The organism is Mycobacterium sp. NPDC003449, assembly GCF_053588415.1.
Genome location: NZ_JBSFPX010000021.1, coordinates 1 through 55659, shown reverse-complemented (window position 1 = coordinate 55659; position 55659 = coordinate 1). Strand labels below are relative to the sequence as shown.

The window sequence follows — 55659 nt, the reverse complement described above, 5'->3', positions numbered from 1 at the left end:
TCTATACACGCCCACCACGCGACCGCAGCACGCCATCGCCAACCCCGGCGAAAAATCGAGGCTAGGCACCTCGGACCAGCTACGTCGGCGGGGTGGTGCCGTGCGGTCAGCGTGGTTGCTGCGGCATGAGGTGCCAGTGTGACTGCGCGAGGTTAGGGTGTTCTGGTTGGGATTCCAACGGTGCAAACAATGGCGCGGTATCGCCACCCGCTACGACAAACACAACCTCAACTACCGAGGCGGCATCGTCCTCGACGCCATCGTGGCCCGGCTCAAACGGTTATGAGACACGCCCTAGCCTAGAAATTTCATGAGTGGGTTGTGGGTCTGATCGGCGGTGTTGTTTGTGCGTCGTCGTTGCCGTGGCAGGGGTGGCCGCCGGCGCTGTGATCGCCGGTTCTCCGTCCTCGAATAGTGTTGTGCGAGTCAGTTTCAGGCGATGCGCAGACGAATCCAGCCGGTGTCGATGAGGTGGTTCCAAGGCCAGCCTCGGGGCAGCCGGAGTCTTCTCCTGCGGCCGGTGTGGATGATGCGGCCGGCCACGGCCAGCAGGCGAAAGCGGACGCGTTTGGGTTCCCACTTGCGGGCCGGGTGGTGTTCATCGAAGGCCAGGGTCTGTGTCCAGGTGATGAGATCAGCGGCCATGGCGACGACTTCGAGCCATATGCGGTTGGCCTGATAGCTGTGGAAGGGCAGGTTGCGCAGGCCGGTGTCTTTGAGGCAGCGGATGCGGTCTTCGGCGCGGGCGCGTTGGCGGTAGCGGACTTCCAGAGTGGGCAGCGTCCATCCGGTGCCGCGGGTGTTCGTTACGAAACACGTGATGCGCCAGCCGTTGTGATCAGTCAGTCGTAGTTGGGCGCCGGGGTGTGGACGTTCGCGACGAGCGATCACGCGCATGTCGTTCGGCCACTCCTGGGGGCCGTACCTGGCCGGTGAGCGGGTGGGTTTGACCGGGGTGGGCATCCACCGGGTGAGCTCGGCGACCTGGGCGCCCTCACGTGGTGCGCCGTCGCTGTCGAGGGCGGCGACCCAGGCGTGCTCGGGAACCGTGCGGACGGCGGCCTGTACCGGACCCTGGGCGGGAAAGCCGATGGAGTACTGCAGTCCCGCATCGGTGATGTGGTGCAGCAACGCCTTGGACGCACCACCGGCATCGGCCCGCACCAGCACCTGGGTCCGTTCACCGTCGGGCAGCTGCGCCAACGCCGCCGAGAGCGTGGCGATGTGGTCGGCGCTGTTGAACGGTGAGGCCTTGCCGGGACGCAGATCCAGCGCGAGGGTTTCCCCGGTGCCGTACTGGCCGTGGTCGACGAAGGCACACATCGGCGCGAACCCGTAGGACTTCTTGTACGTGGGCTGGGCTCCCTGTTTGTCGGAATGCGCGGTCACCAATGTCGCGTCGATATCCACGATGACCTGCCCGCCATCGCGGGTTCCCGGTGTTCCCGCCAGCGGCCGAGCCCGTGACCAGGCCCGTTGACGCGCCGAAGCCCTGCTGGCACGCAACGCCGCGACCACGCGATCGGTGGTGTGCTCGTCGACGCTCAACGTCGCGAACAGCCGCGACACCGTCGGATCGGATGCCACCGCGCCGAACAGGTCGTACTGAGCACGCACCGCGGCCAGGTCGGACAGGCAGTCGCCGCCCAACGCCAGTGTGATCGCGAGATCGAGGAGCGCCTTGCCCGGATCATGACGCGCCCGCCTCCCGCACCACGGCGCCAAGGCAGTCGATAGGGCCTGCCGCAGGCCTGTGATCCGGATAGCCTCGAGCATCATCAACGAGCCCGACGATGTCACCAACGACTCGCGGGCATGATCCACGATCAAACCGCCAACCGCGTTACGCTTCACCTACGGAGTGCCTTCCTGACAGCGGAACTTGAGACTTCAGCAATCCCAAGAATCCTCTGCAGGACAGGCACTTCCGTGTATCACACGCCGTCACCAACCCCGAAACCATGAAATTTCTAGGCTAGGGCTGCTACTCATCGAACAACGTCGGACCGTCATCCATCGGCGGTCGATCCGCCAGCACACCCTCAAGAGATTGCTTCTGCGGGGCCTCCCAGATCGGTGGAATGAACGCCCGAATCACGCTGCGATTGACCCGGTACCGACGACCATCCCTCTCAGCGAGGTTCAGCCTCGTCAGGTCGTTGAGGTCCCGGGTGGGGGTCCGATCCCCCACTTTGGCGTAAAACCGGGCCAGCGTGGTGTTGATGTCGGTCGCCTCTTTGGCGGTGATCCACACACCCTCGGGCATTGCGAGCGCAAGTTCACGTTGCCGAGTCCGCGTCTCCGTGTCCGGCATCTCTTTGCGGAATACGTCGTAAACATAGCTTTCCCAATGAATTTGAACGTTCTCAGCCTTCACAACCTCGATCTGGTCGCGCAACTCATCCAAGAATCCACCGAGCGCGTAACCGATAAACGCCATCGCATCGCGCTGGGCAGCGTCGAGATTGCGGTAATACCCGTGGTCGCGGGTCTTGTTGTAGAAGTCCGACAGCAGGTTGGTGGCCACGATGGGCACCACACCGGACTCCGAAAGGATCTGCACCTCGACCAGGCGGGCAAGGCGTCCGTTGCCGTTGCCGAACGGGTGAATCCACGCGATGTACAGATGCGCGAGCATCGCGGCAAGAACGGCGTTGATAAACCGTTCCCGCACAGGAGATTCCGGGGTGACCGCGGCGCGCAGTTCAGCAAGCCAACGCACGAACTGATCCACCAACTCAGGCACGTCCTGCCACTGCGGCGCGCGGTACTTGCCGACACTCACGTTGTGCTCACGCAGCCGGCCCGGCACCACCTCGGGCTCATCAGGGATGCCGTCGAGAATCTGCAAATTAAGCTGCTCCAACCGTTTCCGGGTGATCGGCAGCCGTTTGCCCGCCCGCAACGCCCCGTCGATGTCCCGGATCGCGCCGAGCACATTCTGAACCTCACGCTCCTGGTAGAGCCGTGATTCGCCGACGTTGGCGCTGCCCTTCTCAACGATCAGCTCCACCTCGGTCTCAGTGAGGGTGTTGCCCTCTATGGCGGTGGTGGCCTGCACACCCCGCGCCAAATAGACCGAACCCATGATCTCCGCCTTGGCTGGCTTCAAAGGCACTCCCGCCAAATGCTGACACTTGCTCATCGCCTCACCGAGGTCGAGCCACATCGCCGGAGTCAACCGCCGCCCAGCGTCGAACTCAAAGCTGATGAACGAGTACTGCTCAGGCCGGGGCATACGCCAAATATTAACGCGAAAACGATGCCATTGAACTGCATATTCGCACTACTTGGGGTGATTTTCGTCCATTTTTCAGTCCATTAACCGATCCGAAATCGGAACCAGGGTCGCCGGCGTCGTATCAGTGGCTCAAGGCGATGCCCACCACCGTGATCAACAGACCCCCAATCGCCCAGCGGAGGTCGAGGACCTGCTGGCTATCGAGCTGCGCGGACAGGGCCGCGATCTCGTCTTGGATGTGCCTGATCGCACCCTCGGCGGCCTGCTCGGAGCTGGTGGCCACCTCGTCGACGGGCCCGTTCGGGTTGAGAACAAAGTTGTCGGTAGCCGTCACCCTCGGAGTCCCCCCACCATAGGTCACCTGTGCGGGTCCCGGCTGCAGGACGTTGATCTTCGGTTTGCGCCGAAGTTGGCGCCACAGCTCCGCGCCGAACTGTTTGCCCCACACAATGATCTGTCCTCCGAGCGACCTGTCGTAGCGGGCGCGCACATAGGCGTAGGCGAAGCCAGCGACGGCGATCAGGGCGCTGACGAGCTGCAGGGTGGTCGCCCACATGTGACGGTCGGGGAACTCGATGACCAGGGCTGAGAGGGCGAGCGCGACGGCGATCACGACGAGGGTCAGCGTGAGCCGCCATTGGCATGTGGACACCTGCTCGTCGTCCATGGTGGGGCAACGATAAGCGCCGCGATGAACAGCGCGCTACGAAATTCGGGCGGCTAGCGGCGGTGTCCACGACGGTCGAGGCGCACCGTAACGAGGTGCGTCGCCCCGGGTCGACGGCGGTGCTCGGTGCGGCGCTGCGCGGCCTGGCCGATCCGAGCAGATATCCGAGCGCCGACGGCCGGCTGCTGCGTGCGGAACTGGCCGAACACTGGTCGATCGGCCCCGATCGGTTGGTGACGGGCGCGGGCAGCATCGACGTCATTGCCCGCGCGTTCACCGTGGCGGCCGGCAGCGAACTCGTGCTGCCCTGGCCGAGTTTCGACGCCTTCCTCCCACTCGCGCCCTCGCGCGGCCTGTCCGTCACACCCACCGCGCTGCGGTTCGGCGACGGCGCCGTCGACCTGGCCGCGGTACGCCGGGCTATCACCCCGGCCACATCGTTGGTCGTGGTCTGCACGCCGAACTCGCCGACCGGAGGCTCACTCACCCACACCGACTGGCCGGATTCCCGGCCGACGTGCCGGCGTCGGTGTCGGTCGTCCCCAGGCCGTAGTGCTGGTCAAGCCCTACCCAGGGCACGGCATCCGGATCAGTGTGGGGACCGGCGCGGACACCGACCGGCTGGCGCGGGTCTGGCCCGACCGCTAGCGCAGCTCGGCGATCACCTTGGCGAAGGTGTCGATATGCGGCTGCTGCACGATGAAGTAGCTGACCCCGTAGTGCTCGCGCAGCCCGCGCAACCGGTCGGCCATGGCCGATACCGACCCGGACAGCACACCCGGGTGGCGCAGCAGCTGCTCGTCGGTGTGATCGGGCAGAAACCGCCGGGGCAGCGACAGGTTCGGCATCTCCGACCCGGGCGCGGGGATCGCGGTGATGGCGATGTTGAGTTCCAGCCCGGCGAACCGGTCCCCGGCGGCGTTGCATACGAAGGTGATCCGTTCGGCCATCGGGTCGCGGTCGCCGTCGGGCACACCGTCACCGCCGGTGAGCCCGATGATGTCGGCGGTCTCGGCGGCCACGGTCAGCAGCCGGTCGCCGTTGCCGGCGATCAGGATCGGCACGCCGGGCACGTGCTCGCGCAGGTAGTCGGTGACGTGGCGCAGATAGTCGATGCGTTCGCGGGCGCCGGGGAAGGGCAGTTCGGCGGCCTCGAACTCCTCGCGCACATAGCCCGCGCCGAGTCCGAGGTCGAGTCGGCCTCCGGACAGGTCGCGCACCGCCGCGACGTCGCGGCCCAGCAGCGCCGGCTTGTAGAAGCACGCGTTGAGCACGAACGTCCCGATCCGCAGGGTGCTGGTCGCATTCGCGGCGGTCATCAGGGTCGGGAACGGCGCGGGGGCACCGAGATGATCCGGCACGTCGAGGACGTCGTAGCCGAGATCCTCGGCGCGCCGGGCCACCTCGGCGACCTGGGCTTGGGATTCGGCTGAATGCAGGCTGATACCGAAGCGGAAGGTGTTCGTCACCGGCCCAACGGTAGTGCCCAACTGCGTGCCGCCGAGGCCAGTCCGGCGACCAGCGCCGACGTGACCGGGGAGAGGCCGTCCTCGCCTGGCAGCGGGCTGCGCGGGCTGAGCCCGCGCACCCGGGAGGGCAGCTCGAGCTGGACCCCGCCGGCCCGGTTGACCGGGTTGTCGGGATGTTGGCCGCGCAGCTCGCGGGGTATCGCGGCCAGATCGGTGACGACGTGATAGCCGGGTATGGCGATATGGCCCGCGACGTGCTCGGCCAGTACCCGGTTGCACCCGCCGGCCAACAACTGTGTGCCCCGGCCGATCCGGCCGTAGCCGTGCAGCGACACCGCCGCGTCCACGTGGTCCAAGAATACCGCGAGGCGGTCCGATTCCTGCGGCCGATAACGCGCCGACGGCAGATGGTGCGGGTAGTCCTCGGGATGGCGCAGCACGTACAGGGACGCATCCGATGCCTGGGCCGCGCGTTCGGCGATCACATCGGTCATCTGTTCCAGCCCGCCGCCGTGGATCGCCATGAACCCGAACCGGGAGCGCTGCACGCTGGTTTCGGTGACGCCCGGGTGCTGGAGTAGCTCCGACAGTGATTGTGGTGCAGCCGAATCGGGAGTGGTCGCGCGCTGCGGCCAGCTCATCGGATCCCAGCGCCGCAGGAACTCGATCCAGCGGTGCGGCAGGTCGTGATGCATCGCGCCGTCGAGGATCCGTTCCAGGTAGCCGGGCCGGGGCGGTCCGGGATCGACCCGGTGGTCGATGTAGACCCATGCGGGGGCGGGCCCGTCGGCGGTGTGCACGGTCAGCCGGTCGCGCCGGTAGCGCACCGGCACCCCTTCGGCACGGTCGAGGGCCGCCAGGTCCTGGTCGGTCACCCGCCAGAGCACCCCGTGCACCTGGGATCCGTCGAACGGTTCGATGGTGGCCACCCCGCGCTGGTTGATCAGCCAGTCATGGCCGTCCAAGCGGGCCGGTCGCGGATCGACCGCGCCCGGGCAGCGGCCGGCCATCTGTGTCACGCACAGATTCGAGCCGTAGGCGAAGTAGGTGTGCAGCATTCAGCCCGTGACGGTCAGATAGATCAGCACCACGTTCAGCACACTAATCACCGCGGCCACCAGCCAGCCAAGCGCCGTGGTCAGGCGGTGGTTGACGTCGCCACCCATCAACGTGCGGTCACTGGTCAGCCGGATCAGCGGGATCAGCGCGAACGGGATGCCGAACGACAGCACCACCTGCGATAACACCAGGGCCCGGCTCGGATCGACACCGATCCCGAGAATGACCAACGCCGGGATCAGGGTGACCAGCCGGCGCAGCAGGAGTGGATAGCTGCGCTTCAACAGGCCCTGCATGATCATCGCCCCGGCATACGCGCCGACCGACGTCGAGGCGAGCCCGGACGCCAGCAGGCCGATCGCGAACAGCAACGCGACGACGGGGCCGAGGGTGTCGCGGACCGCGGCGTGCGCACCCTCGATCGAGTCGGTGTTGTCCCGGCCCTGCAGGTTGGTCGCGGCCACCAGCACCATCGACAGGTTCACCGCGCCCGCCACCAGCATGGCCAGGCCGACGTCGAACCGGGTCACCCGCAGCAGCAGGCGCCGCCGGGGTCCGGCATCGGGGTGGCCGTGCCGGTCCCGGGCCAGCCCGGAGTGCAGGTAGACCGCGTGCGGCATGACCGTCGCGCCCAGCATGGCGGTGGCCAGCAGGATGCTCTCGGCGCCGTCGAAGCGGGGGATCAGGCCCTCGGCGACCGCGGCGGCGGGCGGCGTCTCGACGAACAGGCTGGTGAGAAATCCGATGGCGATGACCAGCAGCAGGCCGGTGATCACCCGCTCGAACACCTGCTGCCCGCGCCGGTTCTGCACCGCCAGCAGCACCAGCGAGACCGCGCCGGTGACGATGCCGCCGATCAGCAGCGGCAGATCGAACAGGAGGTACAGGGCGATCGCCCCGCCGACCACCTCGGCGAGATCGGTTGCCATGGCGACCAATTCGGCCTGCAGCCAGTAGGCGATGCGGCCCGGTGTGCGGGTGTGGTCGGCGACGGACTCGGGCAGGGAACGGCCGGTGACCAGGCCGAGTTTGGCGGACAGATACTGCACCAGGCCGGCCATGACGTTGGCGACGACGATGACCCAGACCAGCAGGAAGCCGAACTGGGCGCCCGCACTGATGTTCGCGGCGACGTTTCCGGGGTCGACGTAGGCGATCGCCGCGACGAAGGCGGGTCCGAGCAGCAGCCAACTCGGCCTGGTCCGGGTGTCCAACAAACTCATCCACTTTCCTATCCGGTGAGTCGAATAGGAAAGTTAGGTTAGCCGAAACCTTGCGGTGGTGCTAGCCGCGAGTCCTCACCAGCCGAGCACAACTCCGCCGATGCCCCAGCCGTACCACGGGCCGTAGTTGATCGCGGGCGGCGATGTCACGATCGCGGTGCTGCCCTTGGTCTGGCATTGCGTGGTGGTGGGTGTGGTGTTGGTGCACTGGGGCGCCGCGGCCGCCGGGGGCGCGCCGAAGAGAACGCTGAGCGAAACGATGCCTGACACCGCCAGTGACGCTGCCAGGCACCGAAGAATATTGGACATGACCGACTCCGATCGCTGGAGTCAGTCTACGTCGAATCGGTTGTCTCAGAGGAAGTCAGAGGATGAAGAACTCGTCGTCCCACGGGAACATGCCGTACCCAGGCTCGGGCGGCGTCGAGTCGATCTGCACATTGCCCTCACTGGCGCAATCGGTGGTCTGCCCGCCCTCGACGGAGCTGCCGCCGGTCACTTCGCACTTCGGGAGCAGGGGGTTGGGCGGCGGCTCGGCCGCGGCCAGGGGCGCCAGCGCGATCGCGGTGGAAGCGCCTCCGATGGCGAGGAATCCGGCGAGCGTGGTGAGACGTGACGGCATCAGAAGATCCTTCCGGCGTTTAACCGGCAGCGTACAACCCTTTACCGGTGACCAGGGGCAAATCCAGTGTGGTCCGGATACCAGGAGCCGCGGCGACGACGGCGGGAATCGCATTGACCACCCGGGCCGCGGTGGACACCAGACCGGCGTGGTTGTGGTCCCCGTTCGGGCTGCTCAGGCACAGGTCCAGGGCGTAGGACGGTTCGCCGGTCAGCTCGATGCGGTAGGAGCCGCCCTCCTGCGCGGGCTGTGGCCAGTCCGGGCACAGGTCATCGCGCAGCCGGGTGACGTGTTCGAGCACCACCGCCGGTTTGCCGTCGAGCATCCCGCGCACCTCGAACCGCAGCGCCGCGGCGGTGCCCTTCCGGATGTGCCCGGCCGCGATGTCGAAGTCCTCGGGTGCCGGAATCCGGGTGTGCTCCTCGGTCACCTCGTCGAGTTCGATGCCCAGACCAGCGGCGAGCTGGCGGACCACCGAACCCCACGCCAGGCTGAGGACCCCCGGCTGCAGCAGCATCGGGGTCTCGTCGACCGGCCCGCCGAACCCCATCACGTCGAACATCACCGTCGGGCTGTCATAGGTGGCGTAGTCGACGATTTCCATGCATCGGATCTGCTCGACCTGCTGGCACGTCCCGGCCAGGGCAAGGGGCAGAAGGTCATTGGCGAAGCCGGGATCGATACCGTTGACGAACAGGCTCGAGCCTCCTTCTTTGGCCGCCGCCTCGATCGGCTCGACCAGCTCGGCGGGCAGCACCTGCCACGGGTACTGCAGGAACACCGCCGAGCTACCGACCACGTTGACGCCCGCGGCCAGGATGCGCCGGTAATCCTCCAGCGCATCGGGCAGCCGGTTGTCGGCCATCGCGGTGTAGACCGCGCAGTCGGGGTGGGTGGCCAGCACCTCACCGAGGTCGTCGGTGGCCTTGATTCCGGTCGAAACCTCCAGTCCGGCAAGGTCTCCGGCGTCCTTTCCGGCTTTCTCCGGTGAGGACACCCACACCGCGGTGAGCTCGTAGGCCGGGTCGTTGATGAGTTGGGTCAGCGCATGCCTGCCGACGTTGCCGGTTCCGATGGCGGCGACTTTGATCGTCATGGGTTCCTTACAGGTCGGGGATGGGTAGGTCGAGGTTGGGCATGGTCAGGCCGCCGTCGACCTCGAGGGTCTTGCCGGTCAGATAGCTGCCCGCGGGGGAGGCCAGATAGACGGCGGCGGCCGCGATGTCCTCCGGATCGCCGAGGCGCCGCATCGGGGTGGCCTTTTCCATCGGTTCGCGCAGGGCGTCGTTGGAGGCCACGACGTCCAGCGCCGAGGTGAGGATGGACCCGGGCGCGATGGCGTTGACCCGGATGCGCGGGCACAGATCGAGGGCGGCCAGCCGGGTGTAGTGCGCGAGGGCGGCCTTCGCGGTGCCGTAGGCGACGAATCCGCGGCCGGCGAGCCGGCCCATGGTCGAGGTGATGTTGATGATGCTGCCGCCGCCGGAGTGCTCGAGCATGAGCGGGACGGCCGCCGCGGTCAGGGCATGCGCGGTCGACACGTTGAACGTGAAGGCGTCGCGCAGATCCTTGGTCGAGGTGTTGACGAGCGGGGCCGGCATGGTGCCGCCGACGTTGTTGACGACGACATCTAGTTTCCCGAACGCCTCGGTCGCGGCGGCGGCAAGTTCGGCCGTGGCCTCCGGGTGGGCGAGGTCGGCGACCACCACGTGGGCGCGCCGCCCGGCCGCCTGGACCTGGCCGGCGACCTCATCCAGCTGAGCCTGGGTGCGAGACGCGATGACCACGTCCGCACCGGCTTCGGCGAATGCCACGGCGATCGCGGCACCGAGGCCGCGGCCCGCGCCGGTCACCACCGCGACCTTGTCGTCCAAGCGGAATCTGTCCAGAATCACGTGTGCTCCGTTCGCCTACCGGCCGCCACCGTAGCAGCGTCGGACCCACCGGCGGGCGGGTTTCTGAAACACGTTCTAATTCGGTGCTACCCGAGCACCGCCGTCGCCTCGATCTCGACCAGCAGATCCGGTTCGGCCAGCGCTGCACCGACGTTGAGGTAACACTGCTCGACCTGGGCGGCGAAGTCGCCTTCGCCGACCTTGCCGCCGTCGGCATCGCGGGCGACCTGCCCGGCCATGACGATCAGCTTCGAGCCGGTGGCGATCGAAACCTGATGGTAGAGATCGACTTCCGGCAGCTTCTCGGAATTGATCAGGGTTATCGGCATACCCAGACCATAGCCAGGCGGCACCGCCGGCGTCGCGGCGCGATCTCAAACCCGGCACCGGCCAGGTGCGCAAGCAGTAGCGTCACTGACTGCTGGGCGCTGTCGACGGGAGAACCCCCATGAAAATCTGCGTCGTTTCAGGATTGGCCGTCGCGCTGATGGCCGCAGGGCTGATCGTCTCGGCGCCGCCCGCCAGCGCCGGCTGCCAGTACGGGGGACCGGTCATCAGCAAGTGCGACGACCCGGTCCAGCCCGACGGCACCTGGCAACGGTGCGTGGGAACGTGGGGTTATGTGCCCAGTGGGTTCAGCTCGCACCTGGTGCCCGTCAAGCGTTGCGATCTGATGGGGCCCGGCCATGACTATCCGCCGTGGGATTTCACCTTCGCCGACCCGCCGACCCACATCGACGGCTGACGCCGCAGCGATGTCGTATCGATACCCAGCGCGTTGAGCCGGGTGATGTAGGTCTGAACATTCCGCAGCTTGACGTCCTCGTAGCCTCGCACCACGTCGGGTGCCGATGCGGCCTGCACGGCGGTGTCGAGGGAGTCCACCGTCAGCGTCGAGCACAGATCGCCGACCATGGCTTCGTAGTGGCCGGCCAGGGCGCGCTCGAGCCGACGTAGGGGTGCATAGCCGAACACGTCGAACGGTGTGCCGCGCAGGAACCTGCCCTTGGCCAAAAGCTTGAGCACGCCGTGGGTTCGCGGGCCGAAGCCGATCTTCTTGTCGCGCCCGAGCGCCCGCAAAGTCGGCGGATGCAGCATGTAGGTGAGCTTCGCCCCGCCGGGAACGTCGGCCTCGACGGCCCGGGCGAACGCCGGATCGGTCAGCATGCGGGCGACCTCGTACTCGTCCTTACAGGCCATGAGCTTGTGCAGACCGGTGGCGACCGCCGACGAGAAGTCGGTGCGGTCGGTGACGGCCCGCTCCCGCTGCCACGCCGCGCCCACCACCGCGATGTAGCGGGCGGCGATCCGATCGCCTTGGTACGCGACCAGCTGCGCGGCGCGCCGCTCCAGGATCTCCCGGGTCGGCCCGGCGACCGGTGAGGACGACAAGAGATGGTGCGGGACGGCCGTATCGCTACGGTGTGGTGCCTTGGCCGAGGCCGAGGCCTCGTCAAACGCCCCGCGGTCGGCGACGGCGACCCGGCCCCACCGGAACGCCGCCTGGTTGGCCGCCACCGCCACACCGTTGACGGCGATGGCCGCCTCGATCTCCTCGGCCGGTATGGGCAGCGCACCCGCCTGGTAGGCGGCGCCGACGAGCAGGAAGTTGGCCGGCGCGGTGCTGGCGAACAGGGCCTGCGCCGCCGCGAGCGCATCGAACGCGACAACCCGGCGGGCCCTGGTGCCGGCGCGGTCGAGCAGGTCGTGCTCCTGCGGGTAGGCCACCGCACCGTCGTAGACCATCTCGCCGGTCGCGGTCCGGCTGGTCGAGGCGATGGTGACAGTCCGTAACGCGTTGCCGTACACCAGATTCCTGGAGTCGGCGAACGTCAGCAGGTCGAACGCCAGCACACAGTCGGCGTCTTCGGGGCTGATCCGGTTCGCGGGCTCCACCTGACTGCCGCTCAGCCGCAGATGCGAGGTGACCGGTCCGGCCTTCTGGCTGAGCCCGGTCTGGTCGAGCCCGTCGACGTGCAGGCCGGTCCGCAGTGCGGCCACACCGAGCACCTGGTTGACCGTGACGATGCCGGTGCCGCCGACACCGGCGAGGAACACGTTGTAGGTCTGGGCGATCGGGCGGATATCGGGTTCGGCGACCAGCGGGGGAGTGGGCAGTGGCCGCGCCGAATCCGAAGGGATCTCCGGTATTTCGACGGTCACGAACGACGGGCACTGGCCGTCGAGGCACGAGTAGTCGGTGTTGCAGGTCGTCTGGTCGATGCGGGTCTTGCGGCCGAATTCGGTGTCGACGGGCTGCACGGACAGGCAGTTGCTCTTGACGCCGCAGTCCCCGCATCCTTCGCAGACCGCCTCGTTGATCACCACGCGGGTGCGGCGCGTCGGCAGGCTGCCGCGCTTGCGTTTGCGGCGCGCCTCGGCGGCGCACTGCTGGTCATAGATCAGCACCGTGACGCCCTTGACCTCGCGCAGCAGCCGCTGCGCCTCGTCGAGCCGGTCCCGGTGCCACACCTCGACACCGTCCGCGAACGACGCGCGGCGGTGCCTTTCGGGTTCCTCGGCGCACACGATGATCCGCGCGACGCCTTCGGCGGCGAGTTTGTGGGTCAGGGCCGGGACGGACAGCGCCGCCTCGGGGTCCTGGGCCCCGGTCATCGCGACCGCCGAGTTGTACAGGAGCTTGTAGGTGATGTTGGTCCCCGCAGCGATATTGGCCTGCACGGCGAGCTGACCGGAATGAAAGTAGGTGCCGTCCCCGACATTCTGGAAGATGTGCTCGACGTCGGTGTAGGGCGCCTGCCCGATCCACTGGGCACCCTCACCGCCCATCTGGGTGAGGCCGGTGACCTGCGAATCGGTGCGCGAGGACATGGTGACCAGGGTGTGGCAGCCGATGCCGCCGCCGGCCAGCGATCCGGCGGGCACCGCGGTCGAGCGGTTGTGCGGGCAGCCGGAGCAGAAGTACGCGGTGCGTTTGGTGGGCAGCACGCTCAACGACAGCGCGGGGGGCAGCGGTGCGCTGACCCGCACGCGCCCGGCGAGGATCCTGCGCAGCGGCGCGGCGAGGCGGGCCGCGGTCAACTCGCCGTCGGCGGGGATGAGCGGGCGCCCAGCATGATCCGTCTTACCGAGCACCGTCGGCGCGCGATCCTGCCCGTAGAGAACGTCTTTCACCTGGGTTTCGACGAATGCGGTCTTATCCTCCACCACGAGCAGCTGCTCGACCCCGGCGGCCAGCGCGCGGACCTTCCCGGCGCCCAGCGGGTAGGGCATGCCGACCCGCAGGATGCGGATGCCCGCGGCCAACAGATCCGCCTCGGCCAGGCCGAGGTCGGTGAGGGCCTGGCGCACCGAGTCGTAGGCGGTGCCGACCGCGACGATACCCAGCCAGGCCTCGGTTGGATCGACCTCGATGGCGTCGACCGGGTTGGCCGCGTTGAAGGCCTGGACCATGGCCCACCGCGGGCCGTACAGATCGGCTTCGGCCAGCAGGCTGTCGGGCGGTGACGCCAGGATCCGCTGGCGGTAGGTCCAGGGCCGGGACTCCCATTCGATCGAGGGCACCGTGATGTCGAAGCCGGCGAAGTCGCGGTCCAAGGTCCACAGACCGTCGGCGACGTCGGCGACCAGTTTCATCGCGGGCCAGCATCCCGATGCCCGCGACAGCGCCACGCCGTACAGCCCGAACGCGATGACCTCTTCCGCGTTGCGGGGAAACAGGATCGGCATCGACAACGCCGCGAGGGACCGCTCGCTGGCGGCGGGCAGGGTCGAGGATTTGGCCGCGGGGTCGTCGCCGACGTAGACCAGTGCGCCACCGGTCGGATGGGCGCCGTACATGGCGGCGTGCCGCAGCGCGTCGGAGGCCCGGTCCAGGCCCGGCCCCTTGCCGTACCAGACACCCACCACGCCGTCGTGTGTGCGCCTGCCTTTCGGCAGCTCCAGCTGACTGCCCCACACCGCGGTCGCGGCGAGTTCCTCGTTCATGCCGTGCGCCAGACGGATGTCGTGTTGCGCGGCGATGTCACCGATGCCGCCCAGCAGTTTGTCGAGGCCGGCCAGCGGGCTGCCCGGATATCCCGAGACGAACGTGGCCACCCGCCGCCCGGCCCGCCGGTCCCGCTCGTGCTGTTCGACCAGCTGCCGCGCGATCGCCTGCACACCGGTCATCAGCACCGGTCCGGACGAGGTCCGGTAGCGGGCGTCGAGGTCGGACGGGGCTGATGCGGTCCGGGCGTCGGCCAGGTCGGTCATGGTGGATGCACCTCCAGGAGTGATCGCGTCGTATCTCAAAGCCTCCGGCTGGGATACAGTCGGGTCAACTGATTACGCATCAACATGGCGAACCGGTCAGCTGGTGGCCTGCGTCACACAGTGAGGTGAGAAGAATGCTCAGTATCGACCGGCTCGACGTGGAGATCCTGCGCAGGCTGACGGCCGACGCCCGCACCGGCGTGGTCGAGTTGTCGTCGGCGCTGGGCGTGTCTCGTAATACCGTGCAGTCGCGGGTACGCCGGCTGGAGGAGGCGGGTCTGGTGACCGGCTACCGGCCGCAGTTCGATCTGGCCGAAGCCGGATTCCCGGTGCAGGCCCTTATCGCCCTGGAAACCAACCAGGTTCGGCTTTCGGCCGTCGTCGAGCACCTCGCCGACATCGCCCAGGTACTCGAGGTGCACGCCACCACCGGGCGCGAGGATCTGCTGGTCCGGGTCGCCACCGTGACGCAGGCCGAGCTGCAGGAGCTGATCGAACGCATCGTCGCGATCCCCGGTGTGGTGCATTCGGCCACCACGCTGTGTCTCACCACGCCGCTGCCGTACCGGGTGATCCCGCTGTTGGAGGAGAGCACCCGCGACACCGGGTGGGGACGGTCCACCCCGAAGCCGTGACCTGCTGAGCTAGCTGAGGCGGTAGCGCCGCAGCCGCTCGTAGAGCGTGCCGCGGGACAGCCCCAGCCGGGTCGCGACCTCGGTCTTGTTGCCGCCGCACTCGGCGAGGGTGTCGGCGATGACCTTGCGTTCGGCCTCCTCGAGAGGCGTGAGGTTCGGCAGCGGCGCCGGCGCGGCGACCGGCAGGCCGCGCGGCAATCCGCGACGGACCACGAGCACCGCACCGTCGTCGATGCGCCCCGCCGAGACCGGATAGATGCGGGCATGCAGTTCGTCGTTCAACGCGACTTCGGTTGTGCCGATGCCGGATTCCCGAACGATCGCCCACAGCTCGGCCCGGTCCAGGTTCAGGCCGGCCGCCGAGTCCGCGACTATCATGGTGTGGCCGTCGACCGTGACGACCGCGCCGGACGTGGTCGAGGACAACGACATATGGGCGTCGAGCAGCCGCCGCTGCCGGGCGGTGGCGGCCTCGCCGAGCGCCGTCTCGACGCCGCTCACCAGTGCCCGGACCGCCACGAGCAGGAGATGATTGGCATCCTCGGCGCGGCACGCCACGTTGACCGATCCCACGATGCGGCGGGTGATCGGATCCACGACGGGCGCCGCCGCACACGCCCACGAGTGCCACGGCTGCTTGTAGTGTTCGGCGCCGACGACCAGCGCGACGCGGTTGGTCGTCGTCGCGATCCCGATGCCGTTGGTGCCCGCCAACGGCTCATCCACCCGGGAGCCGGGCCCGAAATCCACATGGTCGAGGCAGCGGGCCACCGAGCGTTCGGAATCCCATCGCCACGCCACCGTACCGCCGTCGTCGGCCAGTGCCAGTGACGTCGAGTTCCCGACCAGCAGGTCGGCCATCTTTTCCATCACGCGTCCGCCGATGCGCAAAAACGGGGATTCGTCGTCGATCTCGGTGTGGGTGAGCTCCAGCCGGTCCGGATCGACACCGTTGCGGCGGGACCGCCGCCACGAATCCAGAATCTCGGCGCGGGCCTCTACCGATGCTCCCGACTGGAACCGCTCCCAAGCCGTAAGCGTCGACGCCGATCCCATCGTCCCTCCTCGACGGCCCCGATCCAGACCGTTCAAAGTTTGCACAACATGGTCCACCCCTGGGGCATTCCCCGCAATATCGGGCTCATGGACGACCCGCGGCTGCACGCCCTGTTCACACCGGTGACGATCGGTGACCTGACCCTGCCGAACCGGTTCGCGATGGCCCCGATGACCAGGTTCGCATCGCCTGCCGGTGTGCCGGGCCCGGACGTGGCGCCCTATTACGCCCGCCGCGCGGCCGGCGGAACCGGGCTCATCATCACCGAGGGCATCCGGATCCCGCATCCGGCGGCCGGGCCGGACAGTGTCCCGATGATCGACGGTGTCGAGGTGCTGCGGAGTTGGCGTGCGGTGACCGATGCGGTGCACGCCGCGGGAGGCGCCATCGCCGCCCAACTGTGGCATGAGGGTTCCCAACACGACGTCATCGACGGCGCCAGGGGCGGTCGGGAACCGGTCAGCCCCTCGGGTATCGACGTCGCGGGCAGACCGGTCGGGCGGGCGTTGCGCACCGATGAACTCGACGCGCTGGCCGAGGTTTACGCCCTCGCCGCGGGCAACGCGCGCGACACCGGGTTCGACGCCGTCGAGATACATGCCGGGCACGGCTATCTGATCGATCAGTTCCTCTGGGAGGAGACCAATCTCAGAACCGACGGTTACGGCGGCACTCCCGCGGGACGCACCCGGTTCCCGGCCGAGGTGGTGGCCGCGGTGCGGGCGGCGGTCGGGCCGGGCTTCCCGATCGTGCTCCGATTCTCGCAGTGGAAGATCAACCGCTACGACGCTCACCTGGCCGCTGCCCCAGGCGAACTCGAAGAGTTGCTCGCCCCGTTGATCGAGGCCGGTGTCGACGCGCTGCACCCGTCCACCCGGCGCCACTACCTGCCCGCGTTCCCCGATCACGATCCGCGGCTGAGCATGGCGGGCTGGGTCAAGAAGCTGACCGGGCTGCCGGTGATCGCCGTCGGGTCGGTCGGTTTGGACACCGAGTTCAGGTTCCGGCTCGGCGATGGGGAGCGCATCCCGCCTGCTCCGGTCTGTCGGTTGCTCGACGAGTTCGGGGCCGGCGAGTTCGACATCGTCGCGATCGGGCGGGCCCTGCTCGCCGATCCGGGGTGGGTCGGCCGGCTGCGCGACGGCGCGCTGGACGGCTTCGCCGGATTCGACGCGGACTCCGCCCTGGCCCGTTTGTACTGAGCCGCCCTCCGGTTGCAATGCGGACTACTGGTCCGTATCGTGGGCAATCGGACCGATGGTCCGTTTAACTTCGAGGGAGCCCGAGATGACCACATCCACGACCGAATCCGCACCGACCACTGCGGCAGACCTGTTCCGCCACAGCCTGCAACTCCTGCTGGACAACAATATTGGCGCCTGGGTCGACTTGTGGGCCGAGGGCGGACTGATGACATTCCCGTTCGCCCCGGACGGTTGGCCCCGGCGCCTGGAGGGCAGGCAGGCCATCGCCGACTACATGCGCAGCTATCCCGACCACATCGACCTGCGCGAGATTCCCGAGCTGGTCATCCACGAAACCGCCGACCCGGAGACGGCGATCGTCGAGATGCGCGCGCTCGGCACGCTGGTCGAAACCGGCGACCCCTACGATATGAGCTACATCGCCGTAATCACCGTCCGGGATGGGCATTTCGCCATCTATCGGGACTACTGGAATCCCCTCGCGCTGCAGCAGCCGGGTGCCGATTTCACGAACGGTGACTAGCGCCAAGCACTCGTGAGACGAATCGTCTCAGGTCCGCTCGGAGTCGTCGCCTCGACACCTTTTCGGTGGTGACGAGGTAGTCCACGAGATCGATGCGGGTGGCGCCCAGGAGTGCGTATGCGGTCCACGATGCGTCCTCGGGGCCGATGACCTCGGTGAGCAGTTCGGTCAGCAGTTGGTGGGTGGCCACGTAGTGCGGCGCCCCGTACAGCGTGGCAGCGCCCCCGGACTGGTCTTGTTCGAGCGCCAGGGCCAGGCGCCGGTTGTCGAGCTTGAAGTCGACGATGGCGTCGAGCAGCGCGGGTATGCGGTCGGCGGCGCCCGCGCCGGGGCCCAGCGGGGGAGAGCCGGAGTCGATCTGGGCGGTCAGGCCGGCCAGGCGTGCATCGTAGACGGCACGTAACAGCCCGGCGCGGTCGCCGAACCGCCGGAACAACGTCCCTTTGCCGACGCCCGCGGCGCGGGCCACGTCGTCCATGGACACGCCGCCCGGGTCGGCGGCATCGTCGAACAGCCGGCCCGCGGCGTCGAGCACGGCCTGCCGGTTACGTGCGGCGTCGGCGCGTTCGGCCACGAAACCCCCTTATTCAATCGGACTGTTGGTCCGCATAGTAGTCGAGGAGGCGGACATGTCAGTGCTGGTGATCGGTGCGACGGGGACCACCGGGCGCTACGTGTGCCAGGCCCTGGCGGCGGCCGGGGCCGGCGTCACCGCCGCGACCAGATCCGGCGCAGCACCGGCAGGCAGTCGCGGCGTCCGGTTCGACTGGTATGACCCCGCGACCTACCGCGACGCACTCGACGGTGCCGATCGGATGTACGTCATCGCGCCGTCGCAGGAGTCGGAACCTGACGCGGCGATGCGGCCGTTCCTGGATGAGGCACGCGCAGCGGGTGTCAAACGTGTTGTGCTGTTGAGCAGTTCACTGATCGCGGCGGGAGGGCCAGGTGTAGGCCGGGTGCACGCCACCGTGGCGCAGACTTTCGGAGAATGGGCGGTGTTGCGCCCCAGCTGGTTCATGCAGAACTTCTCCGGTCGCCATCCGCACGCGGACGCCATCCGCGACCGCCGGGTCGTCACGACCGCGACCGGTTCGGGTCGCGTCGGCTTTATCGACGCCCGCGATATCGGTCGCGTCGCGGCTCGCGTCCTGCTCGACGATGTCCCGCTGAACTCCGACCCGATCCTGACGGGACCGCAAGCCCTGAGCTATGACGACGTCGCGGCGGTCATCGGCCGGGTCTGCGGGCGCGCCGTCACGCACGCGCGGGTGAGCCGGGACGAGATGCGCGCCATCTTCGCCGCGGACGGGCTACCCGGCGGCTACGCCGAGATGCTGGCAGGCTTGGACGCATTGATCGCCTCGGGCGCCGAGGACCGCGTGACCGACGCGGTCACCCGTTTGACCGGCCATGAACCGCGGTCCTTCGCCGAGTTCTGGTCATCACAGGAACGGCGAGCTACGCATTAGAGCTCCGTCTGTGAGTTGGGGAGGCTAGACCTGTTCTGAGACTGCGTCTCTGGGCATGGGGCTGGTGTGGTTCGTCGTGGCGGGCCCGGCGGCTTCTGTCGCCGTCGGGCCCGCCATGTGCGCGGTTTTCACTGTGGAGTTGTCAAAGATCGTCAAAGCGCTCGCACGAGCGTCAAAAGTGGTTATGCGGCGGTGGGCATGGCGGTCAGGGTGCGTCGCGCGTGGGAGCGTAGGTGTTCCGGTTCGGGGCCGGTTGGGTCGTGGGGTGGGATGAACCAGGGGTGGCGGTCGGGGCCGAGGTAGACCTGCCAGTCGCTGTGGTGCATCACGGTGTGGTGGTGACGACACAGCAGGACACCGTTGTCGATGCTGGTGGCCCCTCCTGTGCTCCAGGGGGTGAGGTGGTGCGCGTCGCACCAGGACACGGGTCTGCCGCAGCCGGGGAACGCGCATCCGCGGTCGCGTATCCCTAATGCTTTACGGATGTGGGGTGGGAACAACCGTTCGGTACGGCCCACATCCAGCGGTGCATCGTTCCCGTCGACGAGCACGGTGCCGAGCGTGGCGTCACACGAGATGAGTTCTGCCGTGGCGGTACTGATCGGCCCGGTGAACCCGAGCATGTCCACCTCCGCTCCTGCGCCCAGCCCAGCTGGCACCATCGCCGCGGTGGCGGGTCGGATCAGGGTGACGTGTGGGAGCACTCCACCGGAGGTGGGGCGTCGCGAACCCGACAGGTAGCTGCGAACCAAGTGTCCGAACGCGTCGGCGCGACGTCGAACCGTCGATCTCGGGTCGGGGGACCCATCGGGCAGGGGGACGGGTCGGCACAGCGGGTCTAGGGCGGCGAACAGTTCTTCGCCGGTGAGGGCATCGAGATCCAGGGTCGCGGTGACCCGCCCTTCGTCGTTGTGGTGCAGCGTCATCTCGTTGAGGTCAGTGTTCTCGGCGACCGGCAGCATTTCGCCGTCCGGGGATGGTCGGGCTGCGGTTTTCGCGATCGCGATCTCGCGGGCCTTCGTCTTCACCCCCGTCGGGGTGGTCTGGATCATCAGGGTCCGCACCACCTGCGCCCGCTCATCGTCAGACAACTCGACACGGTCACCGATGTGTTTGACGCCCGTGCCGACCGCATCCACAAAGTCGATGTCCAGTGCCCCGAGGCGTTGTTGTCGGGTCAAGGCGGGCAGGGTGTGTGCGGCGCGCCCGACCCGCGCCGCTCGATACGCCGGCCCAGGGGCGACGCCCAGACTGGTCAGCAACTGTGCCCCGGTGCGCAGCCGCTGCCGTGTCGGGATGCCGGCACGCTCAGCGGCTGCGACCGCCTGGGCGATCACATGATCGGACAGATTACGCACGGTGACCGCGGCGACCAGGACCGACAACAGGGGCTTCTCATCGATCACTCGCCGCGGAGCATCCAGTAGATGAAACAACGAACGTTCAGCGTCATCGACGGGTGCCGGCGACGGCGTGAGCTCATCGATGAGCGTATTGATGAAGGAATCGAGATCGGAGGCTTCCATAACTGGTTACCCACAGCTTTCGCAACAAGCGCACGCACGCAGGGCATGCGTGACGGGGCGGCAAACAAAACGGCTCCCACATGGTCCTGGCGTCCCAGAAACATCGAGCCAGCAATGAACATGGCGCGGGCGAAGCTCTCAGTTTCCCCTTCCCGGGGAGAAAACTTCTATTCGAACATGTGTGCTACTCTACGCTTCATGGTGACCCCGCGCAAGGGTTGATTCTGACGGACGTCTCCTGAAAGTCGTTGTACCCGTTGCGGAACCACGCCAGGACCCGACGGCTGAAAGCGAGCCCGGTCGATGTTGAGCGGCATGCAGTGTGGCCCTCGAAACCCTTAGCCGCATCCATTCACGGGCGGAACAACTAGGGAGTAGCGGCCGCGCAAATTCTCTGACTATAGTCAGAGATATGAACGTCACCGCCACTCTGCGGCAGTTCAACCGCACCTATACGCAACGCATCGGTGTGCTCGAAGAGTCCTACCTGGGCACCGGGCGGCCGCTCAATGCATCGCGGCTGCTGTTCGAGATCGGCGGCGCGGGGACAATCACGATCCGTGAGCTGCGCGATCGCTTGGGCCTCGACTCCGGTTATGTCACCCGCATGCTGGCCCGGTTGGAGAGCGAGGACCTCGTCGGTGTCAGGCCGGATCCCGCCGATGGGCGCCGCCGCATAGTCGAACTCACCGCAAGCGGCCGTAGTGCCGTCGCCGAACTGGAGGAGCGTTCGGAGAACCTGGCCGCCGAGCTGGTCGCGCCGTTGGCATCGCGGCAACAGCAGCGTCTGGCTGACGCTCTGGCGACCGCCGAACTACTCGTACGTGCAGCCACGGTGCACATCGTCGAGGTGGCACAGGATTCGCCCGACGCACACACTGCGCTCACCCGTTATGTCGACGAGCTGAATGTTCGCTTCCCGCAAGGCTTCGAACTCGGTGCCCCGATCGAGGCGGAGCCGGGTGCACGCTACGTCGCCGCGCTCTGCGACGGGCCGCCGGTCGCGTACGGTGGCGTCCGCCCGCTCGATGTGGATGGGGCCGAGCGGTTTGCCGAGATCAAGCGTATGTGGGTCGACAGTGGCTGGCGCGGTGTCGGTTTGGGTAGCCGGATACTGCGCCACCTGGAGTCGCTTGCCGCTGAGGACGGTTTCGCCGGTGTCCGGCTCGACACCAATGGCAACCTCACCGAGGCGGTCGCGCTGTACGAGCGCGCCGGTTACGTGCGGATCGACCGCTACAACGACAATCCGTATGCGCAGCTCTTTTTCGAGAAGCGCCTGTAAGTCCCCGATGTGTGGCGTACGTTCTGGCTCGCCGCGGACAGCCGCCAGGGCGTGCCCGTTCATTCCCGTCACCGGAACGGAGCTGAACGACCGGGATCTCCTTGGGAACCGGGGTGGACGGATCGACCGGCACGTGCACGACCCCGTCAACCTGTCGGCTGAGCATGCTCTCCCAGGCCTCGCGTTCTTCATCGATGAGGCCGCGGGTCTGCGCGACGATCAGCTGAAACCCCTCGGCGTCCAGCTCGGTCTGCAGTACCTCGGCCGCCGAGGTGTAGAACTCGTTGGTCAGGTCGGGGATGAGCAGGCCGACCGCTCTGCTTCGTCGTTCTCGCAATGCCCTGGCTGCCGCATTGCCCCGATATTCCAGTTGCGCGGCAGCCACTCGCACCCGACGTCGCGTCTGTTCGTCGACATAGCCTTTTCCGCTGAGCGCACGCGACGCCGTGCCCACCCCGACCCCGGCCAGCTTGGCGACATCCGCGAGTGTGCTCACGCATCCAACCTATCGGATGGTTTGCTGCCCGATCGCCATGTCAGGCCGATGATTTACCACAGGATGTCTTCCCCTGGAAACTGTCGTGCGGCCGACGGTCGTGACGAAGTGTTCAGGCCCGTCCGATCCGTATAGTCGTCATCGAACTCGCCGGCCAGATCCGCGATCCGTTCCGAATGGGGTGACATCGATTACGGCAATTCCTGACAAGCCAATTCGCCACTGGTTCATCACCGGGGCCTCCGGTGGCTTGGGCCGCCACCTCACCGAGCACGCGCTGCGGCACGGCGATCGTGTCACCGCCACAGTTCGGCGTAGCGGTGCCCTACTCGACCTGAGCGAGACTCACGGTGACCGGCTGACCGTCGTAAGCCTCGACCTCACCCGGCCGGCCGATGTCGACGAGGTGCTCGAGCGGACCCTGGGGGCCGGTCCAGTCGACATTGTCGTCAACAACGCCGGATACGTGGTGGTGGGCGCGGCCGAGGAGATGACGGTCGGGCAGATCCGCGACCAGGTCGAGGTTCTGCTGTTGGCCCCGATGGTGATCACCCGGGCGTTCCTGGGCCCGATGCGCGCCCAGGGCGGTGGGCGGATCATCCAGATCTCCAGTATGGGTGGCCAGGTGGCGGTGCCCACCCACAGCGCCTACCACGCCGGTAAATGGGGGCTGGAGGGTTTCACCGAGAGCGTCAGCCGTGAAGTCGCCGACTTCGACATCCGCCTCACGCTGGTCCAGCCCGGCGGCACCCGCACCGGTTTCGGGTCGGCCATGCGTTACACCACCGAATCGGATCCCTACCGGGACAACGCCGTCGGTCAGACCCGGCGGTTACTGCAGTCTGCCGACGACACAGCTTTCACCGGTGACCCGGCCAAGATTGCGGCCGTCATCTACGACACCACCCGCCACCCGGATCCGCCGATGCGTCTTGCATTCGGATCCGACACCTACAACGCCGTCCACACGGCACTCTCCGAACGTCTCATGGCCCTCGAAGCCCAGCAGGATCTCGCCGCGTCGGTCGCCTTCACCGACTGACGCGGCCCTCAGAACCGCGGGGACGGACGCGGTCTTGTTCTGGCGCGGCAACGGAAGCTTGGCCTCCGATACTCGCTCGAACTGTTCAAAGTTTGAACACCATCCTCGAACGCTCTGTGATCCGGCGCAATATCGCACGGTGCCCGCAGTTCCGTGCGGCGCCCGATGCACAGAGAGGACGATCGAGATGGATCTCAAGGTCACCTGGGACGGCGACGTCACCCGCGTCCGTCCGGAGAACGAGGTTCGCGCCAAGCAGGATGTCCACGCACTGTTCGGGGTCAACGGTGTGAGCACACCGTCAAAACACCTGTCGCTGTTGGTGACGTCGCTGCGGCCCGGTGAGAAATCGAACGCCCATTACCATCTGGAGCACGAGTCGGCCCTCTACGGCATCAAGGGTAGCGTGCACTTCTTCTGGGGCGCCGAACTGGAGCATGACCTCGTCCTGGGCGAGGGCGACTTCCTCTACATCCCGCCGTTCTGCCCGCACGTGTCCTACAACCGCAGCCACACCATCGACGCGGCGTTCGTCACCGCACGCACCGACGCATTCGAGCAGGAACGGGTTGTGGTGTTGCCCGAGCTCGACGACGACCGTTGCAAGAGCCGCGTCGCCTACGTCGACTGAGAGGACCCGACATGATCGATGTACTGATCGTGGGCGGCGGGCCGGCGGGCATGAGCCTGGCCCTGCTGCTGGACCGGTTCGGGGTGGACAGCCTGCTGGCCGAGCGCCGCGCGACCACCACGACGCACCCCAAATCCCGTGGCTGCCATGCCCGCACCATGGAGCAGTTCCGGGTCTGGGGTATCGAGGAGCGGGTGCGCCGGGCGGGTCTGCCCCAGGAATCCGACGTCGCATGCTGGTGCGAGAGCCTCAACGGACCGTTGGTGGCCTACACGCAACCCGCGCCGACCACTAATACGCCCGCGCCGCGGTCGATCGTGCCGCAGGACGCGGTCGAGGAGGCGCTCGACGACGCGCTGTCCCGGTGCGCGAAGGCGGAAGTCCGCAGATCCACCGAACTGGTTGATTTCCAGCAGGATCCGGACGGCGTGACGGCCCGACTGCGCCGGGTCGCCGGCGGTCACGAATACGAGGTTCGGGCCAGGTATCTGGTCGGCTGCGACGGTGCGTCGAGCCGGGTGCGGTCCCGGCTCGGTGTGGTGATGGACGGCCCGGAGCAGATGGCGTTGATGGCCAACCACTATTACCGCGCCGACGTCAGCCACTTTCCGCATGTGCGCAGTGCGATCGGCTTCTTCGTACGCCCGCGGGACCGGTCCAAGGAGGACACCATCGTGCTGGCCACCGGGCCGGTGGGCGACCGGTGGCTGACGGTACAGAAACTGCGGGACGGCGAGCAGCCCATGTCGGAGGCCCGGTTGATCGAGGCCGTCCGGGAGCAGTGGGGCCTGCCGGACCTGCCGGTCGAGCGCATCAACGTGATGAACTGGAAGATGAGTGCACAAGTCGCCCAGCAGTTCCGGGTCGGCCGGGTGTTTCTCGCCGGGGACGCCGCGCACCGCTTCCCGACCGCGGGCGGCAACGGGTTGAACTCCGGGGTGCAGGACGTGCACAACCTGGCCTGGAAGCTCGCCGCGGCGCTGACCGGGGCCGGGGCCGATGCGCCGCTGGACACCTACGAAGCCGAACGACGGCCGGTGGCCCAGTCCAACACCGCGTTCTCGGTCGGCAACCAGCACCGCATCGACCGGATGGACGAGGCCTTCGTCCACCGCGACGAGGACCCCGAGACGTGGCGGGAGCTCATGCGCGATCAGGACAAACAGCTGCACAGCGACGGGCAGTCGATGGGGTTCGTCTACACCGACGGTGCCATCGTCGACGACGGCTCACCCGTCCCGCCCTACGACGCCCAGCGGTACTGGCCGACCGATCGGCCCGGCGCACGCTTTCCGCACTTCTGGATCGACGCGGGGCAGGCCGAGTCGAGCATCGACTGGTTCGACACCGCGTTCGTCCTGGTGTGCGGTCCGGACGCCGACGACTGGCAACGGGCGGGCGAACTGCTCGCGTCACGGTCACCGGTGAGCTTGCAGGTCAAGCGATTGCCACACCTGCTGGGCCCGTTGACGATCGAGCGCGACGGCGCCGTGCTGGTGCGTCCCGACGGTCATGTCGCCTGGCGGTCCAGGGGCTCGGGCACCGCCGAGGAGCTGTCCCATGCGGTTGACCGGGTGCTCGCGGGCGGCACCCGTGCCGAGTTGGTGTCCGCAACCGATATGAGGAACTGATATGACGACCCTGCCGACCTATCACAACCCGCACGACCTGGGGGCACCCCTCAGCGCCTACACCCATGTCGCCATGGCCGGTGATCTGGTCTTCGTGGCGGGCCAATGCGGCCTCGACAAGGACAATTCGGTAGCCGGCCCCGACGTCACCAGCCAGACCTACCGGGCCTATGAGAACATCACCAAAGCGCTGATTTCCCAGGGGAGTTCGCTGCTACAGGTGATGCGGTTCGTCACCTACCTGGTATCGCCCGACGACATCGCCGAGTTCTATGCGGCGCGCCAGGCCTTCTTCGCCGCGCACTATCCGAGTGGTCAATACCCGCCGAACACCCTGCTGATCGTGCAGGGGCTGGTGCGGCCCGATCTGCGGGTGGAGATCGACGCCACCGCCTATCGTGGCTGAGCACACGCTGACGCGACGCAACGCCGCCGTCGTCGGACTCTGCCTGCTGATCAACGTGGTCGAGGGTTTCGACGTCCTGGTGATGGCCTTCGCGGCGACGGGCGTGGCCGACGAGTGGTCACTCGGCGAATCCGCGGTAGGGCTGTTGCTGAGCAGCGGCCTGGTGGGGATGGCGCTGGGGTCGGCGTTCATCGCCCCACTGGCCGACCGTTTCGGCAGGCGCCCGGTGACCCCCCTCGCGCTCGTATGCTGCGGGCTGGGGATGACCGTCGCGGCGTTGTCCACCGGTCCGGTCATGCTCGGCTCCGGTCGGGCGTTGACCGGGCTCGGAGTGGGTGCGACGGTGGCCAGCCTCCCGGTCGTCATCACCGAGCTGACGCCGAAGCGCTGGCGCGGCAGCATGATTGCGCTGTACGCGGCGGGCCTTCCGGCGGGCGGCATCCTGGGCGGTGTCATCGCGGCCATGCTGGTGTCCGGGCACGGGTGGCGGGCGCCCTTCGTGGTCGGTGCCGTGCTGACCGTGATCCTGGCGTCGGCCGTGACCGTCGCGCTACCGGAATCCCGGCAACACCGACAGCCCACCGCCCCACGGATCGCCGTCCGGGCCATGTTCGATCGGCACAACGCCGCGCCCACCGCTGCGCTGTGGTTGTCCTATTTCGTGCTGATGGGTGGCTTCTACTTCGCGGCGAGTTGGACACCACGGCTCCTGGAGCAGAGCGGGTTCTCCGGGCAGCAGGGGTTGAGCGCCGGGGTCCTGCTCAACCTCGGCGGCCTCGTGGGCACGCTGCTGTTCGGGGTGCTCGCCCTGCGCACACCGAGAAGAACACTGACCGCCGCCGCGTTCGCGTTGTGCGGTCTGGCGTTTCTGGTCATGACGTTCGCGCTCGGATCGCTTCCCTCGGCATTGGCGGTCGCGATCGCGGTCGGGCTGTTCATCAATGCCTGTGCCGCCGGGCTGCATTCGATAGGCCCGGAGTTGTACGCGGCACCGGTGCGGGCCACCGGCATGGGCTGGGCGATGGGCATCGGCCGGATCGGTGCGCTTACCGCACCGATCCTCGCGGGCGTCCTGCTCGACGATGCGTGGTCGCCGGAGTCGCTGTTCCGCCTGTTGGCCTGGCCGATGGTGGCGGCCGGGCTCGCCGTGCTGCTCATGACGACCCGCAAGCACACCGAATCACCGACCTCGAAGGAGATCATCGATGAAAGCCGTTCGGCTGCATGACTATCAGAAGCCGCCGACCGTGGAGGATGTCCCTGACCCGGTGCTGACCGGTCCGCTGGACGTCATCGTGCGGATCGGCGGCGCCGGGGTGTGCCGGACCGATCTACACATCGTCGAGGGGCAGTGGCAGAAGGCGATGAACCCGGCCCTCCCGTACACCCTCGGCCACGAGAACGCAGGCTGGATCGTGGATGCCGGAGCGGGCGTGACCAATGTCGCGGTCGGGGACGCGGTCATCGTGCATCCCCAACCGTCCTGTGGGTTGTGCCCGGGTTGCCGACGCGGTGACGACATGTTGTGTGAGAACGCCTTCTTCCCCGGCGTATCCGACCACGACGGCGGTATGGCCGAATACCTGCGCACCAGTGCCAGGGCCTGCGTCAAACTCCGCCAGGGCACCGAGCCCGCCGAGGTGGCGGCCCTCGCCGATGCCGGTCTGACGGCCTATCACGCCGTACGCAAAGCCATTCCGCTGCTGCCCCCGGGAACCACCGCGGTGGTTCAGGGGATCGGCGGGCTCGGGCACATCGGCATCCAGGCGCTGACGGCGTTGACCGCGACCACCATCGTCGCGGTCGACACCAACCCGGCCGCGCTGGACCTGGCCAAAAGCATCGGCGCCGACCACACCGTCCTGGCCGACGGCTCCCACGTCGAGCAGGTCACCGACATCACCGGCGGGCGTCGCGCGGAGGTCGTCTTCGACTTCGTCGCCGAGGGCGGGGCCGAGCAGGACGCCTGGTCCATGACCGCCAACGGGGGTTCGCACTATGTCATCGGTTACGGCGGCGAACTACGGGCACCGACTGCCGAATTCGTTCTGGGTCAGCGCAATATCATCGGGAACAGTGTTGGCAGTCACCGCGAGCTGGTCGAGTTGATGGAGCTCGCACACACCGGCAGGATCACGCTGCACAGCCGGCGCTATCCACTCGACGCCGCCGCGCAGGCATTCGACGACCTCGTGAACGACCGGGTCCGGGGTCGTGCGGTGCTGGTGCCGTGACCGTGCAGCCAGGTGATCTCGCCGATCCCCGACTGATGCGCCCCGGACCGGTGCGGGTCATCGACGACGCGATGTCCTATCTGGGCCTGAGGTACGCGGTCCGGCCCGGCTGGCGACCGTTGACCCTGGACCTGCACGTGCCGGTGACGGGTGGGACGGCACCGGTGGTGGTGTACGCCCATGGTGGCGGGTTCGTCGCTGGGGTGAAGGAGATGGGGCCGTGGGCGAGCCTGCCCGCCAAGGGTTTCGCCGTGGCATCCATCGACTACCGGCTCAGCGGTGAGGCTCGCTATCCCGAGCCGGTCGGCGATGTGCTGGCGGCGATCGGCTGGGTGCGGGCCAACGCCGAGTCCTACGGACTGGACGCCGACCGGATCGCCGGATGGGGCAGTTCGGCGGGCGGTTATCTGATGGCCCTGGCCGCACTTCGCGGCGCGGCGCGCCTGTCGGCCCTCGTGCTGCACTATCCGCTGACGGAACCGGAGGGCGTCGAGGCAGTCCGGCCGTTCTTCAGCGGTCTCGACGACGACGGTCTTGCCGGGGCATCCGTGGCGGCCGCCGTCCGGCGGGCGGATCGGGTGCCACCGATGCACCTGAGCCACGGCGACGCCGATCGACGCTGCGGCATGCGCCACAGCGTAGCCGTGCACCGGGCGGTGTTGGACGCCGGTGGGACATCGGTGCTGAACGTGGTGGCCGGTGCCGACCATGCCGACCCGCGGTTCGCCACACCGGAAGTGCTGGCACCCGCAGTGACATTTCTCCAGGAGACCATGTGCGTATCGCGAATCTGAACGGCCGGGCGCAGCTGCTGCTCGGCGACGGTGTCGTTGACATCGCCGAGGCAAGCCGCGGTGAGTTCGGACCCGACCCGATGAGCCTCTACCCGCGATGGGCGGAGTTCATCGCGTGGGCAGGTGATGAGACCGGATGTTCTGCAACGGATTACCGCGTTGAGGAGCTGGAGGCCCCGATCCCGGCTCACACGTTCACCGAACCAAAGGCCGCAGGAGCAGCACCATGTCGGTGAATACGTTGCCCGCCTACGCCGAACGGCTGGTCCGCGGTCGTCGCGCCGTACGGTCGTTCCGTTCCGATCCGGTACCGGAAGAGATTCTGCGCGCAGTGTTCTCGTTGGCCGGCGCGGCCCCGTCGAACTCCAACACCCAGCCGTGGCATATCGAGGTGGCCAGCGGTGAGACCCGGAACCGGCTCAGCGAGGCATTGTTACAGGCGCATGCCCGTCAGGCGGTGACGACGGACTTCCCGTACCGTGACGACCTGTACACCGGGCTCTACGCGCATCGGCGCCGGGCCGCGGGTGCCGCCATGTACCGGGCATTGGGGATCGCCCGCGACGACGACCGGGCGCGGTCCGCCTACGACGCGGAGAGCCTGAAGTTCTACGGCGCGCCGCACGTGGCGATGCTGTTCCTGCCCGGCAACGCCGAGGCGCGGATGGCCGCGGATCTGGGCATGTACGCCCAGACTCTGCTCCTGGCGCTCACGGCGCACGGAATCGCGAGCTGCCCGCAGGGGCTGCTCAGCTTCTATGCGGACACCGTCCGAGACGTGCTGGCAGTGCGTGACCGAAAACTGCTGTTCGGCATCTCCTTCGGGTACGCCGACACCGAGGCGGCGATCAACAGAATCGACATCCCTCGCGCCGCACTCGACGAGACGACCCGCTTTCATCGCTGAACGGCTGTATCGCCGTCGAGTCCACCCTTGTCGATATTTCGTATCTCACATATCGTATCTCGTTGTTGAGCCCCGATGATCGTTCGATTCGGGGTGCTACCACGTCGTGAAAGTGGCTGGACCAGCAGGAATCGACGACGATTCGGGAGACGAGATGACGGAGAACGCGGCGACTGCCATACCCGTAGACAAGGACGAACCGGCGCCGGCCACCGGCTGGCGCCGGTTGCGAATGGTCGGGCCGGGGCTGGTCATGGCCGCGACTGGCATCGGCGCGGGCGATATGGTGAACGGCCTCAACGCGGGAACCGAATACGGGGTGTTGCTGCTGTGGGCGATTCTGCTGGGCAGCGTCCTCAAATATCCGCTGAGCGAGGGAATCGGCCGGTTCTATATGGCGACCCGGCAGACACTTGTGGCCGCGTGGCATTCGCTGAGCCCGATCGCCTCCGGGTATTTCATGCTGTTCTTCGTATTGGCCACATTCATCACGTCGGCGGGTGTCACCTCGGCGGCTGGACTGGCGATGTCGGCTTTGTTTCCCGGTGTGATGCCGCTGTGGGCGTGGGCGGTCGTGCACGCACTGCTGGGGTTCGCCCTGGTGTGGTTCGGCCGGTACGGGTTGCTCGAACGGGTGATGACGGTGCTCGTTGGAGTCCTGTTCGTCACCGTCGTCACGCTGGCGTTCCTCACCGAGCCCGACGTCAGCCAGCTCGGTTCGGGGCTGTTGCCCAACGTTCCGGACGGTGCGGCGCTCGGCATCCTGGCGCTGATCGGCGGGATCGGTGGTTCGCAGGCCCTCGCGTTCTACCCGTACTGGGTCCGAGACCGGGGTTGGAATTCGCCCAAGTGGATTCCGACGATGCGCATCGACCTGGGATCGGGCTATCTGGTGACCGGGGTGTTCATGATCGCGATGATGTTCGTCGGGGCCGGCCTGCTGTTCGGCACTGGCCAGAACATCAGCGGAGCCGGCGGCCTGATCTCGCTGGCCGACCCGATGGGCCAACGCCTCGGCGTCCTCGCCAAGCAGCTGTTCCTGATCGGTTTCTGGGCTGCCGCGACAAGCACTGTCTTCGGGGTGTGGCACGGCAGCAGCCATCTCTTCGCCGATTTCATCCGGGTCGTCCGTAAAGTGCCCGAGGACCGGGCCAAGGAAATTCTGAGCCCCGCCGGGAAATGGTTCCGCGGTTATCTGTTGTTCATCACGTTCCCGCCGATGGTGTTGCTCATCCTCGATAAGCCGGTTTTGCTGGTGATCACCTATTCGGCGCTCGGCGCGGTGTTCTTCCCATTTCTCGCCGGCACCCTGCTGTGGTTCTTGAACTCCAAATCGGTATCGGCCGACTATCGCAACCGGTGGCTCGGGAACCTCGCCATCGGTGGGAGTGGATTGTTCTTCGTCGGGTTCGGGGTGCTCGCGGTCCTCGGCCTCGTCTAGTCCATCATGTAGTGAGATACGATATCTCGTACGCCAGAACGAAAGGTGACTCAATGTCCATCACAGCGGTGCGCGCCACGGCGGTCCGGATTCCGGTGCAGGCCGGCATCAGCCAGTCCACCCGCAAGCTGGTTCAGCGGGACTACGTCATGGTGACCATCGAGGACTCCGACACCGACGCGGTCGGCGTTGGCGTGTCCTATGTCGGTACGGCGGGCGGTCGCTCGGCGGCCGAGGCGATCGACGATGTGCTGGCCTCGACCCTGCTCGGTGCCGACCCGGCCGATATCGCGGGCCTGTGGGCCCGGCTGTACCAGGAGAGCCTGATGCAGGGGCGCCGCGGCATGGTCGTGCGCTGCATCGCCGCCATCGACATCGCCCTGTGGGACCTGGCCGGCAAGCGGGCGCGGCTGCCGCTGGCCCAGCTGCTGGGCGGGCGCACCGGCGGGATCCCGGCCTACGCGTCCGGTGGCTACTACCGCGCGGGCGATCCGGACCCGGCCGCCACGGTGCGCGCCGAGATCGAGCTCAACCGTTCGCTGGGATTCGTCGACCACAAGATCAAGGTCGGCGGTCTGCCCCCGGCGGCCGACGCCCGACGGGTCGCGGCGGCGATCGAGGTGATCGACGGCACCGGCCGGCTGGCCGTGGATGCCAACAACGCCTACCGCACGCCGGCCGAGGCGATCCGGGCCACCCGGATCCTGGAGCGCGCCGCGGGCGACGCCGGGCTGTGGTGGATGGAGGAGCCGCTGTCGCCCGAGGACATCGCCGGCCACGCGCGCATCGCCGGGGCGGTCGACACCCCGGTGGCCACCGGGGAGATCCACCAGACCCGGTGGGAGTTCCTGAGCCTGCTGAACCAGAATGCGGCGGCGATTCTGCAGGCCGATGCCGGTGTCGTCGGTGGGGTGTCGGAGTGGCTCACCATCGCCCGTACGGCACTGACATTCGGTGTCCCGGTCGCCCCGCACTGGCACGCCAACCTGCATGTCCACCTCGTCGCCGCCAGTGAGAACGGGCTGGTCGTCGAACACTTCTCCAAGGACAAGGGCATCTACAATCTGGAGGAGATCATGACTCCGGAGAGCAGGCTCGTGTTCGCCGACGGGCACGTCATCGTGCCGGAGCGGCCGGGTGTGGGCTGGGAGTTCGACGAGGCGTTGATCCGCAAATATGAGGTCTAGTCAGGGGATTTCGTGAGCACTGGTAGCGATGTCGGCGTGTCGAGCGAGCCTCCGCTGAGGGTCACGCTCGAGCGGCCGCGCAAGCTGGGCGAGATCGTCCTGGAGCAGGTCCGCGAACTGATCGTCTCCAAGCAGTTCGCACCGGGCGCCCGGCTCAGCGAGGCCAAGATCGCCGGCATCCTCGGCGTCAGCAAGACGCCGGTCCGGGAAGCCCTGCTGCAGCTGCGGATGATCGGGCTGGTGGAACTGGTCGACGGCGCCGCGCACGTCGTGGTTCCCTCGGTGCAGCTGATCCGCGAGGCCTACGAGGTCCGTTCCGGACTGGAGGCCCTGACCGCCAGGCTGGCCGCGCAGCGCGCCGACGCGGGGCACCGCGACGAGATCACCGCCGCCGCCGACGCATCGCTGGCCGCCGCCAAGGACGGCGACAAGCGCACGTTCCGCGACCACGACCGGCGCTTCCACTGGAGCATCGCGGTCGCGGCGGGAAACACCACCGCCCGGCACCGGGTCGAAGAATCGCTCATGCTGTGTCAGACCCTGCGGCAGCGGGATGTGCTGTCGGACTGGGATTCCCAGGTCTGCGGGGAGGCGCACGTGGACATCGCCAGGGCGATCCGAAACCAGGATGCCGGTAAGGCGGCCGAGCTTGCAGCCGCACATGTCATCTATGTCATGGACAAGGTCCTGACGAGCTTCGCCGACGAGTAAACGATCGATGTGCACCTCGCCGCCCGGCGTACGGCCGGGCGGGGGAGGCGCGCACGGAAGAAAGGACTACCGCAGGATGGACTACGGGCTGACCGGGACGGTCGCGCTGGTGCCTGGAGGCACGTCGGGGCTCGGCCTCGCCACCGCAAGAGCGCTCGGCGCGGAGGGTGCTCGCGTGGTCATCGGCGGCCGCCGCGCCGACCTGGCCGCCGAGCAGGCCCGCGGACTGCCCGCGGCGATCGGGGTCGGCGTCGACCTCATGGACCCCGAGGGGCCTGCGGCGCTGGTCACGGCCGCGCAGGACGCGTTCGGGCCCGTCGAGGTACTGGTGCTCAACGGCGGTGGGCCACCGGCCGGTACCGCCGCCGAGCTCACCGTCGACTCCGCCGCGGCCGCGGTCGACCGCTTGCTGCTGCCCCACATCCGGCTCGTCGAGGCGGTTCTGCCCGGTATGCGCGAGCGCGGGTGGGGCAGGATCGTGGCGATCGGCTCCAGCGGAATCCAGTCGCCGATCGACAGGCTGGCGGCGTCGAACGTCGGCCGGGCCGCGCTCGCCGGCTACCTCAAGACTCTCGCGAGCGAGGTCGCCGCCGACGGTGTGACGGTGAATCTCGTTCTGCCCGGACGGATTCGGACCGACCGCGTCGAGGCACTCAACGAAGCGACGGCGCAGCGCGAGGGCCGTGACGTCGCCGAGGTGGATGCCACCTCGCAGGCGAGCATCCCGATCGGTCGCTATGGCACGCCCGAGGAATTCGCCGCGGTCATGACCTTCCTCGCCGGTCGGCCGGCGTCCTACGTCACCGGCGCGCAGATTCGTTGCGACGGCGGCCTGATCCGCGCGCACTGACCAGCAGAGGAGATCCATATGCGTTTGGCAACGATCCGCACGGCCGCGGGCGAGGTTGCGGCCGTCGTTCACCCCGACCGCGGTGTGGCCGCCGTGCCGAAGCTGATCGGCGGTGCCGCGGCGGGCGACGTGATGTCGCTGATCGGGCAGGGCCGGCTGACCGAACTCGCCGAGCGGGCCGACGCCGCGGCCGACGACGTGTTCCAGCAGCGTGATTCGGTCACCTTCACCGCTCCCTACCGGCATCCGCGCAAAATCTGGGGCATCGGGCTGAACTACGTCGCCCACGCCTCCGATCTCGCCGAGCAGGTGCCGGACGAGCCCGCGTCGTTCATCAAGGGCGACCACACCATCGTGGGCCCAGGCGATCCGATCACCGTGCCGGTGCAGAGCCACCGGACCACCGCCGAGGCCGAGCTCGGCCTGGTGATCGGCAAATACTGCCGCAACGTCTCCGAAGCCGATGCGCTGGACCACGTGTTCGGCGTGTGCCCGGTGCTCGACCAGACCGCGGAGGACATCCTGGAACGCAATCCGCGGTTCCTGACCAGGTCGAAGAACTTTCCCGGCTTCTTCTCCTTCGGCCCAGAGGTGGTGCCGATCAACGAGATCGGCGGTTCGCTCGCCGACATCGAGGTCTCGACGGTGCTCAACGGCTCGGTGCACCGGACCAACACCGTGTCGAATATGCGTTACTCACCAGAGTTTCTGGTCAGCTTCCACAGCGCCGTGATGCCGCTCTACCCTGGCGATGTCATCTCGACGGGCACCCCTGGGGCGATCCAGATCCGTCCCGGCGACGTCGCCGAGTGCCGGATACCCGGCATCGGCACGCTCACCAACCCGGTCTCCGGCACCTGACCCAGGGTGTCGGGATGTTTGTGCAGATCCTTTGAATTCCACCTGAATTCGCATAGCCGACGGTTGTGTGGATTCGATATGAGTTCCCGAACCCGGAGAGTGACGCTGCTTACGGTTAACGCGTCCTGACCGGATTCGAAAGGAGCGACAAACCCTGTGGAAGCCTTTGGGAAAGTCAACGCCACCCGTGTGTCCGTCGGTATCGGATGTGTCGCCGCCGCGGCGGTGTGCGCGCCGACGGCCGCGGCCGCACCGTCGGAGCCCTCCGCGACCGAGACGATCAGCCAGCTGGAGAGTGAGGGCTACCGGGTGATCCTGAGCAAGGTCGGCAGCGGGTCGATCGACGACTGCTCGGTCAGCGCGGTACGGCAGGGTCGCAGCGTCACCGGACCGCAGCCGCCGGTCAACGGCAACTTCACGCTGATGGGCCCGGGCCAGGTGCTGCAGTACACGACGGTCTATGTGGACCTGGACTGCAAACGCTGAGCCGGATCACGTCTTCTTGGCGGCCTTCTTGGCCGGGGGTTTCTTGGCCGCCTTCTTCGCCGGTGCCTTCTTGGCGGGCTTGGACTTCGCCTCATCGGAGCCGGAGTCCGAACCCGATCCACCGCGCCGCGCCTTGACGCTGGCCTCCAGTTTGGCCAACAGGTCCGACACGTCCTCGGTCTCGTCGAGTTCGGCGGGCTGCTGCTCCTCGACCGAGAACGCGTCGCCGCCTTCGAGCTTGGCCTGCACCAGCTCGCGCAACTGCTCCTGGTAGTCGTCGCGGAACTGGTCGGGCTTGAAGTCGGCGGTCATCGACTCGACCACCTGCCCGGCCATCTTCAGCTCGGCCGGTTTGATCTGAACTTCCTTGTCCAGCACCGGGAAATCGGGATCGCGGATCTCGTCGGGCCACAGCAGGGTGTGGATCACCATCACGTCGCGCTTGCTGAAGTCCTTGACCCGCAATGCCGCGAGCCGGGTCTTGTTGCGCAGCGAGAAGTGCACGATCGCCACCCGGTCGGTTTCGGCGAGTGTCTTGGCCAGCAGCACATAGGACTTCGACGACTTCGAATCTGGCTCAAGGAAGTAGCTCTTGTCGTACATCAGCGGGTCGAGTTGATCGGCCGGGATGAACTCGACCACCTCGATCTCGCGGCTGCGCTCCTCGGGCAGGTTGGCGATGTCCTCGTCGGTGATCACCACCATCTGCCCGTCGTCGGATTCATAAGCCTTGTTGATATCGCGGAACTCGACGACTTCACCGCAGACCTCGCACACCCGCTTGTACCGGATGCGTCCGTTGTCCTTGGCGTGGACCTGGTGGAACTTGATGTCGTGGTCCTCGGTCGCGCTGTAAACCTTGACCGGCACGTTCACCAGGCCGAAGGCGATCGAACCCTTCCAGATGGATCGCATAGGGCCAGTATGGCCCACTCGAGGGGCTCCTCCGGGTTACTTGCCCCCGACGAGGCGGCGCACGGACTCGGGTGCCGCGACGTCCGCGCCGATCCACGGGGCGGGGACCGCAGCACCGGCCACGGTCCGCAGCGGGACCACGCCGGCCCACTCGCCGGAGTCGGCCGACGGCTCGGCGGGCGGCGCATCGCGCACCTTGACCGTCCACGCTCCCGGTTCGATCGGCAGCTCCATCGCGAGGGTCGCCGCGAGTTCCTTGTTCGTGTGGGTGCGCACCTCGGCACTGCGACCGGGGATCAGCGAATCGCTCATCAGGTCGAGGGCGTGCACCGCAGCGCGCCCCTCGATGACGGACAGCCGACCGCGTACGACGGCCGACCGGTAGTTGGCCGAGGAGTCGAACAGGGTGTCGGCGACGACGATCCCGTCGAGCATGGTCACGGCGAACGCCGCGGGCGCGCCTGCCGCGACGTGCCGCAGCGCGCCGGCGCCCGTGGATCCGTGCAGCACGATGCGGTCACCGTCGCGGGCGTAGAGCATGGGCACGACCCACGGCCAGCCGTCGACCACGGTGGCCAGGGTGCCGACCGCCGTGGCGTCAAGCACCGCGTCGAGGTCGCACCGTTGGCTGCCCGCCCGTTCGGGATGTCTCCTGATCTGCTCCACGCGTCGATCCTGGCCGCATTCTGGTTGTTGCGATAGATCCAGAACTGCGAGAAAAGACCAGACCAGTATCCTGACGTGGGTGTCCCGTCACGCGCCCGAGTTCAACCTGGCATTGCGGCTGCCGCTGAGCGCGGCGCCGCTGCGGCATCGCATCGCCGAGGCGATCGTCGAGCAGATCCGGATGGGCGGACTCGACCCCGGCGATGCGCTTCCCTCGACGCGGGCCCTGGCCGCCGAACTCGCGGTGGCCCGGTCCTCGGTGGTCGAGGCGTACGACGAGTTGGCCGCGGCCGGGTATGTCGCCGCGCGAGCCGGGTCGGGGACGCGCATCGCCGAGGGTGCGGACGCCGCTGCCACCGCGGGTGCCGCATCGCACGTCGGGTCGAGCGCCGCAGCGCCGGTGCTGCCTGCCGCTCCGGGGCAATCGCCGTCCACGTGGGATCTCACACCGGGCCACCCCGATGCCGACTTGATCTCGACAACCGACTGGCGCCGTGCCTGGCGGGCCGCGGCCGCGGCGCCGGTGCCCGCCGCCGCGGTGGGTGCGGATGGGCACCCGGAACTGCGGCTGGCGTTGTCCGGACACTTGCGCCGCACCAGGGGGATCAGCGCGGAACCGGGCGAATTGATCATCGTGCCGGGGGTGGCGTCGGCTTTGCGCACCATCGCCGCGGCCGCCCGCCTCGACGGACGTGATGTCGCCGTGGAAGAACCGGGCTACGTGCAGGGCCGCCGCGCGCTCCGGACGTCCGGGGCCCGGACGCGTTCGGTTACCGTCGACGCCGACGGACTCGATCCTTCGTCGCTTCGCGCCGCCGACGCGGCCGTGTATTGCACACCCGCGCACCAGTATCCGCTCGGCGCACGCCTACCTGTGTCCCGTCGCGCCGGGCTGGTGGAGTGGGCGTCGGCGGGAGACAGGCTGCTCATCGAGGACGACTACGACGGCGAGTTCCGCTACGACGTCTCGGCGCTGCCCGCGCTGCGCAGCGTGGACGGCGGACGCGACTGCGTGGCCTACATCGGAACCGCCTCGAAGATTCTCACCCCTTCGGTCCGGCTGGCCTGGCTGCTGCCACCGCCCGCGCTTCGGGAACCGGTGGCCGAGGTGCTCGCCCGCAGCGGCGAATCCGTCTGCGGCATCACCGCTCTCGCGTTGGCCCGGTTCATCGAGTCGGGCGCGCTGGCCCGACACCTGGCCAGGGCGTCACGCACCTACTCGGCCCGCAGGGCTGCCCTGGTCGGTGCACTCAAGCGGCGGTGGGCCGATGTCCGGCTCACCGGTGTCGAGGCCGGGCTGCACCTGGTGCTGCGGCTGCCCGATGGCAGTGACGACACCACGATCGCCGGTGCGCTGGGCGGTCGCGGTGTCCTGGTGTCCCCACTGTCCGGGTTCCTCGCCGAAGCCGGTGAGCCGCGGGGACTGGTGTGCGGATATGCCCGGCTACCCGAAACCCGGGCCGACGCGGTTGCCGAGGTGATCGCCGACGTGGTGCGGCCTCACCATCAGCCCTGAGCCTCAGCTCGACCGGGTCAACGCGGCACGGTCGGGCAGGTCGGCCCCCGCCCTGGCCACGGTGAGGGCGGACGCCAGCACCGCCGTCGACAGCACCTCGGTCAGCGCCTCGGTGCCGATCCGGGCCAGGTCGCGGCGGCGCTCCGCGCCGAGCAGCCCCTGGGACCACAGTGCGTCGATCAGCCCGGTCATGAACGCGTCCCCGGCCCCGACGGTGTCGATGACCTGCACCGGCCGGGCCGGGACCCGCACCGTCCCGGCGGCGCACACGGCGAACGCGCCCTCGCCGCCCTTGGTGACCGCGACGATCGACGCCCCCATGCCCAGCCAGGTCTGGGCGACCTGTTCGGGGGTGCGGCGCGGGTCGATCCAGTGCAGGTCCTCATCGCTGACCTTCACCACATCGCAGCGTTCGACCAGCCGTTCGATGCGGGCCCTTGCGGCCTCGGCGTCGGTGATCAACGCTGGCCGCACGTTGGGATCGAAGGTGAGCGTCGCCGACAGGTGGTAGGCGTCGAGCAGCGCCGCGGTGGCCCGGCAGCCCGGCTCGAGCACGGTCGCGATCGACCCGGTGTGGGCGACCAGTGGAGGCGCCACCTCCGCGGTGCCCGACAGCTGCCACTCCAGATCGAACTCGTAGCGCGCCTGGCCTGCGGCGTCGAGGGTGGCCTGCGCGGTCGGTGTCCGCCCGGCCGTCATGCTGCCCGGAACGAGTTGCACACCAGACGATTTGAGGTAGTCGACGATGCGCCTGCCGCGGGGGTCGTCGGCGATGTGGGTGAGGAAGTCGACGTCGCGGCCCAGCCTGGCCAGGCCCACCGCCACGTTGAGCGGGCTGCCGCCGACGTGTTCGCCGCTGATCCGGCCTTCACGTTTGACGATGTCGATGAGTGCCTCACCGATAACCAGGGCCCGGCTCATGAACGCAATGATTCCAGGGTGGCCCTGGCGCCGTGGCGGTGTAGCGAATCCAGCGCCCACAGATAGTCCTCGACGAACCTCGGCTCGGAGGCCAGATCGCCGAACAGCGCCCGATTCTCGATGAAGGCCGTCGGATGCTCACGCTGCGACCGGGCCAGCGGCACCAGGGTGTCGGCGAGCTGATCCTGCACCTCGATCGGTTCGCCCTGCTCGTCGACGCCCTCGGCGTAGCGCGCCCAGCTCGCCACCACCGCCGCCGACAGCCGGACCGGGGCACCGGTCTTGAGGTTCTCCCGGACGACCGGCAGCAGCCACTTGGGGATGCGGTCGGAGGAGCCGAAGCACAGTCGCGCGATGGTGTCGCGGATCCCCGGATTGGCGAACCGTTCGATCGTGGTGCGCTTGAACTCGGCCAGGTCGATGCCCGGCACCGGAAGCAGCGTCGGGGTGCCCTCGGTGTCCATGTACTCCAGCAGGAACTCGGCGAACAGCGGGTCGGCCGCCGCGTCGTGCACCAGGCGGTAGCCGGCCAGGTAGCCGAAGTAGCACAGGGCCTGGTGGCCCGCGTTGATCAGCCGCAGCTTCATCAGTTCGTACGGCGTGACGTCGTCGACCAGCATGACGCCCGCGTCCTGGTACGGCGGCCTGCCCGCGGCGAACGAGTCCTCGAGTACCCATGAGGTGAACGGTTCGGCCACCACGGGCCACTGGTCGGCGACGCCGAATTCGGTTTCGACGGTCGCGATGACGTCGGGTGTGGTCGCCGGGGTGATCCGGTCGACCATCGAGTTGGGGAACGGGGTGTTGGCCGCGATCCAGTCGCCGAGGCCGGGTCGCAGCCGTTCGGCGTATTCGGTGAACGTGCGCCGGGCCACGTCGCCGTTGCCCTCGATGTTGTCGCAGGACACGATGGTCGGTGAGCCGGTGCCGCGGTCGCGGCGCCGGGCCAGGGCCTCGGTGACCAGCCCGAATACATTCGGCTCGGGCAGGGTGACACCCGAATCGATTTCGTAGCCGCCCTCGGTGATGGTGAGCGAGATGATCCGGGTGGACGGCGCGGCCAGCAGTTCGATGACGCCTTCGGGGTCGTCTGGTGCGTAGCGGTAGTCGACGATGGACCCGATCACCCGGGCCTCGCGGTGACCGTCGGGGTGTACCAGCATCAGCGTGTACAGGCCGTCCTGGGCGGCCATCACCTCGGCCATCCTGCGGTCAGCGGGCAGCACACCGACGCCGCAGATGCCCCACCCGGTCAGCCCGTCCTGCAGCAGGCGGTCGACGTACATCGCCTGGTGGGCCCGGTGGAATCCGCCGACACCGAAGTGGACGATGCCCACCCCTGTCTCACCGCGCGGGTATCCGGGTCCGGGGATGGGCAGCTCTTGAAGGGTCGAGGCGGAGAGCCTCACCGGGGGTGTTGTGTACGTCACATTTGTCATGTTAGCGTGTTGAGCATCTACTCGCACCCTTGAGCATCTGCTCAGCAATTGAGAAGTGGTGATCAGTGCCAGGACCAACCCCCGAGGATCTGCGGCTCGCGCTTCGCGCGGCGACGCTCTATTACCTCGACGGCCTTACCCAGGCCGATATCGCCGCGCGGCTCGGGGTGTCCCGGCCGACCGCGGGCCGATTGGTGGCCAAGGCCAAGGCGAACGGCCTGGTGCGGGTCGAGGTGGTGGTGCCCGCCGACATCTCCGACGATCTACACGCCGAGGAGGAGCGCGAACTGGAGCGGCGGTTCGGGCTGACCGAGGCCGTCGTGGCGGCCAACGCCAACCGGGCCGGTGCCGCGCTGTTGATGCGCCGGATCGCCGCCGACGAGGTGCTCGGCTTCACCTGGGGGCCCGAGCAGGCCGGGGTGGCCTCGGCGCTGACACCCGGGGTGGCCAGCTGCCGCGCGGTGGTCCAACTGGACGGGGCCATGTCCACCGCGGCCTATCAGACCGGGGCCGAGCTGATCCTGACCCGCTGCGCCGACACCCTGCGCGCCGAGTCCTTCCGGCTGCCCGCGCCGCTGTACGCCGATACCGCGACGGTGGTCTCGATGCGCGAGGACTCGGTGATCTCGCGGACCCTTGAGGCGGGCAGGCGTGCCGAGGTGATGCTGTTCGGCGTCGGCGCGGTGTCGACGTCGACGACGCTGTTCGAGGGCAGCTTCCTGGACACCAGAATGCTCGACGAACTCGTCTCGATCGGCGCCGTCGGCGAGATCGGCGGCCGGTTCTTCAACGCGCACGGCGAGCCCGTGCACCACGAACTCCAGCAGCGGGCCATGTCGGTCCCGCTGGAGGACATCCGTACCTGTGAGAAGACCATCCTGGTCTCCGGCGGTGCCGGCAAATACCAGGCGATTCTCGGTGCGTTGCGCGGCAAGCTGGCCCGCCTGCTGGTTTGCGATATCTATTGCGCCCGTTGGTTGTTGGATCAATGAAAGGTGACAGGACGTGAAACCGCTGAAACGATTGGCGGCCTGCCTGGCGGCCGCCGGTCTGGTCGCAACGGCCGGCTGCGCGGGAGCAGGCACGCTCGGTGCCACCGACCAGACGGTGACCATCGCCATGGTGTCCAACTCCCAGATGACCGATGCCCGTGAGCTGGCCGACCGGTTCGAGGCGGCCAATCCCGACATCAAGCTGCGCTTCGTGACGCTCTCGGAGAACCAGGCCCGCGCCAAGATCACCGCATCCACCGCGATGGGCGGCGGCGAGTTCGACGTCGTGATGATCAGCAACTACGAGACCCCGCAGTGGGCCGAAAACGGTTGGCTGGTCAACCTTTCGGACTATGCCCGCAAAACCCCCGGCTACGACGAGAACGACTTCATCCCGTCGCTGCGCGATTCGTTGTCCTACCAGGGCAGCATGTACGCGGTCCCGTTCTATGGCGAATCCTCGTTCCTGATGTACCGCAAGGATCTGTTCGAGCAGGCCGGGATCGACATGCCCCGCGACCCCACCTGGCAGCAGGTCGCCGACGCGGCCGCCAAGCTCGACAGCCCGGACATGGTCGGGATCTGCCTGCGCGGTAAGCCCGGCTGGGGTGAGGTGCTGGCCCCGCTCGACACCGTGATCAACACGTTCGGCGGCCGCTGGTACGACATGGACTGGAATGCCCAGCTGACCAGCCCCGAGGTCGAGAAGGCCGTCGGCTTCTACACCGACCTGGTCCGCGCGCACGGTGAACCGGGCGCGGCCACAGCCGGTTTCGGTGAATGTGCGACGCAGTTCGCCCAGGGCCGGGCCGCGATGTGGTACGACGCCACCTCGGCGGTGTCGACCGTGGAGGACCCCGAGGCGTCCAACGTGGTCGGCAAGGTCGGCTATGCGATGGCCCCGAAGGCCGAGAAGCCCAACTCCGGCTGGCTCTACACCTGGGCGCTGGGCATCCCGAAGAGCAGCGAGAAGCCGGACGCGGCCTGGAAATTCATCTCCTGGATGACCGACAAGAACTACATCAAGCTGGTCGGGGAGGAGCTGGGCTGGGCGCGGGTACCACCGGGGAGCCGGCTGTCGACCTACGACATCCCCGAATACAAGGAGGCGTCCAAGGCGTTCGGACAGGTCACCCTCGATTCGATCGAGGGCGCCGATCCGGCCAAGCCCACCGTGCAGCCGGTTCCCTACACCGGCGTGCAGTTCCTGGCGATCCCGGAGTTCCAGGATCTCGGGACCCGGGTCAGCCAGCAGATCAGCGCCGCGATCGCCGGCCAGAAGTCCGTCGGCGACGCGCTGGCCCAGTCCCAGAAGTACGCAGAAGTCGTCGGCCGGACCTATCAGGAGAAGCCATGACCACCATCGAGGCGAACGCCGAGGCCGAATCCGAGGCCGAGCACGTCGCTCGGATCAAATCCCAGCAGGATCCCGGGGTTTCACGGGCCGAGGGCTGGCGCCGCCGGGGGCCGCTGCTGCCCGCGCTGATCTTCATGATCGTGGTCACCCAGATCCCGTTCCTGTTCACGCTGTACTACTCGACGCTGTCCTGGAACCTGGTCCGGCCCGGCTCCCGCGAGTTCGTCGGGCTGCGCAACTACATCGACGTCATCGCCGACAGCACGTTCTGGCAGGTGGCGATCAACACCGTCGTCATCATCGTGGCCACGGTGCTGATCTCGGTGGTGCTCGGGCTGATCCTGGCGCTGCTGCTGGACCGGGTGTTCCTGGGGCGCGGCGTGGTTCGCACCTTGCTGATCACACCGTTCCTGGTGACCCCGGTGGCCGGGGCGCTGATGTGGAAGACCGCGATGCTCGATCCGGTGTTCGGCATCGTCAACTGGGTGCTGACACCGTTCGGGTTGGAGCACATCGACTGGGTCAGCCGGTTCCCGCTGTCCTCGGTGATCCTGGCCCTGGTCTGGCAGTGGACTCCGTTCATGATGCTGCTGATCCTCGCCGGCCTGCAGTCGATGCCGCGCGACATCCTGGAAGCGGGCCGGGTCGACGGTGCCACCGGGTTGCAGCTGTTCCGTGAGTTGACGCTGCCGCACCTGCGGCGGTTCATCGAACTGGGCACCGTGCTCGGCGCCATCTACCTGGTCAACACCTTCGACCAGATCTACATGATGACCCAGGGCGGCCCCGGCACCGCGAGCGCGAACCTGCCGTTCTACATCTACCAGCGCGCGTTCCTCGGTTTCGACATCGGCCAGGCCGCGGCCATGGGTGTGATCGTGGTGATCTTCACGATGATTATCGCGAGCTTCGCCCTACGGCTGATCTTCAAATCGTTCACCGGCAAGGAGGAGGCGGCCTGATGAGCACCGCAACCGCGACGGCGGCCACCGCCGCCGCACCCGTCAAGTCAAAGGTCAAGCGCCGCAAGTTCGATCCGTGGGGTGTGGTGGCCTGGATCGTCGGGCTCGGCTTCTTCTTCCCGGTGTTCTGGATGGTGCTCACCGCCTTCAAACAGGAGGTCGACGCCTACACCACCACACCCAAACTGTTCTTCGTGCCGACCCTCGACGAATTCGAGGCGGTGTTCGCCAACGGCGTCGGGACCAGCCTGCTGAACTCGTTGTTCGCCACCACGGCCTCGACCATCCTGGTACTGGCGCTGGGCATTCCGGCCGCGTTCGCGCTGTCGCTGAAGCCGGTGCGCAAGACCCAGGACGCGCTGTTCTTCTTCATGAGCACCAAGATGCTCCCGGTCGTGGCGGCCATCATCCCGATGTATGTCATCGTGTCCAATATCGGCCTGCTGGACAATATCTGGGCCCTGGTCATCCTCTACACCGCGATGAACCTGCCGATCGCGGTGTGGATGATGCGCTCGTTCTTCCTCGAGGTGCCCGGCGAACTGCTGGAGGCCGCGAGCCTGGACGGGGCCAGCACCTGGCGATCGGCGCGTGAGGTGATCCTGCCGCTGGTGTCGCCCGGCATCGCGGCCACCGCCTTGATCTGCGTCATCTTCGCCTGGAACGAGTTCTTCTTCGCGGTGAATCTCACTGCGGTGCAAGCCCAGACGATGCCGGTGTTCCTGGTCGGCTTCATCGCGGGTGAGGGCCTGTACTGGGCCAAGCTGTGCGCGGCGGCGACGATGGCCGCGCTTCCGGTGGTTCTCGCGGGCTGGATCGCGCAGAACAAACTGGTTCGTGGACTGTCCTTCGGCGCGATCAAATAGGGAGACGAAACTCATGGCTGCTATCACGTACCGCAATGCGTCCTGTATCTACGAGGGCTCGGACAAGCTCGCGGTCGATTCGCTCAATCTCGACATCGCCGACGGTGAGTTCGTGGTGCTGGTCGGGCCGTCGGGATCGGGGAAGAGCACCGCGCTGCGAATGCTGGCCGGTCTGGAGGATATCGATGAGGGCACCATTGAGATCGGCGGCAAGGATATGGTCGGGGTGCCGTCCAAGGACCGCGATATCGCGATGGTGTTCCAGAACTATGCGCTGTACCCGACCAAGACCGTGGCCGAGAACATGGGCTTCGCGCTGAAACTGCGGGGGGTGTCGGCCGGCGAGCGGCGGCAGAAGGTCGAGGAGGCCGCGAAACTGCTCGACCTCAGCGACTTCCTGGACCGCAAACCGGCCAAGCTGTCCGGCGGGCAGCGTCAGCGGGTGGCGATGGGCCGGGCCATCGTGCGCGAGCCGCAGGTGTTCTGCATGGATGAGCCGCTGTCGAACCTGGACGCCAAGCTGCGGGTGCAGACCCGCACCCAGATCGCCGCGCTGCAGCGCAGGCTGGGCACTACCACGGTCTATGTCACCCACGATCAGGTGGAGGCGATGACCATGGGGGATCGGGTCGCGGTGCTGCGCAACGGGAAACTGCAACAGTTCGCCTCGCCCTCGGAGCTCTACAGTAAGCCGGCCAATGCGTTCGTGGCGGGTTTCATCGGGTCACCGGCGATGAATCTGGTGACCGCGCCGATCGTGTCCGACGGGGTGCGGATCGGCGATGATTCGACGTTGCGGCTGGAACGCGATCAGCTCAGTGTGCTCCACGAGGCCGGCATCGACACGGTCACGGTGGGGGTGCGGCCCGAGCATCTGCAGGTGTCTGACACCGGTGGGATCGATGTGGTGATCGATCTGATCGAGGATCTGGGCAGCGAGATCTACCTCTACACCCACGCCGGGCCCGATGTGTCGATCGTGGCGCGGGCCCTGTCGCGTGGCCCGGCCAAACTCGCCGACACCGTGGAACTGCGCAAAACCCCCGACGGTGTCGTGCACCTGTTCCACCCCGAGACCGGCGAGCGCCTCTAGGCTCTCGTCGAGACTGCGCACAGATCACGATTTCACCCAGAAACACGATCTCACCGCAGACTCGACGACGTCAGGTCCTCCCTGGGGACCCGGCCGGTGTGCCGCACCGAGAGCGTGAGCAGGCCGCCGAGCACCATGAAGCCCGCCGTGATCCACAGCGCGATCGATGCGGATGCGGTGGCGTCCTTGACCGCACCGATGAGGTAGGGCGCGGCGAAGCCGGCGAGGTTGCCGGTCGAGTTGATCAGCGCGATGCCGCCGGCGAGTGCGGTCCCGGTGAGCATCGAGGTCTGGAAGCTCCAGAAGATCGCCGGGATGGACAGCGCCCCGGCGTTGGCCATCATCAGCCCCACGATGCCGACCGCCGCATTGTCGCCGGCCAGGATGCAGACCACGAAACCGACTGCGCTGAGGGCGAATGCGGCCGCGATGTGCTTCTTGCGTTCACCGCGCCGGTCGGAGCTGTAGCCGAAGGCCACCATGGAGACGATCGCCGCCAGGCTGGGCAGCGCCGAGATGAAACCGACCGTCACATCGCTGTCGAACCCGAGGTCGCGGATCAGGTTGGGCAGCCAGAAGCTGATGCCGTACAGCGCGAAGTTGTAGGAGAAGTAGATCGCGGTGAGCAGCCAGACCAACGGGCTGCCGAACACTCCGCGCAGGCTGGTGTGCTCACCCGAAGGTGCTTCGGCGGCCAGCAACTCGCCGAGCCGGGTGCGCTCGGCCTCGTCGAGCCAACGCACGGCGCGGTAATCCTCCTGCAGGAACAGCAGGATCACGATGCCGAGGACCACGGTCGGGATGGCTTCCAGGATGAACAGCCACTGCCAGCCGGCCAGCCCGGCGGCGTCGTCCATGCCGCCGAGGATCAGTCCCGATACCGGTCCGCCGATGAGACCCGATGCGGCGAGCGCGATGTAGAAGACGCCCCAGGCCCGGCCGCGCCGGCTCGCCGGGAACCACTGCGACATGTAATAGAGCACACCGGGAATGAAGCCCGCCTCGGCGACGCCGAGTAAGAACCGCAGCAGATAGAACACGGCCTCGGAGTTCACCAGGAACATCAACCCCGAGATGATCCCCCAGGTGATCATGATGCGCGCGATCCACTTCCTGGCACCGACGCGGGCCAGGATGAGGTTGGACGGGATCTCGAAGATGAAGTAGCCGACGAAGAACAGCCCCGCGCCCAGTCCGTACACGCCGTAGGAGAACCCGAGATCGGCGCTCAACTGCTCCTGCGCGAACCCGATGTTGACCCGGTCGAGGTAGGACAGAAAGAACCCCAGCATCGCCAGCGGAAGCACCCGGAAGGCGATCTTGCGGAACAGGATGTCGTCATTGACGGTGGTCACGGGCAGGCTTACCTCTAATCGGGGATGCGGTACACGCGCGCGGCGGTGTCGTGGAACAGGGCGGCGAGCTGGGCGGGCGTCGACCCGGCGGCGCCGGCCAGAATGGTCGCCATCACCTCGTGGAAGGTGGCCGCGGTCAGCGTCGCCACCGGCATGTTCGAGGCGAACATGGCGCGGTCATGGCCGAAGATGGCCAGGGTCTCGCGGACGACGGCCTCATTGCCCGGCCGGTCCCACACATTGCCGGGCAGGCCGAGTTCGGACACCTTGACCACCGTGTTGGGCAGCTCGGCCAACGCGTGCATCCCGGTGCGCCACACGGCCAGGCCGTCCGCGCTGCGGTCCAGCGGCAGGCCGCAGTGGTTGATGATCACCGTGGTATCGGGGATGTCGCGCACCACCTCGGCGGCCTCGGCCAGGTGGTAGTAGGGCACCCGCAGGTCATAGGAGAAGCCGAACCGCCGGAGCTGGTGTAAGCCGTTGAGCCAGGCCGGATCCTGCAGGCTGCCCGGCTGGCCCGCGACGGATTCCCCCGGGCCCGTGGCGGTGACCGGCTTGGACCGGATGCCCCGCACCAGCGGATGCGCGGCGTGCCCGGCCAGCACCTCGTCCCGGTCGGGCTGGGTGAAGAACACGTGTCCCACGGCGGCCAGCGGGTAGCGGCTGTCACGCTCGTGCAGCCCGGTCAGCCAGGCACTTTCGGCGACCTGCTGGGTGCGTGAGCGCTCGGCCTCACAGTGCACCGTCCCGACGATGTTCCAGCCGGCCGTCTCGTGGCGGTACTGGCCGGGCATGAAGGTGCGGCGCATCGCGGTGTAGTCGCCGAGGAAGAAGTCCTCGACGATTTCGTCCTGGATCCACGGCCAACGCTGCTCGGTGCTCTCGACATCCCAGAAGTGGTGATGGGCATCGATGATCGGGAAGTCAGGCACGTCGGCCAATACGGAAGGCCCGTTCGCCGGCCGGGCTGATGTTCTCCAGATCGGCGAGGGCGACCAGTTCGCCCTCGGCCACCGGCCGGACCAGGCGGGCTCCGCCGAGCAGATAGTAGGCGGCGAGATCGGCGGGTGCATCCGCCGCCGCGATGAGGACCGGTGCGACACCGGAGATTTCGTGGTGGTGCCCCTCGACCTGGAAGGTGCGGCCGGGTTCCAGTGCGGTCACGGCCCGCGCGGCGAGCACGGTGTGCTGGCGCGGGGTCCGTCCGCCGGGGCCCTCGACGGCCGCGCGGATGGTCAGTGGTGTCTCGATGCCCATGGCGTGGTAGGGCGTGAAGAGGCAGGCGTAGCGTCCGTCCCGGCTGACGACGTGTCCCTTGGCGCGCAACATCTCCCACGTCACATCGTCGTTGGTGCGGACCACGACGAAGACACCGCCGGCGAAACTCGCCTCACCGGGCAGGCGCAGCATCGAGAATACGTCGACGGATCCGGCGGCCCCGATCAGCCCGCCGTGCTCGCGTTCGGCGTAGATGTCGGCGAGTTCGGCCGGACGGGCGACGGGATAGTGCATGGCCTCGACATCGGCGGTGTAGCCGGTGTACAGCGAGACCACGGTCATCTCGCAGGCATCGGCCGCGGCGGCGCGCTTGAGGGCCGCCACGGCCCCGGCGCGGGCGCCGAGCGTGGCTGCCGGATCGTCGCCGAGGGTGAGCAGCTCGCCCAGTGCGGGCGCCGCGACGGTCTCGCCGTGCTGGGTGACGGTCCCGGTGGCGGGGTCGAAGACCAGATCGTACTCGCCGGATTTGCCCAGCGCGACGATCTCAAGGCCGACCTGCTCGACCCAGTCGACCAGGCGGATGAGGTTCGCGGGCTGATCGCCGTCGCCGGGCAGGTAGCGCACCCCGGCCTGCGCGGCCGCGGACGCCAGCGCCACGCCGGCGACGCTCTCGATCTCCTTGCTGACCATGACGACGTGACGCCTTGCCGCGATAGCCGACTCGGCGTAGTGCGTCCCCACGTCGAGCCGGCCGGTCGCCTCGACCAGCACGTCGAACGCGGTCCAGTCGATCTCCTCGGCCGAGGCGACCACGGCGGTCCTGGCGATCCGATCGGCGGTCCAGCCCAGGTCGCGCAGCATCGCGTGCACGCCGCCCCGGTCGGGGTCGACGAGGACGGCCGTCGTCATCCCTGGGGCGTGCCGCAGCTGCGCCAGCAGGGTGCGGCCATAGCCGCCGTTGGCCCCGGTCAGCGCGACGCGTATCGGTGTGCTCACTGCGTGCTGATCCCTCCGCTCACCCCGTGTGGTGACAGCCACCCTGACACAGGCTTCTACTGTTGTACAACTTTCTACCAAATATTCACATACACTGATCGCGGTGCGACGAAAGGGTTGAGATGAGCGGGATCGGCGTGATTGCCGACGACTTCACCGGGGCGACCGATATCGCCGCGGCCTATGTGCGGCGCGGGTACCGCGCGGTGGTGCTGATCGAGGATGCGGACCCCGGTGACATCGCGGACGTCGATGTCGTCGTGGTGGCACTCAAGACCCGCACCGCTCCCGTCGCCGACGCCGTCGCCAGGGCCACGGCGGCCCATGACCGGATGCGTGCGATCGGCGTCGAGCGGTTCTACGTCAAGTACTGCTCGACGTTCGACTCCACCGACCGGGGCAACATCGGGCCGGTACTCGATGCGCTCACCGAGCGCACCGGCGCCGACCATGTCGTGGTGGTGCCGTCCTTCCCCGACAACGGACGGGTGGTCGTCGACGGTCTGCTCTACGTCAACGGCGAGCTGCTCGAGGATTCGCCGATGCGCCATCACCCGCTCACGCCGATGACCCGCTCGCGGGTGCGTGACCTGCTGGCCCCGCAGACGATCCGTGAGGTCGGCGAATTGCCCCTGGCTACGGTGCGTTCGGGTGCCGACCGGCTGGCTGCGGCGATCGACTCCGCGGCCGGGGCCTACCTGGTCGTCGACGCCGAGACCGACGCCGACCTCGCTGCGATCGCGGCCGCGACATCGCGCGGCCCGCTGGTCTCGGGTGGTGCAGGCCTGGCCCTCGGGGCTCCGCAGGGCGACGCCGCCGAAACGCGCATGGAGTACCCGAGGGGTCGCCGCCTCGTCGTATGCGGCAGTGCGTCGGCCCGCACGCGCGAACAGATCGCCGCGGCCGGATCCGCCGGATTGTCCATGCGCCACCTCGACATCGCGCGGCTGATCGCCGACCCAGAAGGCGTCATCGCCGAGACCCTGGGCTGGTTGGCCGCACTCGGGCCAGGCGATACGCCCGTCGTGCACTCCGTCGCGGACCTGGCCGACATCGCCGATGACCCGGCCGCCGCGGCGATGGTCGAACGCGTGCTCGCCGCAATAGTGCGCGGCGCGGTGGATTCGGGTGCCCGCAGGATCATCGTCGCGGGCGGTGAGACATCGGGCGCGGTGGTGGGCGCGCTCGGCATCGACCGGCTGCGGATCGGGCAGGCCATCGCCCCAGGGGTCAGCTGGGCGACCGCCCGGACCGCACCGGACGGCCACCACATCGCCATCGCGCTGAAGTCCGGCAACTTCGGCGCGCCAGACATGTTCGTCACCGCATGGGGGGAGCTCAGATGACCGATCCGGATGCCGCGCTCATCGCCGCCGGACACCGACTCGCCGAGGCCGGTATCAGCCCGGGCAGCAGCGGCAATCTCAGCGTGCGGGACGGGGACCGGATCGTGATGACCGGAACCGGAACCGATCTGGGCCGGTTGACGTCCGAGTCGCTCGCGGTGCTCGACCTCGACGGCACCTACGTCGAGGGGGCGCGGCCGTCGAAAGAGGTGGCGATCCATGTCGCGATGTACCGCCGCGATCCGGCCCGCACCGCGGTGGTGCATCTGCATTCCCCGTATGCGGTCGCGGCGTCCTGCCTGCGGCCCTGGTCGCAGGCCAGTGCGCTGCCGCCGCTCACCCCCTACTTCGTCATGCGGGTCGGCCAGACGCCGCGCATCCCGTTCCGGGTACCCGGCGACCCCGAACTCGGTGCGCTGCTGGAGGCGCATCCGCTGCCGTTCCGGGCGGCGCTGCTGGCCAACCACGGACCCGTGGTCGGTGGGTCCGACCTCGATCAGGCACTGGATGGGGCCGTGGAACTGGAGGAGGCGAGCCGGATCACGGTGCTCACCGACGGAATGGACCGCGAACTGCTGACCCCCACCGATATCGAAACGCTCACCAGCCGTTGGGGTACCGATTGGACCGACGTCGCTCCGATAAGCTGACGGCCCGAGGAGGTGCCATGACGGAGGAATCCGCGACCCCGCTGATTCCCGAGCAGCGTCGCGAACTCATCATCAGGCATCTGCGCCGCGAACAGGTCCTCAGCTACCGCCAGCTCACCGGGCTGCTCGGGGTGAGCCATATGACGATCCGCCGCGATATCGCCGCGCTGGAGGCGCAGGGCCGGGTGCTGGCCACCCCCGGGGGCGCGAAGATCGCCTCCCGCCTGGTCGTGGAGCCCAGCCGGATCGAGAAGTCCACGGCCGACGTCGCACAGAAGGCCGCCATGGCCGCCCGCGCCGCCGAACTGGTCGCCGAATCGATGACGATCTACCTGGACGCGGGCACCACCCTGCAGGCGATGCGGCCCTATCTGGACGGCTTCCGCGACCTCACGATCGTCACCAACGACCTCGTGATCGCGAGCTCCTACCTCGACCATCCGACGATCGAGCTGATCACCGTGGGCGGACGCGTCGAGAAGCGAAACCAGTCCACGGTCGGCCGGCTGGCGGCCCTCACGCTGGCCGAACTGTCGATCGACATCGCGTTTCTCAGCACCAGCTCGTGGGATCTGCGCCGCGGCGTGACGATGGCCGACGAGCCCAAGATCGAGCCCAAGAAGGCCGCCGTGCGGGCCGCCTCCGAGGCCGTATTGGTCGCCGCGAGCAGCAAATACGGAACGTTCGGGCGCTACCGGGTGCTGGGCCTGGGTGAGCTCGACGTGATCATCACCGACGACGGGTTGAGTGTCGCGATCGCCGGTGCGATCGGCGAACTCGGGATCTCGGTCGAACGGGTGGGCCGGTAGATCCGTTCGGCTCGGCCCCAGATCAAATCGCAGCAGCGAGGCCGCCGTCGATGTGCACGGCTGTTCCGGTCAGATAACTTGCCCGTGGCGACAGCAGAAAGGCGACCGTGTCGGCGAACTCCGAGGCTTCGCCGGTGCGGCCCAACGGAATCCGGTACTCGACCGCCACCTCCGCCAGGTACTCTTCGATGTCCTTGCCCGCGGCGACCGCGCGTGCCTCCATCTGGCCGCTACGGATGAAGCCGACAAGGGCTGCGTTGACGCGGACGCCATCCTGTCCGAGCTCGTTCGACAACGCCTTGGTGAGGTTGAGACCCGCAGCGCGCAGCGGGGCACTCGGCATCCTTCCCGGAACGCGAGCACCGGTGCTGAGCACATTGACCACGGCGCCTTTGGTCTCGCGCAGATACGGAAGGGCGCAACGGGTGGCGCGCACGGCCGCGAGAAACTTCAGATCGAAGTCCGCGGTCCACTGCTGGTCGGTGATCTGCTCGAACCGTGCCGCGGTGGCTATCCCTGCCGAATTGACGAGGCCATCGACGCGGCCCCAGCGCTCCACTGCGCGCCCGATCAGCGCCGCCACGTCCTCGGCCCGAGTGACATCGGCCCGGATGGCCAGCAGCTCGCCGCCATCCGAACCGAGCTCGGCGCCAGCCTTGTCGAGCCGTCCGGTGTCTCGCCCGCACATGGCGACATGTGCGCCCTCCGACAGCAGCGTTCGGACGGTTGCGTACCCGAGCCCCTGGGTGCCACCGGTCACGATGTACACCCGCTCGCGCAGCCCGAGGTCCACCGTCATTCCCCCGGGTACAAGGCGACGGTGGACTGCTCGGTATAGAAGGCGAGCGCTTCGGGACCCAGTTCGCGCGGCCCGCTCCCCGAATCCTTGAGACCGCCGAACGGGGCATGCGGTTCGACGCCCGTGGTCGGCAGGTTGATATTGAGCATCCCGGCCCTGACGGTGGTGGTGAAGCGCCTGATCCAGGCCGGACTGTGGGTGTAGATTCCGGCGCTCAGGCCGTACTCGGTGCCATTCGCCAGGTCGAGCGCCTCACTGCGGCTTTCCACCGCGACGATCGCCACGGTCGGCCCGAAGACTTCTTCGGTCGCGATGGCCATGCCGGGCGTAACCCCGGTCAGCACAGTGGGTTCCAGATAGTGCCCGTTGGCAACGGCATCTCCGGCAGGAACACCGCCGCCGATGGCGATCTCGGCTCCGTCGGCAACGGCGCGGGTGATGGCCGCGCGCACGCGGTCGCGAGCGTCCGCGGACACCAGCGGCCCCATGGTGGTCCCGTCCGCGTCCGGTGGTCCGGTGACGACCCGGGATGCGCGCTGCACGACCATTTCGGTGAGTTCGTCGGCAACCGATGCCTCGACCAGCACCTTCGCGGTCGAGGTGCACTTCTGACCGGTCCCGCCGAAGGCGCCGTCCACGATGGCTACCGCGGCCCGCTCCAGGTCGGCGTCGGCGAACACCACCAGCGGGTTGTGCCCGCCCTTCTCGGCCTGACACGGCTTTCCGTGGTGCGCGGCGGCCACCTCGACCTGTCGTCCGATCGCGGTCGAGCCGGTGAACGAGATCGCGTCGACCCCGGGATGGGCGACCAGCCGCTCACCCAGTTCGGCCTGCACACCCGTCAGGTAGCCGAGGACGCCCTCCGGTAGGCCCGCGTCGAGCAGAGCTTGGACGACGCCGACCCCGGTGAGCGGGGTGAGCGGCGACGGTTTCCAGATGACCGCGTTGCCGGCCATCAGACCGGCCGCGATCTTGAAGGCGGCCACGAACGCCGGGAAGTTGAACGGAGTGATGGCCGCGACGACTCCGAGCGGTCTGCTCACCGTGGACAGTTCCGCTCCCGCCGCGGACGATGCAAAGGTATACCCGGTAGGCCGCCTGCCGAGCGATGCCACGTGGTCGAAAACATCGGCGGCCCTGCGAACCTCACCGATCGCCTCGGGTCGCGGCTTGCCCACCTCGCGGGACAGGTCCGCGCCTATCGCCTCGGCGCGGTCCCGCAGCAGATCCGCCGACGCCGCCAGGACGGCGCCGCGCTCGATCGGCGAACGCCGTCCCCACTCGGGCTGGGCGGATCGCGCGATATCGACGGCGCGATCGACGTCTTCGGGGGCTGAGTCAGCGAAGTCGCCTACGGCCGTGCGGATGTCAGCCGGACACAGTCGTTGGAAGGTCGCGCCGCTCGCGGCGGGCCGCCAACCTCCGGTGTGATTGAAGAAGTCGGCCATGGTCACTCTCCCGTCGCGATAGGACACCAGTCGGTCAGCTCTGACCGTATGAACGATTCGCCGTGGTCCTGGGCGGCGCCGCCTGTCCGCGGATCAGATCCGTGATCTCGGGGTCGCCGTATCCCAGCTCTCGGAGCACCTCGACCGAGTGCTCCCCGAGCATGGGCGCGGGTCGCAACGTCGCCGGGTTCTCGTCGCCCATGTTCACCGGAGGGCGAGCCTGCCGTATGCGTCCGGCGCTCGGATGGTCGGTCACCTCAAAGAATTCGGTGGCACGCAGATGCTGGTCATCGAACAGTGACTCAAGGGTGTGTACCGGCCCGCTGGCGATGCCGGCGCGGTCCAGGGTCTGCTGCCAGTCGGCGCTGGTGCGCGTCGCAAGCTGCTCGTTGACCATCCCGTACAGCTCGTCGCTGTGGATGGTGCGCTCCCGGATGGTGCGGTATTGGCGCCGACGTAGGTGGTGACCAGCGACTGCAGGATGCCCAGGAACAGCCCGGCGACGAGGACACCGACCACCGAGCCGAGCCCGGCGAGCAC

57 protein-coding genes and 2 pseudogenes are annotated in these 55659 nt (G+C 67.9%); 33 read left to right on the top strand and 26 right to left on the bottom strand.

Features of this window, described 5'->3' with window-relative positions; genetic code table 11:
* Positions 1-169: 169 nt before the first annotated feature.
* Positions 170-286 (top strand): annotated as a pseudogene (locus ACWDTP_RS08870) (IS5/IS1182 family transposase); the annotation flags it as partial.
* A gap of 146 nt (positions 287-432) precedes the next feature.
* Here the strand turns inward: ACWDTP_RS08870 and ACWDTP_RS08865 are convergent.
* The 3 genes from ACWDTP_RS08865 to ACWDTP_RS08855 form a co-directional block, all read right to left on the bottom strand.
* Positions 433-1854 carry an IS1380 family transposase gene (locus ACWDTP_RS08865; RefSeq protein ID WP_450018637.1) on the bottom strand — a complete coding sequence of 474 codons (1422 nt, stop codon included), beginning with the start codon at positions 1852-1854 and terminating at the stop codon, positions 433-435.
* A gap of 130 nt (positions 1855-1984) precedes the next feature.
* Entirely contained in the window at positions 1985-3238 is a 1254-nt protein-coding gene (locus ACWDTP_RS08860) for a Fic family protein (protein WP_450018635.1), read from the bottom strand.
* A gap of 124 nt (positions 3239-3362) precedes the next feature.
* On the bottom strand, positions 3363-3908 hold the full coding sequence (locus tag ACWDTP_RS08855) for a hypothetical protein (RefSeq protein WP_450018633.1): 546 nt from the start codon (positions 3906-3908) through the stop codon (positions 3363-3365).
* Here ACWDTP_RS08855 and ACWDTP_RS08850 point away from each other — a divergent pair.
* Positions 3884-4399 (top strand): annotated as a pseudogene (locus ACWDTP_RS08850) (aminotransferase class I/II-fold pyridoxal phosphate-dependent enzyme); the annotation flags it as partial. The gene ACWDTP_RS08855 and the pseudogene ACWDTP_RS08850 overlap by 25 nt on opposite strands.
* Positions 4400-4552: 153 nt before the next feature.
* Here the strand turns inward: ACWDTP_RS08850 and ACWDTP_RS08845 are convergent.
* The 8 genes from ACWDTP_RS08845 to ACWDTP_RS08810 form a co-directional block, all read right to left on the bottom strand.
* Positions 4553-5377, bottom strand: coding sequence for an LLM class F420-dependent oxidoreductase (locus tag ACWDTP_RS08845; protein ID WP_450018631.1), 825 nt, complete (start codon positions 5375-5377; stop codon positions 4553-4555).
* Positions 5374-6435 carry a poly-gamma-glutamate hydrolase family protein gene (locus ACWDTP_RS08840; protein WP_450018629.1) on the bottom strand — a complete coding sequence of 354 codons (1062 nt, stop codon included), beginning with the start codon at positions 6433-6435 and terminating at the stop codon, positions 5374-5376. Before ACWDTP_RS08840 ends, ACWDTP_RS08845 begins: the two co-directional genes overlap by 4 nt.
* The gene (locus ACWDTP_RS08835; RefSeq protein WP_450018627.1) at positions 6436-7659 is read right to left on the bottom strand and encodes an Nramp family divalent metal transporter; all 1224 of its coding nucleotides are present in this window, start codon (positions 7657-7659) and stop codon (positions 6436-6438) included. It abuts the gene before it with no gap.
* Positions 7660-7734: 75 nt separating this feature from the next.
* Entirely contained in the window at positions 7735-7968 is a 234-nt protein-coding gene (locus ACWDTP_RS08830; RefSeq protein ID WP_450018625.1) for a hypothetical protein, read from the bottom strand.
* 55 nt (positions 7969-8023) lie between these two features.
* Positions 8024-8281, bottom strand: a complete 258-nt coding sequence (locus ACWDTP_RS08825; protein ID WP_450018624.1) for a hypothetical protein — start codon at positions 8279-8281, stop codon at positions 8024-8026.
* Positions 8282-8300: 19 nt separating this feature from the next.
* Complete coding sequence (locus tag ACWDTP_RS08820; protein ID WP_450018622.1) at positions 8301-9377, bottom strand: NAD(P)H-dependent amine dehydrogenase family protein; 1077 nt, start codon at positions 9375-9377, stop codon at positions 8301-8303.
* Positions 9378-9384: 7 nt separating this feature from the next.
* On the bottom strand, positions 9385-10176 hold the full coding sequence (locus tag ACWDTP_RS08815) for an SDR family oxidoreductase (protein WP_450018620.1): 792 nt from the start codon (positions 10174-10176) through the stop codon (positions 9385-9387).
* Positions 10177-10262: 86 nt separating this feature from the next.
* On the bottom strand, positions 10263-10505 hold the full coding sequence (locus ACWDTP_RS08810; RefSeq protein WP_450018618.1) for a RidA family protein: 243 nt from the start codon (positions 10503-10505) through the stop codon (positions 10263-10265).
* Positions 10506-10624: 119 nt separating this feature from the next.
* On the opposite strand from ACWDTP_RS08810, the gene ACWDTP_RS08805 reads away from it, so the two are divergent.
* Positions 10625-10921: a CDGP domain-containing protein gene (locus ACWDTP_RS08805; RefSeq protein ID WP_450018616.1), complete on the top strand. Its 297-nt coding sequence runs from the start codon at positions 10625-10627 to the stop codon at positions 10919-10921.
* On the opposite strand, the gene ACWDTP_RS08800 is transcribed toward ACWDTP_RS08805, so the two are convergent.
* Positions 10867-14391: an indolepyruvate ferredoxin oxidoreductase family protein gene (locus ACWDTP_RS08800; RefSeq protein ID WP_450018614.1), complete on the bottom strand. Its 3525-nt coding sequence runs from the start codon at positions 14389-14391 to the stop codon at positions 10867-10869. The genes ACWDTP_RS08805 and ACWDTP_RS08800 overlap by 55 nt on opposite strands.
* A gap of 134 nt (positions 14392-14525) precedes the next feature.
* Here ACWDTP_RS08800 and ACWDTP_RS08795 point away from each other — a divergent pair, with 134 nt between their 5' ends.
* Positions 14526-15026 carry an Lrp/AsnC family transcriptional regulator gene (locus ACWDTP_RS08795; RefSeq protein WP_450018612.1) on the top strand — a complete coding sequence of 167 codons (501 nt, stop codon included), beginning with the start codon at positions 14526-14528 and terminating at the stop codon, positions 15024-15026.
* A gap of 9 nt (positions 15027-15035) precedes the next feature.
* Here the strand turns inward: ACWDTP_RS08795 and ACWDTP_RS08790 are convergent, their stop codons facing one another.
* A complete protein-coding gene (locus ACWDTP_RS08790) occupies positions 15036-16082 on the bottom strand; it encodes a helix-turn-helix domain-containing protein (protein ID WP_450018610.1) in 1047 nt (348 codons plus the stop codon).
* Positions 16083-16169: 87 nt separating this feature from the next.
* Here ACWDTP_RS08790 and ACWDTP_RS08785 point away from each other — a divergent pair, with 87 nt between their 5' ends.
* Both ACWDTP_RS08785 and ACWDTP_RS08780 read left to right on the top strand, forming a co-directional pair.
* Positions 16170-17285, top strand: coding sequence for an oxidoreductase (locus ACWDTP_RS08785; protein WP_450018641.1), 1116 nt, complete (start codon positions 16170-16172; stop codon positions 17283-17285).
* An 85-nt stretch (positions 17286-17370) separates the two neighbouring features.
* Complete coding sequence (locus tag ACWDTP_RS08780) at positions 17371-17811, top strand: nuclear transport factor 2 family protein (RefSeq protein ID WP_450018608.1); 441 nt, start codon at positions 17371-17373, stop codon at positions 17809-17811.
* Here ACWDTP_RS08780 and ACWDTP_RS08775 read toward each other — a convergent pair.
* Entirely contained in the window at positions 17795-18385 is a 591-nt protein-coding gene (locus ACWDTP_RS08775) for a TetR/AcrR family transcriptional regulator (RefSeq protein WP_450018606.1), read from the bottom strand. The two genes, ACWDTP_RS08780 and ACWDTP_RS08775, sit on opposite strands and share 17 nt — an antisense overlap.
* Before the next feature lie 55 nt (positions 18386-18440).
* Here ACWDTP_RS08775 and ACWDTP_RS08770 point away from each other — a divergent pair, with 55 nt between their 5' ends.
* Positions 18441-19283 carry an NmrA family NAD(P)-binding protein gene (locus ACWDTP_RS08770; RefSeq protein WP_450018604.1) on the top strand — a complete coding sequence of 281 codons (843 nt, stop codon included), beginning with the start codon at positions 18441-18443 and terminating at the stop codon, positions 19281-19283.
* A 182-nt stretch (positions 19284-19465) separates the two neighbouring features.
* Here the strand turns inward: ACWDTP_RS08770 and ACWDTP_RS08765 are convergent, their stop codons facing one another.
* Positions 19466-20689 carry a DUF222 domain-containing protein gene (locus ACWDTP_RS08765; RefSeq protein WP_450018602.1) on the bottom strand — a complete coding sequence of 408 codons (1224 nt, stop codon included), beginning with the start codon at positions 20687-20689 and terminating at the stop codon, positions 19466-19468.
* Positions 20690-20710: 21 nt separating this feature from the next.
* On the opposite strand from ACWDTP_RS08765, the gene ACWDTP_RS08760 reads away from it, so the two are divergent.
* Positions 20711-21031, top strand: coding sequence for a hypothetical protein (locus ACWDTP_RS08760; protein ID WP_450018600.1), 321 nt, complete (start codon positions 20711-20713; stop codon positions 21029-21031).
* Positions 21032-21221: 190 nt separating this feature from the next.
* Positions 21222-22094 carry a GNAT family N-acetyltransferase gene (locus ACWDTP_RS08755; RefSeq protein WP_450018598.1) on the top strand — a complete coding sequence of 291 codons (873 nt, stop codon included), beginning with the start codon at positions 21222-21224 and terminating at the stop codon, positions 22092-22094.
* Here ACWDTP_RS08755 and ACWDTP_RS08750 read toward each other — a convergent pair.
* Positions 21994-22548: a hypothetical protein gene (locus ACWDTP_RS08750; RefSeq protein WP_450018639.1), complete on the bottom strand. Its 555-nt coding sequence runs from the start codon at positions 22546-22548 to the stop codon at positions 21994-21996. The two genes, ACWDTP_RS08755 and ACWDTP_RS08750, sit on opposite strands and share 101 nt — an antisense overlap.
* A 223-nt stretch (positions 22549-22771) precedes the next feature.
* Between ACWDTP_RS08750 and ACWDTP_RS08745 the strand changes: the two genes are divergently transcribed.
* The 15 genes from ACWDTP_RS08745 (at position 22772) to ACWDTP_RS08675 (ending at position 35771) form a co-directional block, all read left to right on the top strand.
* On the top strand, positions 22772-23632 hold the full coding sequence (locus ACWDTP_RS08745; RefSeq protein WP_450018596.1) for an SDR family oxidoreductase: 861 nt from the start codon (positions 22772-22774) through the stop codon (positions 23630-23632).
* Positions 23633-23819: 187 nt separating this feature from the next.
* Entirely contained in the window at positions 23820-24263 is a 444-nt protein-coding gene (locus ACWDTP_RS08740; RefSeq protein WP_450018595.1) for a cupin domain-containing protein, read from the top strand.
* 11 nt (positions 24264-24274) lie between these two features.
* Entirely contained in the window at positions 24275-25894 is a 1620-nt protein-coding gene (locus tag ACWDTP_RS08735; protein ID WP_450018593.1) for an FAD-dependent monooxygenase, read from the top strand.
* A 1-nt stretch (position 25895) separates the two neighbouring features.
* On the top strand, positions 25896-26300 hold the full coding sequence (locus tag ACWDTP_RS08730) for a RidA family protein (RefSeq protein WP_450018591.1): 405 nt from the start codon (positions 25896-25898) through the stop codon (positions 26298-26300).
* Positions 26293-27528, top strand: a complete 1236-nt coding sequence (locus ACWDTP_RS08725) for an MFS transporter (RefSeq protein ID WP_450018589.1) — start codon at positions 26293-26295, stop codon at positions 27526-27528. The genes ACWDTP_RS08730 and ACWDTP_RS08725 overlap by 8 nt, the downstream gene beginning before the upstream one ends.
* Entirely contained in the window at positions 27506-28534 is a 1029-nt protein-coding gene (locus ACWDTP_RS08720) for an NAD(P)-dependent alcohol dehydrogenase (protein WP_450018587.1), read from the top strand. The genes ACWDTP_RS08725 and ACWDTP_RS08720 overlap by 23 nt, the downstream gene beginning before the upstream one ends.
* Complete coding sequence (locus ACWDTP_RS08715; protein ID WP_450018585.1) at positions 28531-29328, top strand: alpha/beta hydrolase; 798 nt, start codon at positions 28531-28533, stop codon at positions 29326-29328. Before ACWDTP_RS08720 ends, ACWDTP_RS08715 begins: the two co-directional genes overlap by 4 nt.
* Positions 29310-29564 (top strand): hypothetical protein, encoded by a 255-nt coding sequence (locus tag ACWDTP_RS08710; protein ID WP_450018583.1) that lies wholly within the window; start codon positions 29310-29312, stop codon positions 29562-29564. Before ACWDTP_RS08715 ends, ACWDTP_RS08710 begins: the two co-directional genes overlap by 19 nt.
* A complete protein-coding gene (locus ACWDTP_RS08705; RefSeq protein WP_450018581.1) occupies positions 29555-30235 on the top strand; it encodes a nitroreductase in 681 nt (226 codons plus the stop codon). Before ACWDTP_RS08710 ends, ACWDTP_RS08705 begins: the two co-directional genes overlap by 10 nt.
* 154 nt (positions 30236-30389) lie before the next feature.
* Positions 30390-31676, top strand: coding sequence for an Nramp family divalent metal transporter (locus tag ACWDTP_RS08700; RefSeq protein WP_450018579.1), 1287 nt, complete (start codon positions 30390-30392; stop codon positions 31674-31676).
* Between the two features lie 53 nt (positions 31677-31729).
* Entirely contained in the window at positions 31730-32863 is a 1134-nt protein-coding gene (locus ACWDTP_RS08695; protein ID WP_450018577.1) for a mandelate racemase/muconate lactonizing enzyme family protein, read from the top strand.
* A gap of 12 nt (positions 32864-32875) precedes the next feature.
* Entirely contained in the window at positions 32876-33574 is a 699-nt protein-coding gene (locus ACWDTP_RS08690) for a GntR family transcriptional regulator (RefSeq protein ID WP_450018575.1), read from the top strand.
* Between the two features lie 76 nt (positions 33575-33650).
* Positions 33651-34424 carry an SDR family oxidoreductase gene (locus tag ACWDTP_RS08685; protein ID WP_450018573.1) on the top strand — a complete coding sequence of 258 codons (774 nt, stop codon included), beginning with the start codon at positions 33651-33653 and terminating at the stop codon, positions 34422-34424.
* An 18-nt stretch (positions 34425-34442) separates the two neighbouring features.
* Positions 34443-35285 carry a fumarylacetoacetate hydrolase family protein gene (locus ACWDTP_RS08680; RefSeq protein WP_450018571.1) on the top strand — a complete coding sequence of 281 codons (843 nt, stop codon included), beginning with the start codon at positions 34443-34445 and terminating at the stop codon, positions 35283-35285.
* 156 nt (positions 35286-35441) lie between these two features.
* Complete coding sequence (locus ACWDTP_RS08675; protein WP_450018569.1) at positions 35442-35771, top strand: hypothetical protein; 330 nt, start codon at positions 35442-35444, stop codon at positions 35769-35771.
* Between the two features lie 6 nt (positions 35772-35777).
* On the opposite strand, the gene ku is transcribed toward ACWDTP_RS08675, so the two are convergent.
* Both ku and ACWDTP_RS08665 read right to left on the bottom strand, forming a co-directional pair.
* Positions 35778-36686 carry a non-homologous end joining protein Ku gene (ku, locus tag ACWDTP_RS08670; RefSeq protein ID WP_450018567.1) on the bottom strand — a complete coding sequence of 303 codons (909 nt, stop codon included), beginning with the start codon at positions 36684-36686 and terminating at the stop codon, positions 35778-35780.
* A gap of 36 nt (positions 36687-36722) precedes the next feature.
* Complete coding sequence (locus tag ACWDTP_RS08665; protein WP_450018565.1) at positions 36723-37352, bottom strand: pyridoxamine 5'-phosphate oxidase family protein; 630 nt, start codon at positions 37350-37352, stop codon at positions 36723-36725.
* Positions 37353-37431: 79 nt separating this feature from the next.
* Between ACWDTP_RS08665 and pdxR the strand changes: the two genes are divergently transcribed.
* Positions 37432-38868 carry a MocR-like pyridoxine biosynthesis transcription factor PdxR gene (gene pdxR / locus ACWDTP_RS08660; RefSeq protein WP_450018563.1) on the top strand — a complete coding sequence of 479 codons (1437 nt, stop codon included), beginning with the start codon at positions 37432-37434 and terminating at the stop codon, positions 38866-38868.
* A gap of 3 nt (positions 38869-38871) precedes the next feature.
* Here pdxR and ACWDTP_RS08655 read toward each other — a convergent pair whose 3' ends face one another.
* Complete coding sequence (locus tag ACWDTP_RS08655; RefSeq protein ID WP_450018561.1) at positions 38872-39789, bottom strand: carbohydrate kinase family protein; 918 nt, start codon at positions 39787-39789, stop codon at positions 38872-38874.
* Positions 39786-41228: a mannitol dehydrogenase family protein gene (locus tag ACWDTP_RS08650; protein ID WP_450018559.1), complete on the bottom strand. Its 1443-nt coding sequence runs from the start codon at positions 41226-41228 to the stop codon at positions 39786-39788. Before ACWDTP_RS08650 ends, ACWDTP_RS08655 begins: the two co-directional genes overlap by 4 nt.
* A 65-nt stretch (positions 41229-41293) precedes the next feature.
* Between ACWDTP_RS08650 and ACWDTP_RS08645 the strand changes: the two genes are divergently transcribed.
* Genes ACWDTP_RS08645 through ACWDTP_RS08625 form a run of 5 tightly spaced genes read left to right on the top strand, consistent with a single transcriptional unit; the run spans position 41294 to position 46498 of the window.
* Positions 41294-42220 (top strand): sugar-binding transcriptional regulator, encoded by a 927-nt coding sequence (locus tag ACWDTP_RS08645; RefSeq protein WP_450018557.1) that lies wholly within the window; start codon positions 41294-41296, stop codon positions 42218-42220.
* A 13-nt stretch (positions 42221-42233) separates the two neighbouring features.
* Positions 42234-43577 (top strand): ABC transporter substrate-binding protein, encoded by a 1344-nt coding sequence (locus tag ACWDTP_RS08640; RefSeq protein ID WP_450018555.1) that lies wholly within the window; start codon positions 42234-42236, stop codon positions 43575-43577.
* A complete protein-coding gene (locus ACWDTP_RS08635; RefSeq protein ID WP_450018553.1) occupies positions 43574-44539 on the top strand; it encodes a carbohydrate ABC transporter permease in 966 nt (321 codons plus the stop codon). Before ACWDTP_RS08640 ends, ACWDTP_RS08635 begins: the two co-directional genes overlap by 4 nt.
* Positions 44539-45405 (top strand): carbohydrate ABC transporter permease, encoded by an 867-nt coding sequence (locus tag ACWDTP_RS08630; protein ID WP_450018551.1) that lies wholly within the window; start codon positions 44539-44541, stop codon positions 45403-45405. The genes ACWDTP_RS08635 and ACWDTP_RS08630 overlap by 1 nt, the downstream gene beginning before the upstream one ends.
* A 13-nt stretch (positions 45406-45418) precedes the next feature.
* Complete coding sequence (locus ACWDTP_RS08625) at positions 45419-46498, top strand: ABC transporter ATP-binding protein (protein WP_450018549.1); 1080 nt, start codon at positions 45419-45421, stop codon at positions 46496-46498.
* A 50-nt stretch (positions 46499-46548) separates the two neighbouring features.
* On the opposite strand, the gene ACWDTP_RS08620 is transcribed toward ACWDTP_RS08625, so the two are convergent.
* Genes ACWDTP_RS08620 through ACWDTP_RS08610 form a run of 3 tightly spaced genes read right to left on the bottom strand, consistent with a single transcriptional unit; the run spans position 46549 to position 50067 of the window.
* Complete coding sequence (locus tag ACWDTP_RS08620; RefSeq protein ID WP_450018547.1) at positions 46549-47853, bottom strand: MFS transporter; 1305 nt, start codon at positions 47851-47853, stop codon at positions 46549-46551.
* A 14-nt stretch (positions 47854-47867) separates the two neighbouring features.
* Positions 47868-48785: an amidohydrolase family protein gene (locus ACWDTP_RS08615; protein WP_450018545.1), complete on the bottom strand. Its 918-nt coding sequence runs from the start codon at positions 48783-48785 to the stop codon at positions 47868-47870.
* On the bottom strand, positions 48778-50067 hold the full coding sequence (locus ACWDTP_RS08610) for a hypothetical protein (RefSeq protein WP_450018543.1): 1290 nt from the start codon (positions 50065-50067) through the stop codon (positions 48778-48780). The genes ACWDTP_RS08615 and ACWDTP_RS08610 overlap by 8 nt, the downstream gene beginning before the upstream one ends.
* A gap of 122 nt (positions 50068-50189) precedes the next feature.
* Here ACWDTP_RS08610 and otnK point away from each other — a divergent pair, with 122 nt between their 5' ends.
* From otnK to ACWDTP_RS08595, 3 genes are read left to right on the top strand one after another with little or no spacing between them, the layout of a single operon-like run.
* Positions 50190-51413 carry a 3-oxo-tetronate kinase gene (gene otnK / locus ACWDTP_RS08605; RefSeq protein ID WP_450018541.1) on the top strand — a complete coding sequence of 408 codons (1224 nt, stop codon included), beginning with the start codon at positions 50190-50192 and terminating at the stop codon, positions 51411-51413.
* Positions 51410-52063, top strand: a complete 654-nt coding sequence (locus ACWDTP_RS08600) for a class II aldolase/adducin family protein (RefSeq protein ID WP_450018539.1) — start codon at positions 51410-51412, stop codon at positions 52061-52063. The genes otnK and ACWDTP_RS08600 overlap by 4 nt, the downstream gene beginning before the upstream one ends.
* A gap of 17 nt (positions 52064-52080) precedes the next feature.
* A complete protein-coding gene (locus ACWDTP_RS08595) occupies positions 52081-52872 on the top strand; it encodes a DeoR/GlpR family DNA-binding transcription regulator (RefSeq protein ID WP_450018537.1) in 792 nt (263 codons plus the stop codon).
* A gap of 22 nt (positions 52873-52894) precedes the next feature.
* On the opposite strand, the gene ACWDTP_RS08590 is transcribed toward ACWDTP_RS08595, so the two are convergent.
* The 3 genes from ACWDTP_RS08590 to ACWDTP_RS08580 all read right to left on the bottom strand — a co-directional run.
* The gene (locus tag ACWDTP_RS08590) at positions 52895-53671 is read right to left on the bottom strand and encodes an SDR family NAD(P)-dependent oxidoreductase (protein ID WP_450018535.1); all 777 of its coding nucleotides are present in this window, start codon (positions 53669-53671) and stop codon (positions 52895-52897) included.
* Positions 53668-55119, bottom strand: a complete 1452-nt coding sequence (locus ACWDTP_RS08585) for an aldehyde dehydrogenase family protein (protein WP_450018533.1) — start codon at positions 55117-55119, stop codon at positions 53668-53670. Before ACWDTP_RS08585 ends, ACWDTP_RS08590 begins: the two co-directional genes overlap by 4 nt.
* Positions 55120-55153: 34 nt before the next feature.
* On the bottom strand, positions 55154-55659 hold a 506-nt coding region (locus tag ACWDTP_RS08580), incomplete at its 5' end, for a CoA transferase (RefSeq protein ID WP_450018531.1).

Coding starts and splice junctions, on each gene's coding strand:
- ACWDTP_RS08650 (WP_450018559.1), bottom strand. CDS start 41,228: ATGACAAATGTGACGTACACAACACCCCCGGTGAGGCTCTCCGCCTCG.
- ACWDTP_RS08705 (WP_450018581.1), top strand. CDS start 29,555: ATGTCGGTGAATACGTTGCCCGCCTACGCCGAACGGCTGGTCCGCGGT.
- ACWDTP_RS08820 (WP_450018622.1), bottom strand. CDS start 9,377: ATGACGATCAAAGTCGCCGCCATCGGAACCGGCAACGTCGGCAGGCAT.
- ACWDTP_RS08755 (WP_450018598.1), top strand. CDS start 21,222: ATGAACGTCACCGCCACTCTGCGGCAGTTCAACCGCACCTATACGCAA.
- ku (WP_450018567.1), bottom strand. CDS start 36,686: ATGCGATCCATCTGGAAGGGTTCGATCGCCTTCGGCCTGGTGAACGTG.
- ACWDTP_RS08630 (WP_450018551.1), top strand. CDS start 44,539: ATGAGCACCGCAACCGCGACGGCGGCCACCGCCGCCGCACCCGTCAAG.
- ACWDTP_RS08735 (WP_450018593.1), top strand. CDS start 24,275: ATGATCGATGTACTGATCGTGGGCGGCGGGCCGGCGGGCATGAGCCTG.
- ACWDTP_RS08805 (WP_450018616.1), top strand. CDS start 10,625: ATGAAAATCTGCGTCGTTTCAGGATTGGCCGTCGCGCTGATGGCCGCA.
- ACWDTP_RS08720 (WP_450018587.1), top strand. CDS start 27,506: ATGAAAGCCGTTCGGCTGCATGACTATCAGAAGCCGCCGACCGTGGAG.
- ACWDTP_RS08785 (WP_450018641.1), top strand. CDS start 16,170: ATGGACGACCCGCGGCTGCACGCCCTGTTCACACCGGTGACGATCGGT.
- ACWDTP_RS08840 (WP_450018629.1), bottom strand. CDS start 6,435: ATGCTGCACACCTACTTCGCCTACGGCTCGAATCTGTGCGTGACACAG.
- ACWDTP_RS08825 (WP_450018624.1), bottom strand. CDS start 8,281: ATGCCGTCACGTCTCACCACGCTCGCCGGATTCCTCGCCATCGGAGGC.
- ACWDTP_RS08590 (WP_450018535.1), bottom strand. CDS start 53,671: ATGACGGTGGACCTCGGGCTGCGCGAGCGGGTGTACATCGTGACCGGT.
- ACWDTP_RS08780 (WP_450018608.1), top strand. CDS start 17,371: ATGACCACATCCACGACCGAATCCGCACCGACCACTGCGGCAGACCTG.
- ACWDTP_RS08855 (WP_450018633.1), bottom strand. CDS start 3,908: ATGGACGACGAGCAGGTGTCCACATGCCAATGGCGGCTCACGCTGACC.
- ACWDTP_RS08680 (WP_450018571.1), top strand. CDS start 34,443: ATGCGTTTGGCAACGATCCGCACGGCCGCGGGCGAGGTTGCGGCCGTC.
- otnK (WP_450018541.1), top strand. CDS start 50,190: ATGAGCGGGATCGGCGTGATTGCCGACGACTTCACCGGGGCGACCGAT.
- ACWDTP_RS08730 (WP_450018591.1), top strand. CDS start 25,896: ATGACGACCCTGCCGACCTATCACAACCCGCACGACCTGGGGGCACCC.
- ACWDTP_RS08685 (WP_450018573.1), top strand. CDS start 33,651: ATGGACTACGGGCTGACCGGGACGGTCGCGCTGGTGCCTGGAGGCACG.
- ACWDTP_RS08740 (WP_450018595.1), top strand. CDS start 23,820: ATGGATCTCAAGGTCACCTGGGACGGCGACGTCACCCGCGTCCGTCCG.
- ACWDTP_RS08795 (WP_450018612.1), top strand. CDS start 14,526: ATGCTCAGTATCGACCGGCTCGACGTGGAGATCCTGCGCAGGCTGACG.
- ACWDTP_RS08585 (WP_450018533.1), bottom strand. CDS start 55,119: ATGGCCGACTTCTTCAATCACACCGGAGGTTGGCGGCCCGCCGCGAGC.
- ACWDTP_RS08835 (WP_450018627.1), bottom strand. CDS start 7,659: ATGAGTTTGTTGGACACCCGGACCAGGCCGAGTTGGCTGCTGCTCGGA.
- ACWDTP_RS08760 (WP_450018600.1), top strand. CDS start 20,711: ATGAAACAACGAACGTTCAGCGTCATCGACGGGTGCCGGCGACGGCGT.
- ACWDTP_RS08800 (WP_450018614.1), bottom strand. CDS start 14,391: ATGACCGACCTGGCCGACGCCCGGACCGCATCAGCCCCGTCCGACCTC.
- ACWDTP_RS08770 (WP_450018604.1), top strand. CDS start 18,441: ATGTCAGTGCTGGTGATCGGTGCGACGGGGACCACCGGGCGCTACGTG.
- ACWDTP_RS08790 (WP_450018610.1), bottom strand. CDS start 16,082: ATGGGATCGGCGTCGACGCTTACGGCTTGGGAGCGGTTCCAGTCGGGA.
- ACWDTP_RS08700 (WP_450018579.1), top strand. CDS start 30,390: ATGACGGAGAACGCGGCGACTGCCATACCCGTAGACAAGGACGAACCG.
- ACWDTP_RS08830 (WP_450018625.1), bottom strand. CDS start 7,968: ATGTCCAATATTCTTCGGTGCCTGGCAGCGTCACTGGCGGTGTCAGGC.
- ACWDTP_RS08860 (WP_450018635.1), bottom strand. CDS start 3,238: ATGCCCCGGCCTGAGCAGTACTCGTTCATCAGCTTTGAGTTCGACGCT.
- ACWDTP_RS08635 (WP_450018553.1), top strand. CDS start 43,574: ATGACCACCATCGAGGCGAACGCCGAGGCCGAATCCGAGGCCGAGCAC.
- ACWDTP_RS08695 (WP_450018577.1), top strand. CDS start 31,730: ATGTCCATCACAGCGGTGCGCGCCACGGCGGTCCGGATTCCGGTGCAG.
- ACWDTP_RS08655 (WP_450018561.1), bottom strand. CDS start 39,789: ATGAGCCGGGCCCTGGTTATCGGTGAGGCACTCATCGACATCGTCAAA.
- ACWDTP_RS08625 (WP_450018549.1), top strand. CDS start 45,419: ATGGCTGCTATCACGTACCGCAATGCGTCCTGTATCTACGAGGGCTCG.
- ACWDTP_RS08600 (WP_450018539.1), top strand. CDS start 51,410: ATGACCGATCCGGATGCCGCGCTCATCGCCGCCGGACACCGACTCGCC.
- ACWDTP_RS08810 (WP_450018618.1), bottom strand. CDS start 10,505: ATGCCGATAACCCTGATCAATTCCGAGAAGCTGCCGGAAGTCGATCTC.
- ACWDTP_RS08595 (WP_450018537.1), top strand. CDS start 52,081: ATGACGGAGGAATCCGCGACCCCGCTGATTCCCGAGCAGCGTCGCGAA.